General features: G+C 45.8%; 69 protein-coding genes and 1 tRNA gene (2 of these 70 only partly in view). 55 read left to right on the top strand and 15 right to left on the bottom strand.

What is annotated here, in order from left to right; all coding sequences use genetic code 11:
• The 4 genes from JO375_RS10820 to JO375_RS10805 form a co-directional block, all read left to right on the top strand.
• Positions 1-624: the 3' portion of an ABC transporter permease gene (locus JO375_RS10820; RefSeq protein WP_229524478.1), read on the top strand. The gene continues 267 nt to the left of window position 1, outside the view; 624 of the gene's 891 nt are visible here — the last part of the coding sequence; its start codon lies beyond the left edge, outside the window; its stop codon occupies positions 622-624.
• Between the two features lie 27 nt (positions 625-651).
• On the top strand, positions 652-1,530 hold the full coding sequence (locus JO375_RS10815) for a carbohydrate ABC transporter permease (RefSeq protein ID WP_229524477.1): 879 nt from the start codon (positions 652-654) through the stop codon (positions 1,528-1,530).
• Positions 1,531-1,560: 30 nt separating this feature from the next.
• Complete coding sequence (locus JO375_RS10810; RefSeq protein WP_322098720.1) at positions 1,561-3,660, top strand: beta-galactosidase; 2,100 nt, start codon at positions 1,561-1,563, stop codon at positions 3,658-3,660.
• Positions 3,661-3,749: 89 nt separating this feature from the next.
• Positions 3,750-4,802, top strand: coding sequence for a glycoside hydrolase family 53 protein (locus JO375_RS10805; protein ID WP_229524476.1), 1,053 nt, complete (start codon positions 3,750-3,752; stop codon positions 4,800-4,802).
• An 89-nt stretch (positions 4,803-4,891) separates the two neighbouring features.
• On the opposite strand, the gene JO375_RS10800 is transcribed toward JO375_RS10805, so the two are convergent.
• The 3 genes from JO375_RS10800 to JO375_RS10790 all read right to left on the bottom strand — a co-directional run bounded on the left by JO375_RS10800 (position 4,892) and on the right by JO375_RS10790 (position 10,394).
• Positions 4,892-6,655: a methyl-accepting chemotaxis protein gene (locus tag JO375_RS10800; protein WP_229524475.1), complete on the bottom strand. Its 1,764-nt coding sequence runs from the start codon at positions 6,653-6,655 to the stop codon at positions 4,892-4,894.
• A gap of 504 nt (positions 6,656-7,159) precedes the next feature.
• Positions 7,160-8,878 (bottom strand): NAD-dependent malic enzyme, encoded by a 1,719-nt coding sequence (locus JO375_RS10795; RefSeq protein ID WP_229524780.1) that lies wholly within the window; start codon positions 8,876-8,878, stop codon positions 7,160-7,162.
• 265 nt (positions 8,879-9,143) lie between these two features.
• Positions 9,144-10,394 (bottom strand): nitrate/nitrite transporter, encoded by a 1,251-nt coding sequence (locus tag JO375_RS10790; RefSeq protein ID WP_229524474.1) that lies wholly within the window; start codon positions 10,392-10,394, stop codon positions 9,144-9,146.
• 416 nt (positions 10,395-10,810) lie between these two features.
• Here JO375_RS10790 and nirB (JO375_RS10785) point away from each other — a divergent pair, with 416 nt between their 5' ends.
• Together nirB (JO375_RS10785) and nasC are read left to right on the top strand one after the other, a co-directional pair.
• Entirely contained in the window at positions 10,811-13,000 is a 2,190-nt protein-coding gene (nirB, locus tag JO375_RS10785; RefSeq protein WP_377570294.1) for a nitrite reductase large subunit NirB, read from the top strand.
• 71 nt (positions 13,001-13,071) lie between these two features.
• The gene (gene nasC / locus JO375_RS10780; RefSeq protein WP_229524473.1) at positions 13,072-15,252 is read left to right on the top strand and encodes an assimilatory nitrate reductase catalytic subunit NasC; all 2,181 of its coding nucleotides are present in this window, start codon (positions 13,072-13,074) and stop codon (positions 15,250-15,252) included.
• 149 nt (positions 15,253-15,401) lie between these two features.
• Here the strand turns inward: nasC and JO375_RS10775 are convergent, their stop codons facing one another.
• Complete coding sequence (locus JO375_RS10775) at positions 15,402-16,004, bottom strand: ANTAR domain-containing response regulator (RefSeq protein WP_229524472.1); 603 nt, start codon at positions 16,002-16,004, stop codon at positions 15,402-15,404.
• Positions 16,005-16,454: 450 nt separating this feature from the next.
• Here JO375_RS10775 and nirB (JO375_RS10770) point away from each other — a divergent pair, with 450 nt between their 5' ends.
• Positions 16,455-18,878, top strand: a complete 2,424-nt coding sequence (nirB, locus tag JO375_RS10770) for a nitrite reductase large subunit NirB (RefSeq protein WP_229524471.1) — start codon at positions 16,455-16,457, stop codon at positions 18,876-18,878.
• 20 nt (positions 18,879-18,898) lie between these two features.
• Complete coding sequence (gene nirD, locus JO375_RS10765; protein ID WP_229524470.1) at positions 18,899-19,231, top strand: nitrite reductase small subunit NirD; 333 nt, start codon at positions 18,899-18,901, stop codon at positions 19,229-19,231.
• A gap of 299 nt (positions 19,232-19,530) precedes the next feature.
• Here nirD and JO375_RS10760 read toward each other — a convergent pair whose 3' ends face one another.
• The gene (locus JO375_RS10760) at positions 19,531-20,640 is read right to left on the bottom strand and encodes a site-specific integrase (RefSeq protein WP_229524469.1); all 1,110 of its coding nucleotides are present in this window, start codon (positions 20,638-20,640) and stop codon (positions 19,531-19,533) included.
• Positions 20,640-20,849: a helix-turn-helix domain-containing protein gene (locus tag JO375_RS10755; protein WP_229524468.1), complete on the bottom strand. Its 210-nt coding sequence runs from the start codon at positions 20,847-20,849 to the stop codon at positions 20,640-20,642. Before JO375_RS10755 ends, JO375_RS10760 begins: the two co-directional genes overlap by 1 nt.
• A gap of 427 nt (positions 20,850-21,276) precedes the next feature.
• Here JO375_RS10755 and JO375_RS10750 point away from each other — a divergent pair, with 427 nt between their 5' ends.
• From JO375_RS10750 to JO375_RS10735, 4 genes are all read left to right on the top strand, one after another.
• A complete protein-coding gene (locus JO375_RS10750) occupies positions 21,277-21,576 on the top strand; it encodes a hypothetical protein (RefSeq protein WP_229524467.1) in 300 nt (99 codons plus the stop codon).
• Complete coding sequence (locus tag JO375_RS10745; protein ID WP_229524466.1) at positions 21,573-21,803, top strand: hypothetical protein; 231 nt, start codon at positions 21,573-21,575, stop codon at positions 21,801-21,803. Before JO375_RS10750 ends, JO375_RS10745 begins: the two co-directional genes overlap by 4 nt.
• 190 nt (positions 21,804-21,993) lie before the next feature.
• Positions 21,994-22,075 (top strand) — tRNA-OTHER (locus tag JO375_RS10740).
• A 52-nt stretch (positions 22,076-22,127) separates the two neighbouring features.
• Entirely contained in the window at positions 22,128-22,331 is a 204-nt protein-coding gene (locus JO375_RS10735) for a hypothetical protein (protein WP_229524465.1), read from the top strand.
• Between the two features lie 123 nt (positions 22,332-22,454).
• Here the strand turns inward: JO375_RS10735 and JO375_RS10730 are convergent, their stop codons facing one another.
• Entirely contained in the window at positions 22,455-22,607 is a 153-nt protein-coding gene (locus tag JO375_RS10730; RefSeq protein WP_229524464.1) for a hypothetical protein, read from the bottom strand.
• Positions 22,608-22,699: 92 nt separating this feature from the next.
• Here JO375_RS10730 and JO375_RS10725 point away from each other — a divergent pair, with 92 nt between their 5' ends.
• From JO375_RS10725 to JO375_RS10570, 32 genes are all read left to right on the top strand, one after another.
• On the top strand, positions 22,700-23,338 hold the full coding sequence (locus JO375_RS10725; protein ID WP_229524463.1) for a hypothetical protein: 639 nt from the start codon (positions 22,700-22,702) through the stop codon (positions 23,336-23,338).
• Between the two features lie 85 nt (positions 23,339-23,423).
• The gene (locus tag JO375_RS10720; protein ID WP_229524462.1) at positions 23,424-23,687 is read left to right on the top strand and encodes a hypothetical protein; all 264 of its coding nucleotides are present in this window, start codon (positions 23,424-23,426) and stop codon (positions 23,685-23,687) included.
• 968 nt (positions 23,688-24,655) lie between these two features.
• Positions 24,656-24,898: a hypothetical protein gene (locus JO375_RS10715; RefSeq protein ID WP_229524461.1), complete on the top strand. Its 243-nt coding sequence runs from the start codon at positions 24,656-24,658 to the stop codon at positions 24,896-24,898.
• A 74-nt stretch (positions 24,899-24,972) separates the two neighbouring features.
• Positions 24,973-25,320: a hypothetical protein gene (locus JO375_RS10710; protein ID WP_229524460.1), complete on the top strand. Its 348-nt coding sequence runs from the start codon at positions 24,973-24,975 to the stop codon at positions 25,318-25,320.
• Between the two features lie 234 nt (positions 25,321-25,554).
• On the top strand, positions 25,555-26,082 hold the full coding sequence (locus JO375_RS10705) for a hypothetical protein (protein WP_229524459.1): 528 nt from the start codon (positions 25,555-25,557) through the stop codon (positions 26,080-26,082).
• A complete protein-coding gene (locus JO375_RS10700) occupies positions 26,060-27,919 on the top strand; it encodes a phage terminase large subunit family protein (RefSeq protein WP_229524458.1) in 1,860 nt (619 codons plus the stop codon). The genes JO375_RS10705 and JO375_RS10700 overlap by 23 nt, the downstream gene beginning before the upstream one ends.
• A 27-nt stretch (positions 27,920-27,946) precedes the next feature.
• Positions 27,947-28,177: a DUF6148 family protein gene (locus tag JO375_RS10695; protein WP_229524457.1), complete on the top strand. Its 231-nt coding sequence runs from the start codon at positions 27,947-27,949 to the stop codon at positions 28,175-28,177.
• Positions 28,174-29,838, top strand: coding sequence for a phage portal protein (locus JO375_RS10690; protein WP_229524456.1), 1,665 nt, complete (start codon positions 28,174-28,176; stop codon positions 29,836-29,838). Before JO375_RS10695 ends, JO375_RS10690 begins: the two co-directional genes overlap by 4 nt.
• Positions 29,816-31,036, top strand: coding sequence for a head maturation protease, ClpP-related (locus JO375_RS10685; protein ID WP_229524455.1), 1,221 nt, complete (start codon positions 29,816-29,818; stop codon positions 31,034-31,036). Before JO375_RS10690 ends, JO375_RS10685 begins: the two co-directional genes overlap by 23 nt.
• 2 nt (positions 31,037-31,038) lie before the next feature.
• The gene (locus JO375_RS10680; RefSeq protein WP_229524454.1) at positions 31,039-31,431 is read left to right on the top strand and encodes a head decoration protein; all 393 of its coding nucleotides are present in this window, start codon (positions 31,039-31,041) and stop codon (positions 31,429-31,431) included.
• A gap of 13 nt (positions 31,432-31,444) precedes the next feature.
• On the top strand, positions 31,445-32,470 hold the full coding sequence (locus tag JO375_RS10675; RefSeq protein WP_229524453.1) for a major capsid protein: 1,026 nt from the start codon (positions 31,445-31,447) through the stop codon (positions 32,468-32,470).
• 13 nt (positions 32,471-32,483) lie between these two features.
• Positions 32,484-32,816: a hypothetical protein gene (locus tag JO375_RS10670; protein WP_229524452.1), complete on the top strand. Its 333-nt coding sequence runs from the start codon at positions 32,484-32,486 to the stop codon at positions 32,814-32,816.
• Positions 32,803-33,186 (top strand): hypothetical protein, encoded by a 384-nt coding sequence (locus JO375_RS10665; RefSeq protein WP_229524451.1) that lies wholly within the window; start codon positions 32,803-32,805, stop codon positions 33,184-33,186. Before JO375_RS10670 ends, JO375_RS10665 begins: the two co-directional genes overlap by 14 nt.
• Positions 33,183-33,728, top strand: a complete 546-nt coding sequence (locus JO375_RS10660; protein WP_229524450.1) for a phage tail protein — start codon at positions 33,183-33,185, stop codon at positions 33,726-33,728. The genes JO375_RS10665 and JO375_RS10660 overlap by 4 nt, the downstream gene beginning before the upstream one ends.
• Positions 33,728-34,198 carry a hypothetical protein gene (locus JO375_RS10655; RefSeq protein ID WP_229524449.1) on the top strand — a complete coding sequence of 157 codons (471 nt, stop codon included), beginning with the start codon at positions 33,728-33,730 and terminating at the stop codon, positions 34,196-34,198. Before JO375_RS10660 ends, JO375_RS10655 begins: the two co-directional genes overlap by 1 nt.
• Positions 34,191-34,532 (top strand): hypothetical protein, encoded by a 342-nt coding sequence (locus JO375_RS10650; protein WP_229524448.1) that lies wholly within the window; start codon positions 34,191-34,193, stop codon positions 34,530-34,532. Before JO375_RS10655 ends, JO375_RS10650 begins: the two co-directional genes overlap by 8 nt.
• Before the next feature lies 1 nt (position 34,533).
• On the top strand, positions 34,534-35,988 hold the full coding sequence (locus JO375_RS10645) for a phage tail sheath family protein (protein WP_229524447.1): 1,455 nt from the start codon (positions 34,534-34,536) through the stop codon (positions 35,986-35,988).
• Positions 35,989-36,003: 15 nt separating this feature from the next.
• Complete coding sequence (locus JO375_RS10640; RefSeq protein ID WP_229524446.1) at positions 36,004-36,528, top strand: phage major tail tube protein; 525 nt, start codon at positions 36,004-36,006, stop codon at positions 36,526-36,528.
• A gap of 14 nt (positions 36,529-36,542) precedes the next feature.
• On the top strand, positions 36,543-36,878 hold the full coding sequence (locus JO375_RS10635; protein ID WP_229524445.1) for a hypothetical protein: 336 nt from the start codon (positions 36,543-36,545) through the stop codon (positions 36,876-36,878).
• 35 nt (positions 36,879-36,913) lie between these two features.
• A complete protein-coding gene (locus JO375_RS10630) occupies positions 36,914-37,108 on the top strand; it encodes a hypothetical protein (protein ID WP_229524444.1) in 195 nt (64 codons plus the stop codon).
• Positions 37,109-37,137: 29 nt separating this feature from the next.
• The gene (locus JO375_RS10625) at positions 37,138-39,849 is read left to right on the top strand and encodes a phage tail tape measure protein (RefSeq protein WP_229524443.1); all 2,712 of its coding nucleotides are present in this window, start codon (positions 37,138-37,140) and stop codon (positions 39,847-39,849) included.
• Positions 39,846-40,052: a tail protein X gene (locus JO375_RS10620; protein ID WP_229524442.1), complete on the top strand. Its 207-nt coding sequence runs from the start codon at positions 39,846-39,848 to the stop codon at positions 40,050-40,052. The genes JO375_RS10625 and JO375_RS10620 overlap by 4 nt, the downstream gene beginning before the upstream one ends.
• A gap of 1 nt (position 40,053) precedes the next feature.
• Positions 40,054-41,238 carry a phage late control D family protein gene (locus JO375_RS10615; RefSeq protein ID WP_229524441.1) on the top strand — a complete coding sequence of 395 codons (1,185 nt, stop codon included), beginning with the start codon at positions 40,054-40,056 and terminating at the stop codon, positions 41,236-41,238.
• A 1-nt stretch (position 41,239) separates the two neighbouring features.
• Positions 41,240-41,809, top strand: coding sequence for a phage baseplate assembly protein V (locus JO375_RS10610; RefSeq protein WP_229524440.1), 570 nt, complete (start codon positions 41,240-41,242; stop codon positions 41,807-41,809).
• Positions 41,810-41,811: 2 nt separating this feature from the next.
• Positions 41,812-42,213 carry a phage tail protein gene (locus JO375_RS10605; protein WP_229524439.1) on the top strand — a complete coding sequence of 134 codons (402 nt, stop codon included), beginning with the start codon at positions 41,812-41,814 and terminating at the stop codon, positions 42,211-42,213.
• Complete coding sequence (locus JO375_RS10600; RefSeq protein ID WP_229524438.1) at positions 42,210-42,548, top strand: GPW/gp25 family protein; 339 nt, start codon at positions 42,210-42,212, stop codon at positions 42,546-42,548. Before JO375_RS10605 ends, JO375_RS10600 begins: the two co-directional genes overlap by 4 nt.
• Positions 42,545-43,675: a baseplate assembly protein gene (locus JO375_RS10595; protein WP_229524437.1), complete on the top strand. Its 1,131-nt coding sequence runs from the start codon at positions 42,545-42,547 to the stop codon at positions 43,673-43,675. The genes JO375_RS10600 and JO375_RS10595 overlap by 4 nt, the downstream gene beginning before the upstream one ends.
• Positions 43,668-44,228 (top strand): phage tail protein I, encoded by a 561-nt coding sequence (locus tag JO375_RS10590; protein WP_229524436.1) that lies wholly within the window; start codon positions 43,668-43,670, stop codon positions 44,226-44,228. Before JO375_RS10595 ends, JO375_RS10590 begins: the two co-directional genes overlap by 8 nt.
• Position 44,229: 1 nt before the next feature.
• A complete protein-coding gene (locus JO375_RS10585; protein WP_229524435.1) occupies positions 44,230-45,762 on the top strand; it encodes a tail fiber protein in 1,533 nt (510 codons plus the stop codon).
• Positions 45,763-45,847: 85 nt separating this feature from the next.
• A complete protein-coding gene (locus JO375_RS10580) occupies positions 45,848-46,105 on the top strand; it encodes a hemolysin XhlA family protein (protein ID WP_229524434.1) in 258 nt (85 codons plus the stop codon).
• Positions 46,106-46,108: 3 nt separating this feature from the next.
• The gene (locus tag JO375_RS10575; RefSeq protein WP_229524433.1) at positions 46,109-46,375 is read left to right on the top strand and encodes a phage holin family protein; all 267 of its coding nucleotides are present in this window, start codon (positions 46,109-46,111) and stop codon (positions 46,373-46,375) included.
• On the top strand, positions 46,375-46,992 hold the full coding sequence (locus JO375_RS10570; protein ID WP_229524432.1) for a glycoside hydrolase family protein: 618 nt from the start codon (positions 46,375-46,377) through the stop codon (positions 46,990-46,992). The genes JO375_RS10575 and JO375_RS10570 overlap by 1 nt, the downstream gene beginning before the upstream one ends.
• Positions 46,993-47,524: 532 nt before the next feature.
• Here JO375_RS10570 and JO375_RS10565 read toward each other — a convergent pair.
• Positions 47,525-48,091, bottom strand: a complete 567-nt coding sequence (locus JO375_RS10565; RefSeq protein ID WP_229524431.1) for a hypothetical protein — start codon at positions 48,089-48,091, stop codon at positions 47,525-47,527.
• 134 nt (positions 48,092-48,225) lie between these two features.
• Here JO375_RS10565 and JO375_RS10560 point away from each other — a divergent pair, with 134 nt between their 5' ends.
• The gene (locus JO375_RS10560) at positions 48,226-48,459 is read left to right on the top strand and encodes a hypothetical protein (RefSeq protein ID WP_229524430.1); all 234 of its coding nucleotides are present in this window, start codon (positions 48,226-48,228) and stop codon (positions 48,457-48,459) included.
• A 62-nt stretch (positions 48,460-48,521) separates the two neighbouring features.
• Here JO375_RS10560 and JO375_RS10555 read toward each other — a convergent pair whose 3' ends face one another.
• The 4 genes from JO375_RS10555 to JO375_RS10540 all read right to left on the bottom strand — a co-directional run bounded on the left by JO375_RS10555 (position 48,522) and on the right by JO375_RS10540 (position 50,409).
• Positions 48,522-48,842, bottom strand: a complete 321-nt coding sequence (locus JO375_RS10555) for a hypothetical protein (RefSeq protein ID WP_229524429.1) — start codon at positions 48,840-48,842, stop codon at positions 48,522-48,524.
• A 200-nt stretch (positions 48,843-49,042) separates the two neighbouring features.
• Positions 49,043-49,240, bottom strand: coding sequence for a hypothetical protein (locus tag JO375_RS10550; protein WP_229524428.1), 198 nt, complete (start codon positions 49,238-49,240; stop codon positions 49,043-49,045).
• Between the two features lie 122 nt (positions 49,241-49,362).
• A complete protein-coding gene (locus JO375_RS10545; protein ID WP_229524427.1) occupies positions 49,363-50,163 on the bottom strand; it encodes a hypothetical protein in 801 nt (266 codons plus the stop codon).
• A gap of 108 nt (positions 50,164-50,271) precedes the next feature.
• A complete protein-coding gene (locus JO375_RS10540; RefSeq protein ID WP_229524426.1) occupies positions 50,272-50,409 on the bottom strand; it encodes a hypothetical protein in 138 nt (45 codons plus the stop codon).
• Between the two features lie 147 nt (positions 50,410-50,556).
• On the opposite strand from JO375_RS10540, the gene JO375_RS10535 reads away from it, so the two are divergent.
• The 3 genes from JO375_RS10535 to JO375_RS10530 all read left to right on the top strand — a co-directional run bounded on the left by JO375_RS10535 (position 50,557) and on the right by JO375_RS10530 (position 51,483).
• On the top strand, positions 50,557-50,769 hold the full coding sequence (locus JO375_RS10535; protein ID WP_229524425.1) for a helix-turn-helix domain-containing protein: 213 nt from the start codon (positions 50,557-50,559) through the stop codon (positions 50,767-50,769).
• Between the two features lie 129 nt (positions 50,770-50,898).
• Positions 50,899-50,982 carry a putative holin-like toxin gene (locus JO375_RS25000; protein WP_277813538.1) on the top strand — a complete coding sequence of 28 codons (84 nt, stop codon included), beginning with the start codon at positions 50,899-50,901 and terminating at the stop codon, positions 50,980-50,982.
• Positions 50,983-51,210: 228 nt separating this feature from the next.
• Positions 51,211-51,483, top strand: coding sequence for a hypothetical protein (locus tag JO375_RS10530; protein ID WP_229524424.1), 273 nt, complete (start codon positions 51,211-51,213; stop codon positions 51,481-51,483).
• 26 nt (positions 51,484-51,509) lie between these two features.
• On the opposite strand, the gene JO375_RS10525 is transcribed toward JO375_RS10530, so the two are convergent.
• Positions 51,510-52,118, bottom strand: a complete 609-nt coding sequence (locus tag JO375_RS10525) for a DUF4352 domain-containing protein (RefSeq protein WP_229524423.1) — start codon at positions 52,116-52,118, stop codon at positions 51,510-51,512.
• Between the two features lie 333 nt (positions 52,119-52,451).
• On the opposite strand from JO375_RS10525, the gene JO375_RS10520 reads away from it, so the two are divergent.
• The 4 genes from JO375_RS10520 to JO375_RS10505 are packed head-to-tail and all read left to right on the top strand — an operon-like array spanning position 52,452 to position 53,940.
• Positions 52,452-52,913: a hypothetical protein gene (locus tag JO375_RS10520; protein ID WP_229524422.1), complete on the top strand. Its 462-nt coding sequence runs from the start codon at positions 52,452-52,454 to the stop codon at positions 52,911-52,913.
• Positions 52,906-53,433 carry an accessory gene regulator ArgB-like protein gene (locus JO375_RS10515; protein ID WP_229524421.1) on the top strand — a complete coding sequence of 176 codons (528 nt, stop codon included), beginning with the start codon at positions 52,906-52,908 and terminating at the stop codon, positions 53,431-53,433. The genes JO375_RS10520 and JO375_RS10515 overlap by 8 nt, the downstream gene beginning before the upstream one ends.
• On the top strand, positions 53,430-53,552 hold the full coding sequence (locus tag JO375_RS10510; RefSeq protein WP_229524420.1) for a cyclic lactone autoinducer peptide: 123 nt from the start codon (positions 53,430-53,432) through the stop codon (positions 53,550-53,552). Before JO375_RS10515 ends, JO375_RS10510 begins: the two co-directional genes overlap by 4 nt.
• Before the next feature lie 58 nt (positions 53,553-53,610).
• The gene (locus JO375_RS10505; protein WP_229524419.1) at positions 53,611-53,940 is read left to right on the top strand and encodes a LytTR family transcriptional regulator DNA-binding domain-containing protein; all 330 of its coding nucleotides are present in this window, start codon (positions 53,611-53,613) and stop codon (positions 53,938-53,940) included.
• A 215-nt stretch (positions 53,941-54,155) separates the two neighbouring features.
• Here the strand turns inward: JO375_RS10505 and JO375_RS10500 are convergent, their stop codons facing one another.
• Together JO375_RS10500 and JO375_RS10495 are read right to left on the bottom strand one after the other, a co-directional pair.
• A complete protein-coding gene (locus tag JO375_RS10500; RefSeq protein WP_229524418.1) occupies positions 54,156-54,356 on the bottom strand; it encodes a helix-turn-helix transcriptional regulator in 201 nt (66 codons plus the stop codon).
• A 254-nt stretch (positions 54,357-54,610) separates the two neighbouring features.
• On the bottom strand, positions 54,611-55,000 hold the full coding sequence (locus JO375_RS10495; RefSeq protein ID WP_229524417.1) for a helix-turn-helix domain-containing protein: 390 nt from the start codon (positions 54,998-55,000) through the stop codon (positions 54,611-54,613).
• 215 nt (positions 55,001-55,215) lie between these two features.
• Between JO375_RS10495 and JO375_RS10490 the strand changes: the two genes are divergently transcribed.
• The 3 genes in view from JO375_RS10490 to JO375_RS10480 are tightly spaced (at most 36 nt apart) and all read left to right on the top strand, a layout consistent with a single transcriptional unit that may run on beyond the window.
• Positions 55,216-55,452 carry a helix-turn-helix domain-containing protein gene (locus JO375_RS10490; RefSeq protein WP_229524416.1) on the top strand — a complete coding sequence of 79 codons (237 nt, stop codon included), beginning with the start codon at positions 55,216-55,218 and terminating at the stop codon, positions 55,450-55,452.
• 36 nt (positions 55,453-55,488) lie between these two features.
• Entirely contained in the window at positions 55,489-55,866 is a 378-nt protein-coding gene (locus JO375_RS10485; RefSeq protein ID WP_229524415.1) for a hypothetical protein, read from the top strand.
• A protein-coding gene (locus JO375_RS10480) for a BRO-N domain-containing protein (RefSeq protein ID WP_229524414.1) crosses the window boundary here: on the top strand, positions 55,850-56,112 show its start. 358 nt of this gene lie beyond the right edge of the window; only the first 263 of its 621 coding nucleotides appear in the window; its start codon is at positions 55,850-55,852; its stop codon lies beyond the right edge, outside the window. The genes JO375_RS10485 and JO375_RS10480 overlap by 17 nt, the downstream gene beginning before the upstream one ends.

Here is a 56,112-nt window from a genome sequence, read left to right as displayed (position 1 = left end):
TTTGCTATTCTGCTGAATGAAATTCGCAAAATCGGACTTCAGCGGACCATTCAGACACTGGTTTATCTGCCACACTTTCTTTCGTGGGTCATCCTGGGTGGAATTCTGATTGATCTGCTCGCTACAGATGGTTTCTTGAACCGTATTCTTGGCAGCTTTGGAATTCAGCCCATCTTTTTTCTGGGGGACAATAACTGGTTTCGCTTTATGGTTATCGTATCCGATATATGGAAGGAGTTTGGCTACAATACTATCGTTTTTCTCGCTGCACTTGCCGGTATCAATCCTTCGCTCTATGAAGCGGCAGAGATGGACGGGGCAAGCCGCTGGAAACAGACGCTCCATATTACTGTGCCTTCGCTGATTCCGATGGTTGTTGTTGTGGGTACACTTTCACTCGGCAATGTTCTAAATGCTGGCTTTGACCAGATTTTCAACCTTTACAACCCGCTTGTATACCAAAAAGGCGATATCATTGACACGTTCGTGTATCGGACAGCGTTGATTAACGGGGAAATGGGCTTTGCTACCGCTATCGGATTGTTCAAGTCTGTGATCAGCATGATTCTCATTCTGATATCCTATCGGCTTGCATACAAATGGGCAGGCTACCGCATATTTTGATTCCACAAGGCTGAAAGAGGGAGAGTCATGTATCATAAAACAACGACATATCGCATCTTCAATGTATTTAATATTGGTTTGCTCGTACTGTTGTCCATCATGTGCATCATTCCGCTGATTCATGTATTGGCGGTATCATTTAGCGCCAAATCAGCAGCAGACGCCAATCTGGTTGGACTGTGGCCGGTGCAATTTTCATTAGAGGCCTACAAGAAGACGATAAATAATCCGATTTTTCTGCACTCCATCTGGGTTTCTGTTTGTCGTACTGTACTGGGAACCGGTTTGACGCTGCTGATTACCTTCCTGGCTGCTTATCCGCTTTCCAAAGAAACATCTGTGTTCCGCAGCCGAAATGTATATTCATGGCTGTTCGTATTCAGTATGATTTTCAACGGTGGTCTGGTTCCGTTTTATATGGTTATTCAAAAGATTCATCTCATGGACAGCTTTTGGGTACTTGTTTTGCCAGGCGCGGTCAATACATTTCTGGTCATTCTCATGTTGAACTTTTTCAGGGGCATCCCCAAGGAGATGGAGGAGGCTGCACTGATCGACGGGGCCGGCCATTTTCGGACTTTGTTTCGTATATATTTGCCGATATCCATGCCATCTATTGCGACAATTGCGCTATTCAGCATGGTGTTCCACTGGAACTCATGGTTTGACGGCCTGCTCTATTTGAGCCATGCCAAGGATTATCCGCTCGCGGCCTTCCTGCAAACGGTCATTATTCAGAAAGACATGAGCTCCATGAGTATGAGTCCCAAAGAAATGGAATTGCTTTCGCAAACCACGGTGAATGCAGCACAAATTTTCATTGGTGCAGCGCCTATTCTTATTGTGTATCCATTTTTACAAAAGTATTTTGTTAAAGGTATGACGCTCGGTTCTGTCAAGGAGTAAACCACAATGGATTAAAGGAGATGATTTACAGTGACACACCAGAACATAATCAAGTATCCGCCAATTAGTGAGCGAGTTCCACGCATGCTGCACGGTGCGGATTATAACCCTGAGCAATGGCAGCAATATCCCGAGGTGCTCGAAGAAGATATCCGGTTGATGAAACTGGCTAAATGCAACGTGATGTCTGTCGGTATTTTCTCATGGGTTTCATTGGAGCCTGAGGAAGGCGTATTCACGTTTGAATGGCTGGACCGCATCCTGGATTCGTTTGCCGAGAATGGAATTTATGCATTTTTGGCTACTCCAAGCGGAGCCAGACCTGCCTGGATGTCACAAAAGTATCCTGAGGTGCTGCGTGTAGAGTCTAACCGTGTCCGCAACCTGCACGGGTTCCGCCATAATCACTGCTTTACGTCCCCTGTATACCGGGAAAAAGTACGCGTTATGAATATAAAGCTGGCTGAGCGCTATGCCAATCATCCAGCAGTCATTGGCTGGCATATTTCCAATGAATTTGGCGGGGAATGCCACTGCGATTATTGTCAGAATGCATTCCGCACCTGGCTGCAGGATAAATACGGTACGCTGGACAAACTTAATCACGCCTGGTGGACGGCCTTCTGGAGTCATACGGTTACCAATTGGAGCCAGGTCGAATCTCCGGCCCCTCACGGTGAAACGCAGGTCCATGCCATGAATTTGGACTGGAGACGGTTTGTGACCGATCAGACCGCAGATTTTATCAAACATGAGATTGTACCGCTTAAGACAGTAAACCCTGCGCTTCCGGTCGCGACCAATCTGATGGAGTTTTTTGAAGGACTGAATTACTGGAAGTTTGCCGATCTGCTGGATGTTATATCCTGGGACAGCTATCCGACGTGGCATGATCGCGGAGGAGATGAGAGCCGTCAGGCTGCGAAAGTGGCCATGATGCACGATATTATTCGTTCAATTAAGGGGGGCCAGCCTTGGATGCTCATGGAAAGTACGCCGAGCTTGACGAACTGGCAAGAGGTTAGCAAGCTGAAACGGCCACGAATGCATTTGCTATCGTCTTTACAGGCTGTTGCACATGGGTCAGACACAGTTCAATATTTTCAGTGGCGGAAAAGCCGCGGTTCAAGTGAAAAGCTGCACGGTGCAGTCGTCGATCACGTCGGGCATGAACACACCCGGGTATTCGGAGATGTGACGGAGGTCGGCAATACGCTGGAAAAACTGGAGGAGGTGATCGGTACATCTGTACCCGCGGAGGCCGCAGTCATTTTTGACTGGGAGAACCGCTGGGGAGTCAACGACTCACATGGGCCGCGAAATAAAGGCGTAAAATATGAGGAAACCGCCGAAGCACATTATTTGGCCTTGTGGGAGCAAGGGGTGCCTGTGGATGTCATTCCTATGGATGCGGATTTTTCCAGGTACAAACTTGTGGTAGCTCCAATGCTGTATATGGTACGTAGCGGTGTGGGCGAGCGAATACAAAAGTTTGTTGAAAACGGTGGCATTTTTGTCGCAACCTATTGGTCCGGCATTGTGGATGAACATGATTTGTGCTTCCTTGGAGGCTTCCCGGGGCCGCTTCGCAAGACGCTGGGCATTTGGTCGGAAGAAATAGACGGGCTTCATGATCACGATCGCAACCGGATAATACCGGTTGCGGGCAATGAGCTGAATCTGCAAGGTGAGTATGGGGCTATAGAACTATGTGATCTTATTCATACAGAAGGTGCCGAAGTACTGGCTGTATATGGCTCGGACTTTTATACAGGCCGCCCGGCCTTGACGGTAAACCGCCTGGGACATGGAAAAGCTTACTACATCGCTTCACGCAACATCGGACCGTTCCACAGTCATTTTTACCAAAGCGTAATTGATCGTGCAGGGATCAGCAAAGCGCTTGATGTGAAGTTGCCGCATGGCGTAAATACGGCGATTCGTACTGATGGAGTGCACGATTATATTTTTATCATGAATTTTACGCATAAGCAGCAAGAGATTGTGCTGGATGGACGTAGCTACGAGGATATGCTGGAAGATCGTGTGATTGAAGACGGTAAAGTACAATTGCAGGACTATGCTGTCAAGGTTCTAAAGAGAGACCGTCATAAACCGGCCATCGTTTAAGCTTCAGTGGCGGTCGTTTTTTTTATCGAAAGACTCCGGAATAGGGCAGAGGAGAATGAGGATTACAAAATTCAGATCGGAGATGACTTATGAAAACAAGTAAACGGATGATATTATTTGCGGTGTTGCTTTTGTTATCGAGTCTTTGGTATCCACTCAGCTCTACGGGGGTGGGGACGGCTTCGGCCGCCCCTGCTTTTGCCAAGGGAGCTGATATAAGCTGGGTTGCAGGGATGGAAGCACAAGGCATGACCTGGAAGGATAAAAAAGGGACCCGTCGGGATGTGCTGCAAATATTGCGAGACGATTACCAGATTAATTCGGTACGTATCCGTGTATGGGTAAACCCTAATATGAATGATTATGCGAGCGGTTATATGAATGCTGAGAAGGCGGCAGAACTGGCACAGCGAGCCAAAAAACTGGGCATGAGCGTTATGCTGACCCTGCATTATAGCGATTCGTGGGCTGATCCCGGACAGCAGAACAAGCCTTACGCATGGCGCAATTTTAACTTTACACAACTGATGGATGCAGTATGGTCCCACACGGTTTATGTTATGAACACAATGAAAAGCAAGGGTGTGACCCCAGACTGGGTGCAAATCGGCAACGAGACGAACAATGGAATGCTCTGGGATGACGGCAAAGCCTCACTGAATATGAAAAACTATGCATGGCTCGTGAACACGGGCAATAATGCTGTAAAATCGGTAAGCAGCAGCACCAAGACGATCGTGCATTTGGCTAACGGGGATAACGGTTCTGTTTTAAATTGGAATATTGGCGGACTGATTGACAATGGAGCGAAGTTTGACCTCATCGGGTTTTCTTTGTATCCGTCTCCTTCTGACTGGCAGGGCAAGGTGGATCAGACGTTGATCAATGCCAATAATCTCATTGCCAAATATGGAAAAGGGATTGTCATTAGTGAAATCGGAATGGATTACAATGAACCCGCAGCTTCCAAGGCGTTTATTACCGCGATCAAAACGAAGGTCCGGAATATCGGGGCCGGCAAAGGTGTAGGGGTATTTTATTGGGAGCCGGCAGCAACCCCTGGCTATAATCATGGCTACAACAAAGGTGCTTGGCAGCCTGACGGCAAGCCAACCTCGGCGCTGGAAGGATTTATAAACTAGGCGAATAACGAAAATATCAAATAACCTCTAATCTGCACAGCATGCAGATTAGAGGTTATTTATCGTTGGACTATGGATAAGCCGGAGCTTTAGGCTTTCCGGTTGACTTTAAAGAATGTAATGAGTTCCTTCAGATCGCGAGACATCGACGACAGCTTGTCAGAGGCTTCCACGATGGAAACCATGGATTGGGCTTGTTCTTCGATCGTTTGCTCAATTTGTTTGCTGCTGTCAGATGTTTTACTGATGGTAGAGGACAACTCGTCAGAGGTTGCGGTCATTTCCTGCGTACTGGCTGAAATCTGTTCCGTTGCACTGGATACTTCTTGAATTTGCGACGATACTTTGTTGGCGGCATTTAAAATCTCCGAGAACATTTCACCCGCCTGTTTGGTAACTTCCAGTCCAATTTGGACTTCCTTTGAGCCGAGATTTACACCTTCTACGGTTTGCTCAATTTCTTTTTGAATTTCCTCAATCAGCTCGGCGATTTGTCTGGCGGACTCTTGAGATTGTTCAGCCAGATTGCGAACCTCTCCGGCGACGACAGCGAAGCCTTTACCTTCCTCGCCCACTCTGGCAGCTTCGATCGAGGCGTTCAGTGCCAGCAGGTTGGTTTGGCTGGCGATGCCAGTGATGATGCTTACGATATTACTGATTTCATTGGAACGGCTTTGCAGTGCGTTGATAGAGGCAAAGGTTTTCTCCATTGAATTGGAAATGGAATCCATTTGGGCCGAAACCTTTTGTACGACCTGATTCCCCTCAACAGAACGTTTTTCCATAGAATAAGCTTCATCGGCTACAGAAGAGGAGCTTCCGGCAATGGTCTGAACAACTGTAGACATTTCATTCATGGCCCGGGAACTTTCAATTGCCGCTTGAGTTTGTGCTTCAATTCCTCGGGAAATTTCTTTCATATTGTTGTTAATGACATTTGTATTTGTGCTGTTTTGTTCGCTTATATTTAGCAATTGATTGGCTGATTCGGTCACTTCTTGTGTCGTATCCTGTACTTTTACCATTGTATCGTTAATACGTTTGATCATCGTATTAAACTTTTGATTGATGATGCCAAGGTCGTCCAGACCTGTTTTGATGTTTACATTCAAATTTCCCTCGCTGACTTCCTCAATCCCCTTCATTAAGGAACGAATCGGGGAGAGGATGCGTTTTACCAGAAAATATTGAATCGTCAGGAAGAACGCAAGGAATAGAACGAGCAGGGAAATACCATATACAACCAGCTCATGAAGTCCTTTTGGTACAGAACTGGCGTCTACGTCAAAGTAAAGCGCACTTGTGATTTTGCCGCTTTCATCTGTAAGCGGATAAGCAATGGTTGTCCATGTACCAAATTCGTCAGTGTAGAAGTCGCTTAACGCCGATTCTTTGGATTCAAGCATATCATTTATAGCTTTTACATTTGCGTCAGAGAGCGTATACATATCGCCTATATTCAGTTTTGAATTCCGGAAAGACTGGACTAAGTTGGACGGAACGCCAATAATGGAGGTTTGCTTGCCTTGTTGTAACTCGGTGCCGAATATGTACGCTTGGGCAACATTGGGATAAAGCGTGTGAATCGAATCGAGAAATTTGCGCAAATCCCGTTGAACAGGACCATTGTAATCTCTTTCGTTTAATGCCTGTTGTACTTTTGCTTTGTCAACATCATTTGCCCATTTCTTGGTCAACATTTTAACTTGATCTTGCAGCTGTGTGATTAGAATATTCTTTTGAAGTATGTAGCTGGATGTGATGAGAATAGCACCGATCAATACAATGTTGACAAATGAGATCAATAGATTTTTACCAAAAAAGGACATTGTGCTCCACTTCAAGTTTTTCATGTGTTTTCTTCTCCTTTGAATTATAAATTTAGTGCTACAGAACTACCTACTATCTATTTCGTCAATTTCTATTCTAAATGTTAGATATTTATTAAAGTTGGAGTATATTTACTGTTTGGTGATAGAAATGGTGATAAAAAACAACAAATATACTACTCATGCGATAGAAACATTCCTAGAAATAACAAAGGGCAGCCCACAGGAATAAAGCTGTAAGGCCGCCGCTTGTTAGCAAAACGGGATATAATACTATTCTCCGATTCAAATAAATTTAAATGCCTTATTTTTGGATAATATTTAAAAAATAAGATAAATGGGAGCAAAATGGGCCCCCCAATAATAAGATATACCGGTCTTTTGGTTGAATTTAAGGCGAACATGGAGGACTCGTTCAAGCTCTTTCTGGTTATGTAACCTTTAATGAAGATGTCCGCCAAAATGGCGGACATCAGTTAGATAATCACTTTGCTTATTTGCAAGTACAACTTTATGCTGCTCGCTATTTTAGATCAATACAGCTTTCTGGCCATCATGTTTAATAGGCTTATATTTGCATTCCCACATGGCGTCCCGGACTGCTTGTTCGATATCATCTGGCTGATGGCATGCCACTCCATCCTGAACTGCAGCCTTGGCTACGGCTACGGCTACAGCCTGAGATACTTCCCGCAGTTCACTGATTTTAGGCAACAGAGAAGCTCCAGGGTGAGACAAATCGACCATTTGAGCTACGGCATGGGCAGCGGCGGCAAACATGCTGTCTGTAATCATTTTCGATTTGACCACAATGGCGCCAAGGCCTAGACCCGGGAATACGAAGGCATTATTGGACTGGCCGATTTCATACTTGATATCATTGTAGGTAACTGGCTCGAAAGGGCTTCCCGTGGCAACCAGTGCTTTTCCTTCAGTCCAGCGGATCAAGTCCTGCGGGGTTGCTTCAGCCAGTGGAGTCGGATTGGACATCGGCATAATGATGGGACGTTCGGTATGCTTAGCCATTTCTTTAACAATTTCTTCGCTAAATGCCCCGGCAACACCGGATGTTCCGATCAAAATCGTCGGCTGCACACGGCGAACGACTTCAAGCAGAGGAATTGTTCCATCCTCTGCACGTTCCCAGTCGCGGCATTCTGCGGCATCTCGTACATAAGGAACCTGGAATGGGAAAAGCCCTTCCGTTTCATTGGTAAGCAGGCCGCGGTAATCATAAGCCCAGAAGTTGCGTTTTGCTTCGGCTTCCGACAGTCCTTCCAGCATCATGGCCGCACTAATTTGATCAGCATTACCGATCCCCGCAGCTCCCGGACCAAAGACTAATACCCGATGCTTGCTCAGCGGGATCCCGGATAATTGAACACCGGACATCACACCCGCGAGCGTAACCGCACCAGTACCTTGAATATCATCATTAAACGTCAAAATACGATTTCCATATTTGTTAATAATGTTGCGGGCGTTTACATTGCCTAAGTCTTCCCAGTGCAGCAAAGCATTCGGGAAATAAGAAAGTGCGGTTTGGACATAGGTGTCAATAAAGTGTTCATACTGCTCTCCGCGAACACGTTTGTGACGGTTGCCCATATATAGAGGATCTTGCAGCAGCTTCTCGTTGTTGGTGCCTGCATCAAGCACAACTGCGAGCACCCGGCTAGGATCGATTCCCGCGGCCGCTGTATAAACAGCAAGCTTGCCAATCGCGATGTTAATTCCACCGACTCCCCAGTCACCAATCCCCAAAATACTTTCGGAATCTGTGGCTACGATCAGATCGATGTCGCCGGGCTCCAGGTTCAAATTTTTAAAAGCTTCATCAATCGCGGCGAGATTATCAATAGATAAATACATACCGCCCGGTTTGTGGTATTCATGACTGTACTCCTGTATCGCCTGACCGACGGTTGGGGTATAAACAATCGGAAGCATTTCGCTCAGATGCTCTGAGAGCAAACGATAGTACAGAACCGTATTTCGATTGAAGAGATCATTTAATGCAATGTTTTTGCGCAAATTATCCGGTTGGCTCTGAAATTGCTTATATACCCGCTGAACCTGCTCCTCAATGGTTAATATCGTAGGAGGAAGCAGCCCGTCAAGCCCAAGCTCTTTCCTTTCTTCAAGCGTAAAAGCCACTCCTTTGTTCAGCAGTGGATTGGCAAGCAGATCTTTTCCAGTTAGATTGGTTTCGATAGATCCGTCTTCAGTAAGATGAAAAGCTCGCATTTTCAATTCCTTCTTTCTAAAAAATGACATTTCGTTTCAACCTTGAACATCGCGTGAACAAGTATACGCTTTATTTTAGAGCAAGTGAACAAGTATGTTGTGTGAAAAATGGTTATATAAGTACTTTTATAATATTTCCTGTATGTTTTATATGATTTTTTTCATGGCTTTGAATGAATTTTAAGATTTTTAATCAAAAAGAGCTTTAACCTCAATGGAATATCATTGAAGGTTAAAGCTCATGTGTTGAACTAAATAAGCAGTCTTAATGGACATCAACCTTTAATTCTCCGATTCGGCGGGTGGTTTCATCGACGGCTGGAACAGTAGGCCGCATCCAACTGGTGCGCCATTTCAACTGCATGATGATGACTAGTACAAAGGCACAGAATGTGATCAGGCTCAGACTGATAAATCCCGGCATGTAGGACCCCGTTAATTTGTACAAATGTCCTAGGATCAGAGGAAGAAAGCATCCGCCTATACCACCCGCAGCGCCGATAATGCCGGTCATGAGTCCGATTTCGTTTCCGAATCGCTGCGGCACGAGCTGGAATACAGAGCCATTGCCGGCACCAAGGCACATCATGCCTGCAAAAAGCAGCACTACGACCAGGGCTAGCGGAGGTAAGAACGCAATACCCGCAAACATCATCGATGCTCCGGCATACAAATACGTCAACATGCGTGAACCACCGATCTGATCAGACAAAAAGCCGCCCACAGGACGAAAGAAGCTGCCGGCAATGACACACACGGTTGCAAAATCGGCGGCATGTACAGCAGAGAGGCCGTATTGGGTATTAAAGAAGATGGTCAAATAATTCGAAAGACCAACGAATCCTCCGAATGTCACACCGTAAAAAGCACAGAACACCCATGCATCTCCTTGTTTTAGCACCGAAGCGTATTGCGACAGGCGTTTGGGGGCGGGGCGGTGAGGGCTGTTGCGGGCAAAAACACTAAATAGAATGAAGACGATGAGAATCGGAAGGATAGCCAATCCGAAAACGGCCTCCCAGCTGCCAAAATACTGTGCAAGCCGGTTGTCAAACAAGGTGGCAAGAACAGTGCCGCTATTGCCGGCAGCTGCAATGCCCATAGCCAGTCCCTGGTGCTCTTTCGGATACCACTGGCTGACTAATGGCAGCGCAGCTGCAAATGAGGCCCCGGCTACACCCAGCAGCAGGACGACCATGTACAACTGCTCCAGCGAATCCACCCACACCCAGCCGAGCAGTAGGGGGATTAACGTCACCAGCATGCCGATCTGTCCGGTGAGCTTGGGGCCAATATAATCTGACATAAAGCCAAGCACGAGCCGCAGCAGGGAACCACCGAGCACCGGAAGTGCAACCAGGTTGGCTTTTTGTAAAGGGTCCATAGGGTAGTCATTGGCAATGACAACGGACAGAGGTCCAATCATGCCCCATATCATGAAGCTGATGTCAAAATACAGGAAGGCGCCAAACAGCGTGGGTTTGTGTCCGCTTTGCCAGAAGCTTTGTTTGTTCATTCTCCATCTCTCCTGTTCCTATTTATGTACTTCGTCTGCAGCATGTCATATTGAACATGAAAAGCCGCAAATCAACCCCGTCATCAGACGGAGCGAATTTGCGGCTTCATTGCCGTAGTTAACACACCACATTGTGCGTTAGCCGGGTATGATCACGTTCGAGTGATTGTCATCCAAATTATAAAAAATGATTTATTTAATGTCAATATACATAACACATAAAAACAAAGTGAATAAAACAAAGATGGAAATGCGGATTTGATGTATTGAATATTGACATGATACTCACAATTTATTAATCTTAGAAACATATCGGCACAACGGTGTGTCGGCATTTACGGCAATGGTGCCCTTTTCCCTTGAGGTGGAGAAGGGCTTTTTCTGTCTTATACTATTTGGAGAATGGGGCTGGTTCGTTGATGAAAAGACTGGTCGTCGTTGGCAATGGTATGGCAGGTACCAAATGTGTTGAGGAAATACTTGGTCTGGAACCGGATAATCAGTTTCAAATCACCATATTTGGCGCAGAACCCCGCCCCGGGTACAACCGCGTGCTTCTGTCCAAGATGTTGCAGGATGAAAGCTCATTCGAACATATCGTCACTCATCCCTGGGAGTGGTATCAAGAGAACAACGTAAGGATATGCGCCGGTGAACGTGTCTGCTGCATTGATACTGCGGCCCGTACGGTCGAAACCGAAACAGGCACTATGGAACCCTACGACATTCTTATACTGGCAACTGGCTCATTGCCTTTCATACCTCCTATTCCCGGAGTCCGGAAACGGGGGGTAATCGCTTTTCGGAATGTGGATGATTGTGAGACCATGACTCAATATGCCAAAACATATGAGAAGGCCGCGGTCATTGGAGGGGGACTGTTGGGGCTTGAGGCTGCGCAAGGTCTGCTGAATCTGGGGATGGAAGTCGAGGTTGTTCATAATGCCCCGTATATTATGAATCGTCAGCTTGACCAGACTGCGGCAGGTCTGCTGCAGCGCAAGCTGGAGCAACAGGGAATGCGGTTTCGTTTGGAAAAGGAAACGACTCATATTATGGGGCGAAACAGGGCGCGAGGGCTGATGTTTTCAGACGGGAACAGGCTGGAGACAGATTTGGTTGTGCTGGCGGTCGGCATTCGGCCGGATACCGGATTAGTGCAGGGCAGCAGTCTGGATGTCAACCGTGCCATTATCGTGGATGATTATATGCGCACAAGTATTCCTGATATTTACGCAGTCGGTGAATGCGCTGAACACCGCGGGATTTCATATGGGCTGGTGGCCCCGTTATATGAGCAGTGTAAAGTGCTGGCGCATGTCATTTGTGGCCGCAAAACGGCTCCCTATGAAGGGTCCGTCCCGTATGCACAGCTCAAGGTTGCGGGTATTCAGGTGTTCTCAGCAGGAGACATTCGCGAAGAGGGAAACGAGACGGCGCTGATGGAATATGACGGTATGCACGGGATTTACAAAAAAGTGATGATGTGCAAAGGAACTGTCACTGGCGCTATTTTGTTTGGCGATACAGCGGAAAGCACCTCGCTGCTTGGAATGGTACGGCGCGGCGCGACGATTGCAGAGCTTGCATCACAAGATAAAGGGGCAAGCAGAGCGGAGCAAGAGGCCGCCAAGCTGCCGGAAGAGGAGACGGTATGCGCGTGCAACGGTGTCAACAAGGGGGCTATATTGCGTGCCATCACTGCAGATAAGCTAAAGACCGTGGAAGAGGTCAAGTGCAAGACAAAGGCATCCTCTTCCTGCGGTGGTTGTCAGCCGCTGGTGGCTGCGCTGCTCAAAAATGCTTCGTCCTCATCATCCATTGCTGACACTGCAGCTGCTCCTGCCGTTCAGGATCCTGTTGCCGTGTGCGGATGTACGCACTACGATCATGATTCCCTTAAGAAAGCGATGGTGTCCGCACGATGCCGGACTCCGGCGGAAGTCGTGTCCCGCCTCGGCTGGAGCAGACAACAGGGCTGCGAGATATGCCGTCCGGCTGTGCTTTATTACTTGGAATCCCTTGGCTTGCGGGATGGATCTGTGTCAAGTCAATGGGCCGGAGAAGCTGCGATTCAGTTCCCCACACAGCAGGATGGAGAACCGCTGTCTGCGAGTTTGTGGTTTATGGGGCTGAATGGCGGGAAAAAGACATTTTCCATGCCCGCCTTGGTAGGCGGCGTAGCCTGGGAAGAAGCAGCCCGGATAAAGGAACGGCTGCTGGCTGTCTGGAGAGGATGCGCGTTGCCATCACCAGTTGCCGTTGCGGTTTGTCCGGGCCCGGAGTATTCCGGAGGTGTGCTTGTCCACGACATCGGACTATCCCGGTCGCCGGCAGGCTGGGAAGTGTATGCTGGTGGACATGCGGAGCATCCGGTTCGTCAGGGGCGCCTGATTGGAGTGTTGGAGAATGCGGAAGAAGCGGTCTTCATGGCTGCGGCTTGCTTGCAAATATACCGGCATCATGCACGGTATGGGGAGAACATGTGGGAGTGGATTGAACGGACAGATATTTTGCTGCTGCGAGAAAGCGTGCTGGATACAGCTTTTCGAAGTGAATTGGTGGGCAGCCTGCGCGACTACAATGCTGACAGGGTAACTGGTTAAGCGGCAGTTGTGGCAACCCATTTATGCTTGTGTAAACCATACAAAGATGCAAATGGTGAGGGGGAGACTTTATGTGTCAGCCTGGGGAAAGCAAGCTGGAAACGGCGATGCACGTACCGGAAGGAATCGATACACAGTGCCCGTTTTGCAGCGTGCAATGCAAGATGACCGTTCACGCAGGCGAGGAGACACTTGCGGGTGTTGTGCGTGCTGTGCATAGGGCGGAAGGGAAGCCCAATGCAGCCTCGCAGGGCAGGCTGTGCGTCAAGGGGATGAATGCGCATCAGCATGCATTACATGCAGAAAGGCTATTGCGGCCTCTTATGCGTAAGGCAGGCAGACTTGTGCCGGTCACGTGGAAGGAGGCGCTGGATGCTGTCGCCGATAGTTTCTCTTCTACGCTGTCCGCACAGGGTCCTGACGCTATCGGCATTTACGGCGGGGGCTCGCTAACGAATGAAACGGCTTATTTACTTGGTAAATTTGCCAGAGTGGCCGTAGGTACGCGCTATATCGATTATAACGGACGCTTCTGTATGTCAGCAGCTGCATCTGCCAGCAGCAAGGTGTTTGGCATTGACCGGGGATTGACTTGCAGGCTGGCAGATATCCCGCTGGCTCAGTGTATTGTGCTGGCAGGCACGAATATTGCCGAATGCCAACCGACACTTATGCCTTATTTTCACCAAGCCAAGGAAAATGGGGCGTATATCATCGTCATTGACCCTCGTGCGACTCCAACAGCGGCCATTGCCGATTTGCATGTGCAAATCAGGCCGGGTACAGATGCGACGCTGGCGAATGCCATGATGAAGGTTATGGTGGATGAAGGATTAGTGAATGAAGACTTTATCCGTAAGCGGACCAACGGGTATGAGCAACTGCTGACTCATTTGAACCGTATGGATTTCAGCGAGTCAGCTGCACGATGTGGAATTGAGCCGGAGGTGATTCGACAGGCGGCACGCGCCTTTGGCACTGTCGATACGGGTATCGTTTTTACAGCCCGAGGTGTCGAGCAGCACACCGATGGACATATGGCAGTACGCGCCTTTATGAATCTGGTGCTGGCTACTGGCAAGATTGGCAGGGAAGGATGCGGCTACGGAACCATTACAGGACAGGGGAACGGACAAGGAGGACGGGAGCACGGCCAGAAGGCGGACCAGCTTCCCGGCTACAGATCGATTGAGAACAAGGCGGATCGGGACTATGTGGCATCTGTATGGGGGATTAAGCCGAACAGGTTGCCTGGAAAAGGAGTATCAGCGTATGAAATGATGGAGCTTGTTCACCAGGGGGAAATTCAGACGCTGTTTGTGATGGGCTCTAATCCGGTCGTATCCAGTCCGAATGCTCGAATGGTGGAGGAAGGGTTGAAAAAGCTGAATCTGTTGGTTGTGGCGGATATGTTTCTTACTGAAACAGCGCAGATGGCCGACATTGTTTTACCTGTAACATCACATCTGGAGAATACGGGGACCATGACCAATCTGGAGGGGCGCGTTCTACTGCGGGAAGCGGCGCGGTCTGCTCCGGGCGAGGCCAGAGATGACTGGCGTATTTTATGTCAAATCGCTGTCAGGCTAGATAAGGTCGGTTATTTTACGTACAAGGATGCTGAGCATATCTTTGAAGAGCTGCGGCTCGCCAGTCGAGGCGGTCTTGCTGATTATTACGGGATCACGTATACCAGGTTGCGCCATGAGGGAGGCGTATATTGGCCATGCCCGTCACCGGATGAGGCGGGGACGGATGTGATGTTTCGGGAAAGCTTTGCCCTTCCCCATCAAAAGGGCGTATTTACAGTGGTTGAAAGCCGTAGTGCTGGAGAGCACACATCCGAGGATTATCCCCTGGTTCTAACGAACGGTCGTGTACTGGCTCACTATTTGACAGGCGTACAAACACGCAGAAGCTCGTCGCTGACCGCCCGCGAGATTGAAAACTTTGTGGAAATCCATCCCCGTACAGCGCAGCGCTGGCATATCAGGGACGGAGAGTGGGTAGAAATCACGTCACCACGCGGAAGCTTCACCGTGCGCAGCCGGATCAAGCCACATATCCGTGAAGATACGATCTTTGTGCCGATGCATTGGGGAGGCGTACAAAATGTAAACCGGGCAACCCGGCCGGACCTTGATCCGTTCTGCCGAATGCCCGGCTTTAAAACGGCTGCTGTGCGCATCCGCCCTCTCCACCTGTCTACCGTTGCGAACAGTGCAGATCCAAATGAATGGTCTTGGCTCTAAAATAGAATAAAAGGCCAGCCCCTAAGTGCAGGAGATGGCCTTTTGACGCAGCTTCCGCTTCAACATAGTTCAGATCCCGGGCCTCTCTTTTTTCCGTGTCCAACTTCTTTTAACATTTAAATCATGTTCATGGTTAAGGCCCCTTTCGACTATGCCTTTAGCATTTGATGTGCTCTGACGATGGAGATGGCTACATCAACGATGCGTTTGCGTTCATTCATTGCTTTTTTTCGCAGCAGATCATACGCTTCCGCTTCCGGAATACCATTGACTTCGCCAAGTATTCCTTTGGCCATATCAATCCATTTGCGCTCTTCCAGCCGGGCGGTCAATTGTTTGCGTTCACTTCGCCAGTGCTGGCGCTCGAAAAAGCGTTTGGCGCTAAAATGGAGGACCCAATTCAGCTCATGCGCTGCCATGGAAGGGATTAAAATACCGTCGACAGGAACATTGGCCTCACAGGATTCCGTCGGTGACAGAGCGGATTCCGCACTGCACCACCAGAGCAGTGGAATGGCTTTGGCTTGCTCCAGCCTGCCTGACCACATGCCGATCTTGCCGACAGGTATATTCAATACCGCCGCATCTGCATCATGAATCAGCTGTTTTATTTCAGATTCATTACGACAGCGCAGTGTCAGGTATCCGTTGGACTCCAAAAGTTGCTCAGGTCCTGCCTGCCATGAGGAACCGGCGTGCTCACGTCCGGATACATGGCCTGAATGGGAGTGAATTACCAACAAGGAACGCAAGCGGGCTCCTCCTTTCTGTAACATGAAAGATCGTTAGCAATGAGATGATAGATGGATAATATTCCTTGATAACAAATATGACATAATATTTTGGTTTCCTGCGAATTTTTTGGGACATATCAAGTGGAAGCGGGCTTTTTATCCATTTTGGCGTGTTCTCGTCAGAAAATCAATCCAAATTTTATAAAAAGTGATATTTTATACATCATAAATATGTTGCATGATGATAAAATATATTTTTATGATATTTTGCGTAAGGAATGTTGACGTATAGCTCGAATCATTATATATTGGCTACAATACTATTAATTCCATACTTTGATGGATACAACGGCGTATTCAATGTAACGGCAATGGAGCCTGTGTTTGCATGGAGGGATGTTTTGAATCCCCTATGTGAAGCAGGCTTTTTTTGTTTTAAGGGATACCGAGTAGAAGGGGAGAGGCTTGATGAATCACACCAAAAAGCTAGTGTTGGTCGGGAACGGAATGGCGGGAATACGTACACTTGAGCATTTGCTGAAGATCGCTCCGGGCGCTTATGACATTACGGTATTTGGGGCCGAGCCCCATCCGAATTATAACCGGATTATGCTGTCCTCCGTCTTGGCTGGAGGAGCTGGCTTACAGGATATTGTCATCAACGACTGGAACTGGTATGAAGAAAATCATATCCGCTTGTATACAGGTGATCCTGTTATAGCGATCGACACGGACAAGCAGCAGGTAAGGTCCCGCTCCGGTGTATGTGTTGCTTATGATTTGCTGCTGCTGGCCACAGGCTCCAACGCCTTCATTCTGCCGCTTCCAGGAGCAGACAAGGATGGTGTTATCGGCTTCCGGGATATCCATGACTGTGAAATGATGATGGAGACCGCGAAGGCCTACAAAAAAGCAGCCGTCATCGGCGGCGGATTGCTTGGGCTGGAAGCTGCCAGAGGGCTGCTCAACCTCGGGATGGATGTGACGGTTATTCACATTCACGAGCAGATTATGGACCGGCAATTGGATGAGGCTGCTTCCTCCATGCTAAGACGCGAGCTGGAGGAGCAGGGAATGACTTTTCTGGTCAATAAAAGGACAGCCGCTATTACAGGCCGTCGCCGTGTCGAGGGACTCAAATTTGCCGACGGCAGTGGGCTGGAAGCGGATCTGGTCGTTATGGCAGTAGGCATCATGCCAGACATTGAGCTTGCGGTATCGGCGGGAATCCCTGTAAATCGCGGCATTATCGTAAATGATTACATGGAAACAGGCATCCCCGGCATATACGCTGTTGGCGAATGCGCAGAACACCGGGGCATCACCTACGGGCTGGTCGCTCCATTATATGAACAGGGTGGTGTGCTGGCCCAGCGGCTTGCGGGCATAGAGGCTCCGGGCTATAGAGGTTCTGTCACTTCAACGAAACTGAAGATTTCAGGCGTAGAAGTGTTCTCAGCAGGGTGCTATCAGGACGAACCGGGCACGCGTTCTCTTCGATATCAGGATGAACTTGACGGTGTCTACAAAAAAATCGTAATCAAGGATGAACAACTGATCGGAGCCGTTCTGTTCGGTGATACATCTGATGGAGCCAAGTTGTTTTCTCTCATCAAAAGTGGCGAATCGGTGACAGGCCGTGAGAAAGAACTGCTGCTCGGCTTCAACCCCGGTCAATCGGAAACAAGCGGCTCCCTAGTGCTGGAACAAATGCCTGATGACGAGATTGTATGCGGATGTAACGGTGTATCCAAGGGGGCCATTGGAGAGGCCGTTGCGGCTGGCTGCCGGAGTCTCGCGGAGATTAAAGCCTGCACGAAGGCATCGGCATCATGCGGCGGCTGCAAGCCATTAGTGGAGGGGCTATTGCAGCTGTATGCAGGCGCCGAAACAGGCGAGCCTGTCAAAGAAGGCATATGCGGCTGCACGACGCTTGACCGGGATGCGATCATTGACGGCATCCGGGAAATGGGATTGAAGAGCGTCAAAGAAGTGATGCACGTGCTAGGCTGGGACGAACCCGAAGGCTGTAGCAAATGCCGGCCGGCCCTCAATTATTATCTGGGCATGCTGTGGCCGTTAGATTACGTGGATGAAAAGGAATCGAGATTCACCAATGAAAGATACCATGCCAATATCCAGAAAGACGGCACATATTCAGTCGTGCCCCGGATTTACGGAGGAGTTACTTCACCTGCCGACTTGAAAAAAATTGCCGCTGTTGCCGAGAAATATAATGTGCCTCTGGTGAAATTTACGGGCGGACAACGCCTTGACCTGCTTGGTGTGAAAAAAGAGGATCTGCCGGGGATCTGGTCCGAGCTGAATATGCCATCCGGGCATGCCTACGGGAAGACGCTGCGTACAGTAAAAACATGTGTTGGCAACACCTTTTGCCGCTTCGGCACCCAGGATGCCATGGGCATGGGAATCCGGCTGGAAAAGGCATTTGAGCGCCTGAATGCGCCTTCCAAGGTTAAACTGGCCGTGTCTGGTTGTCCGCGGAACTGCGCCGAAGCGACGATCAAGGATTTAGGCGTGGTCGCTATCGATGGTGGCTGGGGAATTTACGTTGGCGGTAATGGCGGCATTAAGGTGCGGGCGGCTGAATTGCTTTGCACCGTTAAAACCGAGGATGAAGTAATGGAGTGGACTGGCGCCTATTTGCAGTATTACCGTGAGCAGGCCGATTGGAACGAGCGCACAGCGCATTGGGTAGAACGGGTCGGGTTGGAATCCATCAAGCAGGCGCTTGCAAGCGATGAGACGAGAAAGCAACTGGTAGGCAGAATTGAGGAGGCATTAAGCACGGCGACTGATCCTTGGCGCGAAATCATTGAGGACCGGGAGCAGCTCAAAAACTTTGTCCAGCTGCCTGAACTAATTCAATAATGGAATGGGGGTCGAAAAACATGGAGATCAACACAACGACAACCAGCAGAATCAGAGTAGCTAATTTGAACGATATTGATCGGCTGGGAGCCCGGACGATTCGTGTTCATAATACGGAGGTTGCACTATTCCGGCTGAGCGACGGAAGCGTCCGTGCACTTGAAAACCGCTGTCCGCATAAAGGAGGGCGGTTATCTGAAGGAATGATATGCGGCTCAGCAGTCCACTGCCCGCTTCATGACTGGAAAATCGACCTGTCCACAGGTCAGGTGAGAGAACCGGATACCGGGTGTGTGACTGCTTACCCGACAGAAATTGATCATGAAAACGAGGCTGTCTATATTATAATCTAGAGTTCTGTGTATCTGGTGCCTCATCGCAAAAAGCCGATCTTATTTACGTTCGGCTTTTTGATCTTGAAAAAAAGGAAAAACCCCTTGTAGAATCAAGGGGTTTTCAGTATAGGACGGATGGGGATCGAACCCATGACCCTTACCCTGTCAAGATCATACCCTGATAAGTAACGTTCGGTAGGTTACGGTGAAAAACCAATGAAATAAAGGGTTTATAGTGTTCGCACGAACAGATGTTCAGTAGGTTTAAGTATGTCTAGGAACCTACTTTCGTATCAAAATTCGTATCAAAATATGATTCATGCTTTCTTGTAAAATGATCGTCCAAACATGTCAGCAGTATCCTCCTGAATGTCAGGCAAGATATGGGCGTAATTGTCGATCATGCGAGTATCAGACCAGCCCATTCGTTCTGCAATAACCTGAGGCGTTTCTCTATTCTTTATAAGAAAGGTAACGTGTGAATGCCGCAGATCGTGAAACCTTATTTTCTTCAATTTTGAGTTAGCTATTATTCTGTCAAAAGTGCGGCTAATGTTTCGAGGGGAGACGGGTGTTCCTAAAGATGTTGACACCACTAACCCAAGGTCGGTGTAAACAAGTTTGTTGCTCATCTTCTTTTCATTGGTGCGTATTTTATGGAGTCGCAACGCCTCCATAGTTTCCGAGTCCACACGAATTAATCTGCTCCCCGAGATCGTCTTAGCACCAACTTGAAAATCTTTCCCGTCACTACTCATAATCTGAGTGATTGATATAGTTCTTTTATCGAAGTCTACGTCCTTCCAACGGAGTCCTAATATCTCTCCCTTACGCATTCCGGTAGTTAAAGCAAGAAGGAACACAATATAATACATATCGTCTTTTGAAGCTTCTAGGAAAGCATGTGCCTGTTCCAAGGTCCATACCTGCATTTCCTTTTTTCGAGCTTTAGGACGTTCGACTAACGAAACAGGGTTTTTGCTGATCATTTCCCAAGAAGCTGCTTTCTTCATGGATTCATTAATAATTGTGTGACACTTTTGAATGTTTTCATCCGATAGTTTCCCATTAGAATGCAAATCATTATAAAAGTCTTGGATGTGGCGTGGTGTGATACTACTAATGGTAAGGTGTCCAAGTGCGGGCAGAATATGATTGTTAATCATGCTGCTATATGTAGTCATAGTGCCTCGCTTAACATGCATCTTCTTATCGTTTAAAAAACTCTCCATGAAATCCTTGTAGAGTGTCTTTGACTGTTCTATAAATGTACCCTTGTTTAGATCGTTCTCCATTTCGCTCATCGCCGCTTTTGCTTCTTTTTGAGTTCTGAAACCACGACGCATCTTTTGTTTGTACTTCCCATTTTCTTTGTAGTTTACTTTGAAGTCCCATTTCCCAGTCTCATCATTCTTGTATACAGGCATTATTGATCACCAGCCTTATGTTCGATTATATCGCTTGGCTGTACGCCGAAATACGTACATATCTTGTTTAACACTTCAAACGATATGTTTTCATCTTTGCCCATCTTCGCCATTGTTGCTGAGGATATACCAACTTGAATCCGTAAATCCTCTTTGTTCATATCCCTTTCAATTAACAACTTCCAAAGCGGTTTGTACGAAAAGCCCATTTTAACACCATCCCAAATATTTATTTTACATATATAAACCATATCTTTACATTATCAAAGAAACAGTATTCTCGCAAACATTTGAATCGTAAAAAAATTACGTGAAAATTGATCGTAAAATGAAAATAATTGTGATCTATTAGGTTTTGCACATGGTAAATTAGTAACATGGAAAACAAAGAGAGAGCAGCACCCGACACAAACATATACCCGTTTGACGGTGGTAGGCGTAAGACGAGCGGCACCAGTTAGCCCCCTGCTATAAGACCTACAGAGAGCCGCAAGGGTAGGACAAGCGGGCATGCTGTTCTTTCTATTTCCAGAGCTTGCGAGGGTGAGAGTTCCGGGCTTGTATCCCGGCGGTCGGTGGTTCGATTCCATCAAGGGGTATTTTTAAAAAAAGAAAGTAAAGGAAGCGTGAAGAAAGATGCTGAGCAAACATGATTTGGAACTGGAAAGAATGATTAATGTGACGATAGAACAATCTATCGAAAAAGGCGAAGCAGGGGAAAAAGGAGAATTGACCTATGATTCCGTACAAGATGCTGGGATCGGTAATCTGTTCGGTCTGGCCCTCGTCGCCAAGTCAAACATGGCAATCGCCCGGCAACTTGCAAAAAGAAATGAAATCGAATATCGCCGGGATGCTGAGACTAAAGCAATAAGAGATCATTACATGGCTTCGAGTGGTAAAAAAAAGCTGCGTTCGGATGGTGATAAGAAATGATTGATTTGTTTATTTCTATCTACATCGTAGTCGGGTTCACTTGGGCGCAGGCATTCATCGTTTGTCAACCAGCCGAAAAGTTCTATGATTTGGTCAAAAGACATGGTGATAATGCGTCTATTCTTGTCGTTGCTTTGGTTTCACTCGCTATGGCTGCTCTCTTCCCTATTCACGCACTGTATGTACTCTATAAGATAGTTCGAGAGAAAAGAGGCGATAAGCAGTGAGCTTTTGGATATGGTTTGTCATTGGCTTCTTCTCGGGACCTATAATATTCGCTTGGTTCATGGGTAAGAGCGATAAGAGTTTCGCTGATGATGCAGAAGCATTCAAGTCTGCTCTTGCTCAAGCTGGTAGAGCGACTATTTTACCACTGTTTGCGTCATATCTTTTATTCAAAATAAAGCTAGGTTTCATGCACGGTTAGCTCAGCGGAAGAGCACAGGCGGGCCCAAGTAAAACAGACCTAAAGGCGCGGGTTCAATTCCCGCACCGTGCTTAAAGGATATTCCCTCCGTTACATCGAATTATGTTGTTCGGAGGTGTTTGGAATGGAAAAGGAAATTATTAAAAGAGAAGAGCATAACGGAGTTAATTACGAAGCGTCAGTATGGCATGGTGACGGTAAACACGTTGCACTGGTAACAGTCTCTGATGAGAATGGGGAACGCCAGGTATTTACTCAGGAGTGCAATAGTGTGAAGCACGGTGAGGAATTAATCTTGGATGTATGGATGGACATCATAAGCGCCTGATAAGGTGCTTTTTTTATTGAAATCGGTAAGTTAGCTTGAGAGCTGCAGTAGCGTTTATCCCCGGAGACAATCCGGGGACTTTACAGCGCCAAAAGGAGAGGTGCGGTTCGAGTCCGCAGGGCGCTATTTGGAATCCAGTCTTTCAAAAGCTGGTCCCAGCTTCTGCATGGATTCAAGACCATGTTGCAGAACATAGTTCGCTGCAGAGGCGATGAAAGCAAGCGTAACAGCAGCGATGATCGCAGTTTTTGCATTATTTTCGATCCATTCTAACAAAAAAACACCTCCTTTCGGACTAATACTTTCGGCACATGAAAAGGGATATCCTTCCTATGTGTCGAATTGTTGTGTCGAAGGAGATGATGCTAATGTCTAAATTCGCAGAAGATCACATGAGATTACTCAGACTCATTGAAGAAGGCTTTCAAATCTGTAAAGTTGCACTCCAAACCGAAATTAAAGATATTTCATTTGATTCAGGAAATTTTGATTTTTATTTTTTTAGAAACGACGAAAAGATAGCTGTTATGCCTAATGGAATGGATTCTTTCATTTTAAAAAGAAAAACAAATCTAGTTGAAGATGAAATTGTAATTAAGGCTGCTACCCAAGATTATTCTCAAAAATTTAGAAAGTACGACCTACTATACTATGTAAGTGAAGGCTTTGGAATAAAGAAATTCATTGATCGTAACACTGATATGACCGATGATCAAATAAAAAAATTCTTTTCTCTTAACGAGAAACTACTTGATTATCTCGGTCACAATACAGAAGCTCTACTTATGGATATGAATCCGCGATGTTTGCACGCTTCAACTTGTGCAGATACCTTAGAAGGGTTTTTATTTCCTTTAATTGTTAAGTTGAAGGGAAATGAGCAGGCGGCGAAAGAACTGGCCCAAATCATAGAGAAATGCAATAAATTAGAGGCAGATGATCCGGATAAACTCAACTATATCCTAGATGAATTAGGGAATCTCGTAAATAAACATAAAATTCACTAAGCATCCCTGAGGTGCTTTTCTTTCGAAATCTTCTATAATATTCAATCTTTCTTCTACCGATAAATGGTAATGGGAGGTGATTATTTTGATAATACGAACACCAGAAGACGAATTTAGTCCAAAAAAGCTGACCGAGTTAGTGGTTGATTTAGATGCACAGATCGGAGTTAAAAACCTCCAGATAGCTGCTTTGATAGAGTTGCTCAAAGCAAAGGGGGTCTTCTCTGAGGAAGAGCTTAACCTGTACTACAAAGGGGTTCTTGGTAGACACGCTACACTGTCTGAAGAACAAGGGCTTGATCCTGTACAGTTTCATGAATACGCCATGGATATCTTAGGCTTGGATTGATTATTTCATTAAGGAGAAGCACCCTAATCGGTGCTTTTTTTGTTGCCCGAAGGAGGGTTGAAGATGGAACTATTGCAATGGCTTGTACGATTAACAGCAGCCCGACATGAGGCCCCGCGTAACCGAAAGGAGCGTCGTCAAGGAAGGAATCATTAATGAATGTTTATACACCATATACAAGAATGATGAATATTAGTGGTGGACAATCACACCCCTCTAGCATGATTCTACTGGTGGACGATTGTCCCCCTCTAAACGGGTGTTAGAATGATACGACCCCTTATGTATCAAGGGTTTTAAGGAATTATACTCTCATGATGGTGTGCAAAATGTACCAGCTACACCGATGTATAAAGGGTGTATAATGCCGAATTTAGGCCAAAATGGGCCGATTGACAGCCTAATATAGTTCTCAGTATAATGCTCTTACTCCTTCGTATTTAGTAACTAAGTACAAGGATCTTAATATGGAGCGCAGCGTTCATATGCATTTCATCTTCAATAATTGATTAAAGAGATAATTTAAAAAACATTGGTTCTGCACATCTTTTCAGTGCGGAACTAGGCCGGTCCGGCTATGAGGACGGTTTTAATCTTTTAAAGAATACGTTTAAAGTAACTTTAATGCTATAAAGTATATGCGACGCTAAAAACCTTTGGTATACAAGGGTTATTAATACCTAATAAAACATAATACGATTACTGAAGTCACTCCCATAAAAGAGTGGCTTTTTTTATTGTTCATATATAAACAGAGAGGATGAAGAGAGAGTGAAGCATGAGGATAATTATTCCTATCAAATAAACCTGATAGAGAACAAAGAAATGAGAGTAGTTGTACAGTCAATTAAAATACTCGTACATCAACCACCCTGTACCATACACATGAACATAAGCTTTGCCTGACCCTTTATACCAAGGTCTTAAAGATTAAAGAATAAAAGAACAAAAGAAGGAGGCGCGTGCGTATGAATCAGACTGAGGCTAAGGGAATGGTGCAGTTGATACGTGCTGAACGAACTAAGCTTACTCTCTCTACTGCTCGTACACTGCTTACTATTGCCGGCATGAGTTACAGCTACATCACCACGGAAAAGGAGAATGGCGTGAACCAATTCGAATTAGATGCGATCAGAGCGCTACAGTTAGCTCATGTTAATCCAGATGATGCGATGGTGTATCTTATCCCCATCACGCCGGAGTATCCATGATGAAAAGCCCTGTTGATACATTCTATTGCGCTGATTGCTCACAGTTTAGTAAGGGACGATGGTGCACACACTGCATGAATGAGTCTGGACGTGGTACGTACTATGACAGGTATGGTTATGCGTGTAAGCCAACAGCGAGACTTAACCCTGCACTATATAAACCCAAGGTGGATAAAACCATTCCTCCCTCTGAATGTGAAAGACAATTGCGTATGTTCTTTAATATGACCTTAATAGATTGCTTCGAACATCAAGAGATACGCGAGGCTGTTGAACAAGTAGAGGTCAAGGAGATCAATGCTCAATACTTCGAACGACATGGTAAAGAGTTAGGAGAGGCACAGCTATTCTTCTTGGCAGGACTCAATGATAAAGGGTTGAACCACTACCGAAAACTATTGGGCTTGAGAGTGAAAGAATAATTATATTTTCTATTATTTTTTGCTCGAAAAATATTTACGGGTCCCTCTGAGAGAAGAAAAAGTATTGCGGGTGCTCACGACCCCGATTTTGCGCTAGTTTTTAAATCGGGATTTCACTTCCGTTTCCGTTTTTAAGGGGCGTAGGAGCGCGATAGAGATATTTTTTCTACTAATTAAGGGGGTCAGTAGGGTAGGGGTTTAATAAGGCTTAAAACGGAAGCAGGAGGGCTGACGATGGCTAAAGCTAAGACGGAAGCAATTAAGGTGCATGACCAAATAGTTCAGACGGGTGAATTGGCTGCCATCGTCGGCAAGTCTGACCGCTGGATTAGGCAGTTGACCACAGAAAATGTACTACAGCAGTGTTCCCGAGGAAAATACAATCTGTCTGAGGCTGTGCAGGCGTACATTGAGTATGTTTCTGGTGGCAAAGAAGAAGAAAGAAAGCCGAGGTTGATAGATTACAAGACTCAACACGAGAAAACCAAGGCTGAAAAGGCATCGCTTGAGCTGGAGCAAATGAAAGGGAACCTCCATGCGGCGTTGGACGTAGAAAGGCTGCTGTCGGACCTGATTTTAACAACGAAGTCCCGACTTCTTGGCGTATCGAGCAGAATTGCAACGGAGTGCGAACAAGAATCAGCCGAGGTTGTGGAATCTGTGGTGCGTCGAGAGATTGAAACAGCCTTGTCTGCCCTGGCTAAATATACCCCGGATCAGATTGGGGGCGATGTAGACCATGGTAGCCCAGAAGACAGTTGAATTATTTACCCGAGCGAACCGGCAATGGGAGCCCAAAAGACGGTTGACGGTTTCTGAATGGGCTGATATGAACCGAGTGCTGACCACGGAGAGCAGCGCAGAGGCTGGGCCGTGGCGGACTGATCGGGCACCGTACCAGCGCGAAATCATGGATTCTATTGAAAAATGGGAAGAGGTCGTGATCATGGCCTCAGCTCAGGTGGGGAAAACGGAGTTTCTTTTGAATGTGACCGGTTCGTACATTGACCAAGAGCCTTGCCCAATCATGCACGTGTTGCCCAATGAGGATTTAATACAGGCCTACTCAAAAAAACGACTGACGCCCATGATTAATAACAGCGACGTGTTGCATAACAAGGTCGGCGTCGCTAAGTCCCGGGACAGCAGTAACACGATTGAAGAAAAGTCATTCCCAGGCGGATATGTGACGATAGTAGGGGCCAATGCTTCGGCGGGGCTGTCTTCCAGACCGGTCCAAATCGTTCTATGTGATGAGGTGGACAGATTTCCGGTTTCCTCCGGTAAAGAAGGTGACCCAATCGCTCTTGCTACTGCGCGGACAACAACATTCCGGCACAAGCGGCGGCATTTGTTTGTATCAACTCCGGTCGATAAGGAAACTTCTCGCATTTACCAGCTTTACGAAGACAGCACTATGGAACAATGGTGCTTGCCGTGCCCGCATTGCGGAGAGTTGCAACCTTTAAGATTCAAAAATGGGGTTGAATACGAACATTACGAGTCGGAAAGCGGCGAAATCGTGGTCACAAAGGCTGAATATCGCTGCTGTTACTGTGGAATGTTGGGATCTGAAAAAGAGTGGAAGCGCGGGAATGGGGCTTGGATTGCACGTAAAGAGCACTCAACCCGACGCGGATTCCACATCAACCAGCTTTCAAGTCCCTGGTCTGACTGGCGAGAGGTCTCGAAAAAGTTCTTAATTGCCAAGCGTGAAGGCGTAGACAAACTCAAAGTTTTCATAAATACGGTCCTTGGAGAGCCTTGGGAGACTAAGGTCAAAGGAATGGACGAGAAAACTTTGATGCAACGCCGTGAGGTTTATGAACATGAAGTGCCGGAGGGTGTGAAAGTCATTACTGCTGCGATTGACACCCAAGATGACCGTTTTGAAGTGGAGATTACGGGCTGGGGAGCTGGTAAAGAGTCTTGGAGAATTGAATATCGCCGTATTTACGGAGACTTGGACAGACCCGAAGTATGGGAGGAACTGGACAGGTTTCTTTGTCGTTCATGGGCTGGACCAAACGGGCGAGAATTCCGTATTGTGGGCGCTTGTATGGACTCAGGCGGTCATTATACCAAAGAGGTGTACGAATTCACTAAACCGAGGGAATATCGCCGCATATACGCCATTAAAGGGCAAGGGATCAACCCCAAAACGGCAGAGCATGTCCCATTCATCGCCAAGCATACCCGTACCCAAATGTATAATGCGATATTAATTCATTTGGGAGTAGACGATGGTAAGGTCAAGGTCCATGACAGCTTAAAAGTAGAATCGCCGGGGCCGTTATACTGCCATTTCCCGGGCGAGGACAAGGGATACACGCAAGAATATTTCTTGGGTCTGACTGCTGAAACGCACAAAATTGTGGTGAAAGAGGGCGTTAAGTACAAAGCCTGGGTCAAGACTCGCGACCGAAACGAGCCGTTTGACCTAGCTGTTTACAACCGGGCAGTTGTTGAATTGTTGAACCCTAACCTTTCACTGCCCATTGAGCAGCAGCCTAACGGACCTATCATTGATCCTGATGCTGGGGGGAGAGTAATTGCACCACGTAAAAAGCGCAGACAAGGCGTTAATAGCAGTGTGTAAACCATATGAAGGAGGTGAAAAGGGGATATGCCAAATATCACACTTGAAGAAGCAAGGGGAAATCTGACCGCATGGCGTGATGCTGAGATGGCTCTTGCTACAGGACAATCGTATAGCATCAAAGGGAGATCAGTAACCCGTGTACCCATGAGCACAATCATTGAAAGAATACGCTACTGGAGCAAGGTGGTTGACGATTTGGAGAATCCGGGCCGGAGACGTTCCCGTACTCGTGCGTTCACCCCGTTTGATATATGAACAGGCTTGAACGGATCATCAATTATGTTGCTCCTGGTGTGGCTAAAAAAAGAGCTATAGCCAGAACTGAGACTATCCGACAAGAAAAAATCGCTACTGTTTTGAACCAAGGGTACGGTTCTCATGGAGCCAGCCGGACTAAGAAAAGCATGAGTCTTTGGAATCCTAACATCGGGGACGCTGATTCGGATATCCATGATTATCTGGAGGAATTGAGAGCACGTTCCCGGGATCTTGCTGTAGGAGGGGCGATTGTTGCCGGAGCTCACAAGACTATGCGAACAAATGTGGTGGGAACAGGTTTACGGCTTAAACCAGCGTTTGATAAGGATTTTTTAAATCTGACTGCTGAGCAATCCGCAATATTAAAATCTCAAATTGACCGCGAATGGTCGCTATGGGCCGACTCAAAGAACTGTGACGCTGCAGGTTTGAATGACTTTTATGGTTTACAACAGCTTGCTTTTCTTTCTCAGCTTCAAAGCGGCGATGTTTTCGGACTCTTGCCGATGATTCCACGCAAATTCTCAATTTATGATTTAAAGGTCAATCTGATTGAGGCTGATCGTTGTAGCAGTCCAAACCTTTCGGATACGGACCGGATACAATCCGGGGTTGAGGTAGATGAAACGGGTATGATTGTTGCCTATCATTTCAGTAGTCGTCACCCAGGAAGTGGCAAGAGCTATCTCGGCGGCGATCAAAAATGGACGAGAGTCTTGTCGCGGGGAGAGGAAACAGGGAGATACAATGTGCTCCATCTGATGGAATCCGAGCGTCCGGGTCAGCGCCGTGGTGTGCCTGTCATTGCGCCAGTTATTGAGGCATTGAAGCAACTTGACCGCTATACCGAGGCAGAATTAACGGCTGCTGCAGTACAAGCGATGTTTACTGTGTTTATCGAAACAGAGAATGCTGATGATTCTAGCGCGTTCGGTTTGCAACCGCCTGATACTGATAACTTGGCTGGTGAAGAGTTGCCGCCCAATGATATTAAACTTGGTGCGGGAGCGGTTCAGTTTCTTGAGGCAGGTGAAAAAGCAAATTTTGCAGACCCGACAAGACCAAACCCGAACTTTGACCCATTTGTTACGGCTATATTGAGGCAGATTGGTTCTGCTCTTGAAATTCCTTACGAATTGCTGGTCAAACACTTTACATCGTCTTATACAGCTAGCCGCGCTGCAATGTTGGAAGCGTGGAAAATGTTCCGCATGCGTCGAACATGGCTTGCTAAGTCGTTTTGTCAGCCTGTGTATGAAGAATGGTTTGTCGAGGCAGTTACAAAAGGCCGCATAGACGCGCCGGGTATCTTTGATGATCCGGCTATTTTTCGTGCCTATACGAAAGCAGCTTGGCACGGCCCGTCCCAGGGCATGCTCGATCCGGTCAAAGAGGTTAACGCTGCAATCAGTCGTATCGAATATAACTTTAGTACCGCAGAGGGCGAAACAGCCGAACTCACAGGCGGTGAGTGGGAGTCCAACGTGCAGCAGCGAGCCCACGAGCTTGCTACGCTCAAAAGGTATGGACTTAGTGAGGGCGCAGCTAAGGCAGCAGCTACCGCCGTTCCAACATCGTCTAATGTAGGCGATGAGGAAGATGATAGCGACGACCTGGGAGGAGGTGAGAAAGAAAATGCCCAAGAAGATCAAAGCTAACGGCCCTATTATTGGCGACGCTAACGCATGGATTTATCAATGGTTTGGCATTCCGGCTGTGAGTCCGGGGATGATCTCTAAGGAGCTCGACGCATCTAATGGCGACGAAATCGAACTATATGTCAATTCTCTCGGTGGTTCCGCCTTTGACGGTGCTGAGATTTACACTTTACTCAAAGATTACCCCGGGAAGATCACTGCGAAAGTAACAGGCGTAGCCGCTTCTGCTGCTTCGGTCATGATTATGGGTGCTGACGTTATCAAAATATCACCACCAGCACAGATCATGATTCATAACGCTGCAACGAGGACTGATGGTGACAAGAACGACCACGACCGCTCTTCCGCCTTGCTTAAAAGCACAGATGAGGCGATAACCAATGCTTATTCACTCCGAACAGGTAAGACAAGAGACGAGCTTCTTACCCTCATGAATAATACAGCTTGGATGAATGCTCAGAAGGCTGTCGAACTTGGATTCGCGGATGAAATAATGTTCAACGAAGGAGTCGCGGAAGTTACCAATAGTGCTGTCGACATGCTCGGGAGTGATGGAGTGCTGCCGGAAGCGGTCATAAACAAAGTGCGAAACGAGCTTCTTAAAAGTGGTGGCTTCATCAATCAGTCTCCAGTGCTTGGCGACAGAGGGGCGGAAGCTATAATTCCCCTGCACAGCAGCCCGAATTTACAGGTTCGTTCGCATGCCAAGCAACCAGTTGTTGCCGTTAACGCGAATAAGGGCGGAACTCCGCGGGCTGGAGACACATTTGAGGAATTAAAAAATGAGATTAACTCTATGAAGGGGGAAAACAAACCAATGGATCTTAACCAATTGAAAAACGAACATCCAGACTTGTATAACCAAGTAGTAAATGAGGGTGTGACAAACGAACGTCAACGGATTACGGCGCTGAATGAATTGGCTGCTGCTCCAGGCGCTGCTGAAATTGTAAAGAACGCTATCGAGGCAGGCCAAACCGTCGCGGAAGCTTCCCTAGCGATTGTACAAGCTTCCATAGCTAAGAAAGGTGAGGTAGCAGCAGCACGTCAACAGGACGCGCAAAATAGTGGGGTAAATGACGTCCCTGTCCAAGAATCTACTACACCAGAAGTCAAGAAAGCCGCCGAAGAAGTGCAGGCACAAACAGAAGCGGAAGAGGTAATTGCAGAAATGAAAAGATTACGGGGAGGTAAATAATTATGCCAGCATATGAAAGCCAGCCGTACGATAACCTGATTGCGGGCTATACTGTACCGCTCACCAATGTGTCCATCATTGTAAAAAGCGGATCCGGCGTCATCAAGCGTGGTACTGTTTTAGGGGTTGTATCTCAACTGCCTGAAACGAACGCTTTTCATGGAATGTACATCGTAGCTCCAGTGGACTCCAGCAAGACGGACGGTTCCCAATTGCCTTTTGCGATCCTTTCCGACCAGGAAGTGGATGCAACGACCAAAGACGTACGAGCTACAGGTTATGTAGGCGGAGAGTTTAACCGTCACGCTCTCATTTTTGGCGGTGCGGATAAGGTTGAAAAGCATGAAGTTGAAATGCGTAACATTGGTTTGATCATAAAACGGGTAGTAGAATAGGAGGATTTAAACAATGCCAGATATTTATTCTTTGCCGCAGCTTCTCAGAGTAGTTGGGCAGTTACCGCAAACATCGGAGTACATTTTGAGCACATTCTTTTCTGACGGTGAGGTAGGGCTTACGACCGAAATCGAAATTCAAACGTTGAAAGGTAAGCACCGTATCGCGCCTTACGTATCTGAGTTGCAACAAGGGAAAATTGTACTGCGTGATGCTTTCAGCGCGAAGCAATATTCCCCAGTTCCCGTTAAGCCAGCACGGAACATTACTTATCACGACCTTAAAGCTCGCCAAGCTGGAGAATCCCTCTATAACCCGGATAGCGTTGAACAACGCCTCCGTAAATTGATTGCTAGGGATTTGGTGGAACTGAACGACACTATTACTCGCCGTAAAATCGAGATGGCATCACAAATGATTTTCACGGGTAAGGTAATGCAAGTTGGTGAGGGCGTGGAACAAGAACTTAACTACGGATTCTCAAACACGATCACTCTTTCTGGTAAAGACCTGTGGAGTGACCCGAACTCCGATCCTATCAAGTTCTTAGCGGGACTGCGACTGTCTATCATGCAAAAAAATGGGCAGACTCCGCGCAAAGTAGTGGGTGATTATGAGGCATTGATAGCTCTGACACGCCACCCAGCCATTCTAAAATTGGCCGACAATAAAGGGCTGACTATCGGCAACATTGATACGACTCTGTTGCCTGACGGTGTAACTTACCATGGGTTCCTAAGAGACGTTGGTCTTGATCTTTACAGCTATACAGGTACATTCGTGGACGATGACGGTGTAGAAAAGCCATTCATTCCTGCTGGTACGATTGTATTGCTACCGGAAGGCAAGCCGTTTGAATTCCTTTATGCAGCTAACCCGGTTATGGTCGGAGATGATGATATCCGTTTGGTTAACCAACAAGTAGTTGCACAAGTATTCGCAGACCGCCGCACAGCGGTTCGCACACTGGAGTTGCAAAGTCGTCCGTTCCCTGTTCCATTGAACATCGAGAACTGGTACGTAGCGAAAGTTCTATAAGGAGGGATATCCATTGAATATTGAAGCATTGGGGAAAATTCGCCACAGCGGAGAAGACTTCGCTATAGGTGACATTTTAAGAGGACTGAGTGATGCAGAGGCCCAACGTCTTGTGAGTCTTGGTTCGGGCAAAATGGTCATGGATGAAAATCACGGAAGTGAAGGTGGAAACCCGGGGTTGTTACAATCAACAGGTGCCCCCATTTCAGCAGAGGAATTTGCTAAATTAAAGGCCGATGAGCAAAAGGAATTGTTGGAGTCTCTTGAATTTGAAGCAGCGGGTAATGTTGAGGGTCGAGTCGAGCAGTATACTGCTTGGTTGGACGAAAACAATGCGCTCGTTTAAGGATCAGCTTGAGAAGGATGTGAAGGATGTTTTTCTGAACGAGAAAGAGTTTGCGGATTGGCATGAAATATCTTTTATGAGTCCGCCAAAAAATGGGTTACCTGCCCCTCCTGCCCCTCCTGTCAGAATGTTGGTTACTGTAGATGATGATGAACTGAGAGATCGGAAAAGTAGCGCCTCGAATCCAACGGATGGCGTATACGATGCCGATCTTTTGTTTTATGCTCAGCGTGCCGACTTCTTCCTACACTTTGGTAGGCTTCCAGTCCTGCAGAGCAAAATGAAATTTGACAGTCGCGTCTACACCGTTGCGGATCTACAGGATGATGGGAACATGATAACTGTAACTCTGGGGCGTAAAGGGTCATGATTGAAATTGACACCTCTGCTTTAAGAGAAGCGCAACGGCACCTTCATGAAGTCAAAAAGAAAACGAAAGTCGCTATGTATCGGGCGCTTAATCGGGTCGCTCAGAACGCAAAGACAAACGCCAGCAAGGAAATACGAGAACAATATGTCATCAAGGCCGGGGACTTAGGTAGCACCTTTTCTATAAAAAAAGCTGACAAAGGAAGCTTGTCTGCTACTATACGTTCCCGCAGCCGAGGCACAGGGCTGGATAAATACAAATTTTCACCCCGCCGAACGACAGGTAAGCGGCCAAAAGTGCTAAAGGTCGCGGTTAAAAAGGGTGGAATGAAGAAGGTTCCAGGCGCTTTTGCAGCTGACAAAAACGGGGTTAAAATTTTTGTGCGCGAGGGGAGACAGAGGTTACCCATCAAACGGTTATTTGGTCCCCCGGCTCCAGAAATGTTCAATAATGTGCAAATTCGAGAGTCAGTGGAGCGAAAGGCACGTATTTTATATGCGCAGCGGCTTGAGCATGAATTAAATAGGGAGTTGGGCGGATAATGACACCGTTTGTACTGCAAGACGCTTTAGTAGCTAAACTAAAGCGTCTTTTTGCTGATTCGGAATACATGAATGCTCGATATGAAATGGTTCCACTAAACATTTATGCTCAGAACCTACCAGCGAAGAACGAGCAGGACGACCGTGATCACTTCCCTTTTATCACTGTTCGATTTGGTGAGACGACGGATCAAGGACATGAGGTCCAGTCGTCTTGTTCCATGCTTCTTAGTGTGGGGATTTTTGATGAATCGTTAGATATGCAGGGGGAAAGAACGATTCAAAACATCCTCCAGCGTATTCGGCATGCATTTTTAACTCATCCGATTTTAGACCGAATGTTTGAACTGGATTTCCCCCTGACATGTTCCTTATTTGATGAAGAAGACTTAGCTCCGTATTTTTTCGGCTACGTAAATATGACGTGGAAAATACCAGGCATAAGTAGAGAGGATGTTTATTTTGGATAAAGAGCAAGGAAAACAGGAAGCTGTGGAGCCGAAAACGCGGCGCGCTATTGCTTCGACTGAAAAAGTCGCTCAAGCAGGTAAGACCGCTATTGAGCCAGAGCAACTTATATATATCGGCCCGAACTTGCCCGGAGGGCGGCTGGCGAAGTCTCTTATTGTTCGCGATGGCTTCCCGGCATATTTGGAAGATGTGGCGGAGAAGGCACCAGAAATACGGCAGCTTTTCGTGCCTGTAGCCGAGTTGGCTGCGTCGAAAGCGTCGTTGTCCATGCCAGGAAGCTCACTACAAATTGCCTATGCTGCTGTCATTTCGGCAGTAAAAGGAGGAATCTAAATTGGAAGAACGTCACGGCATTTTTGTTAGCGAACAGCCAGCGGAAGTTATTACGCCAGTACCTTTGAATATTACTTTGCCAGTCGTATTCGGCACGGCTCCAATCAATCTAACAACTCTGGAGGATGCGCCAGTAAATAAACCAATCCTGTGCAAAAGCCGGGATGATGTGGTTGCTGCTTTTGGATACTCGGACGACTGGGAAAGCTTCACACTGTCTGAATTTACACATTACTTTTTTAAGATTGCGAAGCTATCGCCAGTTGTGTTCGTGAATGTCCTGGACCCAACTAAACATAATGCAACGGTAGCCGCGTCCATCTTTACGTTGACTGATGGTGTGGTAACTGTAGCGGTGCAAGGAATTATTAAATCGTCTGTGGTCGTCACCTCAGATGACGGAGCGACCACTTACACAGCAGGGAAGGACTACAGCGTGAGCTTTAATACTTCCGGCAATCTCGTAGTATCCCGCATTGCTTCTGGCGCTCTGACATCCAACAGCGCCGTTAAAATTTCATACTCTAAACTGGACCGCAGCAAAGTGACAGCAGCGGACCTTATCGGCGGCGTTGTGGAGGCTACAGGCGAGGCTACAGGGCTTGAACTACTTGACCAGGTATTCCCGCTGTTCCGAATCGTTCCCGCTTTGATCGCTGCACCGGGATTTTCGCAAAATCCAACCGTTGCAGCAGTAATGACCGAAAAGGCAGCTAGCCTCAACGGTGGACACTTCAAAGCACAGGCAATTACTGATCTATCGAGCGAGCTTGTATACACTGATACGCCTGCGTGGAAAAAAACGAATGCTTATACTAATCCGCGTCAGATAAACACCTATCCGCTTTTTACTTATGCTGACCGCACATATCATTCTTCCACTGTAGCATCTGCGGTAATTGTACAAACCGACGTAAATAATGGCGGAGTTCCATCGGCTTCGCCATCAAATAAATCGGCAAAGATTGACGGAACAAAAACGGATACCAGGACGATTGCTCTTGGACCACAGCAAGCACAATACCTTAATGCAAATGGTATTGTCACGGCATTAAATTTTGTCGGCGGCTTTGTACTTTGGGGTAACCGCACTGGCGTATATCCGGATCAAAAAGACCCACAGTCGTCGTTCATTCCGGTGCGACGTATGTTCGATTGGATTGGCAACACCTTGACACTCACCTACTGGAAATACCTAGACGGTTCCACCGACAAGCGTCTGATTGAGTCGATTACGGATGCAGTGAATTTCTGGCTTAATGGCCTGGCTGCTGCCGGGTACATTTTGGGTGGACGCGTGGAATTTAATGCGTCTGAAAACCCTGTCTCCGCACTGATGGATGGGAAGATGAAGTTTCATGTCTACGTTACACCACCGTCTCCGGCACAGGACATTGATTTTGTGCTGGAATACGATGCATCTTACTTTGCTGCGCTATTCGCTACGGCAGCGTAAAGGGAGGGCTGAACTTTGAGCCAAGAAAGAATTAATTTGCGGACAATTAAGTATGAAGCTATACGTAACGGTAGCCAATACCTTGGGACAACTACGGTTGATTTGCCGGACATTGCTATGCTTGCTGATGATGTCACAGGTGCTGGAATTAACGGCACTGTGAACGTTGCTACGCTTGGACAAACCGATTCCATGCAGGTGACATACAACTTTGCAACTTGGGAAGAAGGTTACTTCGACCTATTTGCTCAGGAGACACATACGGTTGACCTGCGTGCAGGTATTCAGAGTCAAAACCGGGTTACAGGTAGCATTGACGTTATTCCGATCAAAATAACCATAAAAGGTTCCCCAAAAACACTATCTATGGGCAGTTTGGAGACAGCTGCAGGTTCGGATAATTCAGTAGAACATGAAGTCACTTATATCAAGATTACAATTAACGGTGTAACTAAAATTGAAATCGACAAATTCAACGATGTATTTGTTGTAAATGAAGTGGATTTCGGCGCTAAAATCCGGGCTGCGCTCGGCAAATAATGGAGGATAAGAATATGACCGAAAAGAAAACTACAACCCCAGCAGAAGAAAATAACGAGGGGAAAAATGTTCTTAAATTTTCAAAGCCTTTTAAATTTGAGGACCAAGAACCAATCACGGAACTGGTTTTTGATTGGGACAAAATTAATGGTCGTAAACTCATTGCTCTAAGTGAACGTTTGGAATTGAGGGATATGGATTCACCCGTTAAAGCTGTAAACATGAAGTTTCAGGCCGCCGTATGCGCTGAAGCCGCAGGCGTTCCGTTTCAACTGATTGAGGAATTACCAGGCGGAGTATTTGGGCGTGCAACTTCAATGGCTCAAAATTTTTTGCTCGGTTTGGAATAAACGGTGAGGCCGGAGTAGAAATAAGACGAATCATAATGACGCTTTCCATCGAAACAAGGAATCCTCTTGATTTTTGGTTAGACCAGAGTCTTTATGAACTATACCAATGGCATGAGGCATTTGAAGCTTATGTTAATTTAAAAAACGAGGCGATAGAAAAACGGATGAAAGAAGCAGAGAAAAACCGTCCCAAGGCACCAAATGGACGCAGAGGACGTAAAGGACGGTGATGTAATTGTCCCATGAATATGATGTAGCAATGAACCTAATTGCCGAGGTCGATCAAAGATATCGTCGTGCGTTTGATCAAGCGAATAATCAGGTCGAGGAATTACAACGTCAATTACGAGAATTGCAAAATTCACGCGGCCCGGATCGGGCACGACGTGAAGTTGAAGATCTTGCAGACCAAACCAAGAAAGCAGGCGGCGCGTTCGGGAAACTGAGCAGCGCCGCTTCTTCTTTTGGGCGTACTTTTCGAAAAGTAGCCGAGGTATCCGGTGCTATGGCTATATTGGATTCAGTCACCGGGACCATCAACAATATCGGTAGTGCTATTGGTGATCAGCAGGAAGCATTTAACCAGTATGCGGCATCCACTGGTACAAGCATCAAAGATATGCAGGCCATTAAGAAAGAAGCCAGGGGACTATATAATCAGAATCTTGGTGAGGACTGGAACGACCTTGGCGATGCGTTGGCATCTACCAGGCAGATACTACATCTAACCGGTGGGGATTTGCAGAACGCAACCAAAAACGCGCTTATATTCCGCGATGTTTTTAAAGATGATATCCCGGAAGTCAATAAAACAGTGGACACGTTGCAAAAGAATTTCAAAGGCTTGAGCAATCAGTCTGCTTTTAACTTCTTGGCTCAAGGGAAACAACTTGGTTTGGACAAATCCGGGGAACTTTTGGACTCTGCAAATGAGTATTCCTTGTACTTCTCTAAACTCGGGTTTAGTGCTCAAAATATGTTCAATGTATTTAAAGCAGGTATAGATGCAGGTGCCTTCAATTTGGACAAAGTTGGGGACGCGATTAAGGAATTTGGAATCAGGTCCAAGGATGGATCAAAAACAACCATTGAGGCTTATCAGTTGCTGGGGTTAAATGCAACCCAAATGCAAAAGAAATTTGCAGCAGGAGGGAGCGTCGCTCAGACAGCATACCGACAAGTGGCTGCTGCAATTAATAAGGTTCAAGATCCTGTCAAAAGAAACACCGCCATGCTCAATTTGTTCGGTACACAGGCGGAGGATGTAGAGTCCGGTGTTATTCTGGCAATGACGAACGCTAGAAAACAATTTGATGCTACCAAAAACACCATGAAAGAAATACAAGATGTTAAATATTCTTCGATTAGCTACGCTTTCCGATCCATAGGGCGGCAATTGCTAACCGAGTTTGTATACCCGCTCAGTGATCTTGCATTACCCGCGCTTACTAAGTTTGGTAAAGGGTTGGAAACGGCTATCCCTAAAATAAAGAGTTATTTCAAACGAGGGCTGCAAGCTATGCAACCTTTTATTAAAGCCTTGCAGACTGTAGGAGATTTATTTGCTAATTCGATGGCTGGCACAGGGGATATGTCTGCTGCAACTGGTATAAGTAATTTCTTAATCAGCTTGGGAGTCGGGGAAGACAAGGCATATAAGTTTTCGGGAGCCTTGTCTGACGTATTTGATAAATTAGCTGCTGTTAAAAATATCGTCAAGGGCGCTGGGAGCTTGCTGACAAATGCCCTAATGGGTAACGGAGATATCAGCGGTGTGCAAGATATTAATAAAGGGTTGCAGTCCATTGGGTTCAGCCCTGATCAGGCTATTAAGATATCGAACGGTGTCGTGGATACATTTGATAGAGTCAGAGGCAAACTTGATGATTTCGTTAAAAGCATGAAACCCGTTTTGGACGACATGATGGGATATCTAAAGGAGGCATTTTCGTTTGACGGCTCTTTGGATTTTGGAAGCATAATAGATAACGTCAGTGAGCTTCAAAAGTCTGTCAATCCTATATTGGATTCTATGCTATCAGGCATTGCCCCGGCCTTACGTTCCGTTACATCTCTGCTGACCCCGCTTATGAAAATGGGGAAACAGGCGTTTAGCACAATCATTCCTTTAGTTTTAAAATTAGCATCCTCTTTGTACAGCAAGCTTGCACCTGTATTCACTTCGGTTTTTGGATATATAACGAAGACTTTGCTGCCGCAAGTAAGCTCTGTTTTAGCCGCATGGCTGCCTAAAATAGGAGCGTTATTTAGCAAGGTCGGCGGGTTGATTATGGCAATATACAATACTGGCATTGCTCCAGTTATAAACAGCTTGGTGACTATATTCAAATGGGCATGGCCCGTTATCACTACTGTCGTGACAAGTGCGATTAATATTCTCAAACCGATTATTGGAGGGATTATTGATGTATTGGGCGGCGTTATAGATTTCCTGACAGGAGTTTTTACGGGGGATTGGGATTTAGCATGGAAAGGTATAAAAGAGGTTGCTGTCGGTATATGGGATGGCATAACAGGTGCTGTTAAAGAAGCGTTTAATTCGGTCATTGGGATTATCAATGCGGCTATCCAAAAAATAAGTAGTTTCAGTTTTGATCTGCCTGAATGGGCAGGTGGCGGAACGGTAGGCAGCTTAGGCATTCCGGAAATTCCGATGCTTGCTAAAGGCGGATTTACTACAGGTCCGTCCATTGCAGGTGAGGCTGGAACCGAAGCCGTCATTCCGCTGAATAACAAGCAGCGGAGCATGAACCTGCTGGAGAAAACAAACCGGATGATGGGGTATACGACCAATAATAACGGCGGGGATTCCATCGTATTACAGTTCGACATCACCATCCAAGGAAACGCGGACAAAGAAGTGGTGCAGCAGGCCGTTCAGGCGGCGCAGCCGACCTTCCGCCAGCAGTATCAGGCCATGAAACGGCAGAACGCGAGGACGAGCCTATGACGACATACACAACAATCCAAGGCGATACATGGGACATGATTGCATATAAGGTATTTTCCGATGAAACGTTGATGATCCAGATTATGAACCTTAATTTGGACTACATCGACGTTTCTGTTTTTTCAGCAGGTACAATCCTCCAGATGCCAGACGTTTCTGTAGTTGAAGCAACAGCCTCTGACCTGCCACCGTGGAAGGTGTGACATGGACGAAACTATTGATGCAAGACGTGCCCAGGTCGTCATAAATTACAACGGCAAGGACATCACCAAGGAGTTGTCCGACTATTCATTGGATTTAACTTATACCGATGCGGAACCGGGGACGCTGGACGATCTACAAATTAACCTTGAGGATAAGGCGCGTAAATGGTCTGGCCCTTGGTCGCCAAGTGCTGGAGACAGGATAGTTGCCTATATAAAGACAATAGGGTGGGATAAGCCGGGAGAGATCAAGCGACTTAATTGCGGAAGCTTCGAGGTAGATTCGATTGACTTTGCCGGGCCGCCTGATACGGTCAGTATTAAAGCGGTATCGCTTCCTGTCACAACGAGTGTACGGCAGGAAAAGAAAACGAAGGCTTGGGAGTCTGTTACGCTTAAGTCTATTGCTGCTGAAATCGCCAAGCGTGCGGGCTTCTCCTTGATGTACGAGGCTCATAACAATCCGAAATACGACCGCCAGGACCAGACCGATGTGTCTGACCTGGCTTTTTTAAATGACCTGTGTAAGCAGGAAGGCATAGCGCTAAAGGTAACGGGCAAAAAGCTTGTCCTGTTCGATGAATACGTTTATGAACAAAAATCGCCAGCCTTGACGATTGAACGCGGCGTGTCGGACATTATCAGCTATGGGTTCTCCTTTTCTACTCAGGACGTGGCATATGCAGGCTGCGAGGTAAGCTACCAGCCCGCCGCAAAAAAGAAGTCGTCCAAGAAGAAAGACGAGAAGAAGGATGACAAAAAGGACGATACGAGCAAAACCAAGTCTACTGCGACCACAGCTGAATCTACTTCCAAGGATGCTGACAAGGACAGCAAAACAGGCAAGAAAAAGAAGGATAAAGCGGAACAGCCGAAGCCGATTAAGGTTATTTATCGTCCGCCAGGCGCTCCAAAAGATGGCCCAATCTTAAAGGTGTCTCAAAGCGTGGGTTCACAGGCCGAGGCAATTAATGCGGCCCGTAAGAGTCTGCGCGAAAAAAATAAAGAGGCTGGTAAAGCTACTTTGTCTCTTATGGGCAATGTGAGCCTTGCAGCCGGGATGACCATTACAATCAAAGGATTTGGTCGCTTTGACGGTAAGTATATTATCGTTTCCGCTACTCATGCAGTTGGTGGATCAGGCTATACGACCAACTTGGAAATTAGGAAAGTATTGGGGTGGTGACATGGCGAATGAAAATTTAAATAGAATCGGGGTTGTCTCCAGTGTAGACACCGACACGGGAAAGGTTCGGGTAGTCTTCCCTGACATGGACGACATGGTTTCCCCCGAGCTGCCACTTTTAACAACTGGGACTGGCTGGGGTCTTTCCAATGCGATGCCGGAGCCGGGTGACAATGTGGCATGTATTTTTATCGGGAATGGACGACCAGATGGAGTTTGTCTTGGTGCGCTATATGACGGCAGCTATGATATGCCTGCCGATCAGTCCCAGCGTGGTATCTATTTTGAGGATGGCAGCTACGTGTATTTTGATAAGACTACCGGCTCTATCGAAATTAATGCAGTGGGTAGTGTGAACGTACAAGCCAAGGATGTAAGCATCAAGGCCGAGTCTGTACAAATAAATGGGGAATCTGTGACTATGCAGGCCAAGACGGTAAGTGTTAACGCTGAAACCGTACAAATAAACGGTAAATCATTTAGCATTGATGCTCCTTCCGTTCGTATGAACAGCAATGTCACGGTTGTGGGCAAGCTTGATGTACTTAATCAAGAGATTGGAGGGGGCTGATTGTGGCAGCTAAAATAGGCAGCTACGGAAACATTGCTTTTGTTGTTACGCCGAAGGTGATACGTACATTCCGTGAGCTTTCCCATTCCTCAGCGAGTAGATGGGCGGATCATGAAATTATGCTCAGGAAACCTAAATCTCAGTTTCTTGGTCCTGGGCTGGATACCGTTACATTTACTATGTACTTCGCGGCATGGCACGGAACGAATCCACGAAAAGAAATGGACAAGCTAGTTGACTGGGATCGGAAAGGAAAAGCCGGAGCGCTGACAATTGGCGGTAAAAAGTTGGGCGTGGGTCTTTGGGTTATAACAGGGCTTGAGCAGGCTTGGACGCACGTGGATAACCGAGGAAATCTATTGTCTGGAACCATCAACACAACGCTAAAGGAGTACGTTAAATGAGCCAGTACAACCTAACGTTATCCGGTATCCAACCAATTGATTTTGCGCCAGCTACCACAGAAGCAGAATTGCGGCAGAATCTATTCACCTTGTTAACGACCTGGCGTGGATCGGTTGTTTTAAATCGACGGTTTGGGTTTGATCCGGGAGCATTGGATGAGCCGACAGAGGTATCCAAGGCACTTATCACCTCGCAAATCTATGAGCTGGTCGGTGAATATGAGCCAAGGATTTTAATTCAGGAAATACAGTTTGTTGACCTTTTGGATGACCCAGACAACGGACGGCTAATCCCAGTCATTTACTTCGAGGAACAGGAGGTGAGCGACGAATGACCGCATTGGCTGAACTACCGGATATTGATTTTATTCAAGCGGATGTTAAGGCTATGCAGGATTCACTTGTTAAGTTGTATGAGTCAATTTCAAAAAGACAACTTGCTCCAGCCGATCCGCTGCGTATTTTCATCAATGCAATAGCATACAAAATGGTTCAGCAAGAAGTTAAGCTGAATCAGGTAGCCAAAGGGCAGCTACTACGGTACGCACGCGATGCTGTACTGGATCATTTGGGAGCTTTTTACGAAACGCCCCGTTTGCGTGCCGACTATGCTGTTACCCTAATCCAGTTCACGTTGTCCACGCCACTCACGAATGTCCAGATTATCCCTGCGGGTACACGAATAGGCCCGGCAGAGAGTGACGGCACCATATATTTTTCAACGAAAGAGGCTGCTTCGGTCCCAATTGGTGATGTTGTAATTACAGCTACTGCAGAATGCAATGTGTCCGGTCCGGAAGGGAATGGTTATATTGCGGGTCAACTCACAACGTTAATTGACCCGCTGCCTTACGTGGCGTCCGTTACGAACTTAACTGAAACATCGGGCGGAGCTGCCATAGAGGATAACGACCCATACCGCGAACGTATACACATCGCCCCGGAATCGTTCTCGGTTGCCGGTCCAGATGGTGCGTATGAATATTGGGCTAAAACTGCTAGTGCGTCAATAGCAGATGTACATGTGGATTCGCCAAGTCCTATGCAGGTGGTGGTTACCGTATTGCTTGCTGGTGGCGTTATTCCTTCACAAACCGTACTGGACGAGGTGTTCGCAGTGCTAGACGACAGGAAGCGGCGACCTCTAACAGACAAGGTTACCGTTCAAGCTCCTACAGAAGTCAGTTACGATATTGATTTGACCTACTATATTCGTAAATCAAGGGCAACAGACGTAGCAAGTATTCAAAAGGCAGTAGAGGCCGCTTTATCCGAGTACAAGCTATGGCAAAAGTCGCGATTAGGCCGAGACATAAACCCATCTCAGCTAACACACATGCTCGTGGCTGCGGGAGCTTCACGGGTAGATATTAAATCGCCTGTATTTCTGGACCTTGGGTCAAACCAGGTTGCCAAGGAAGGCACGGTTACAATGACTTTCGGAGGGCTTGTCGATGATTGAATTATCCGAATTAAGCTTATTGGACCTGCTACCTGATAACTTGCGGACTGATAATCAGGTGCGTGACGCAGCAATGGCGCTTGACGTAAAAATGGATGAGCTTACAGCCAAAATACAGCGTGTTAACTTGTTCGGTCGTACTGACTGGACAGATGAAGAAACCGACGAACTGGCTTGGCAGTTCCATGTAGATTACTACGACCCCACATTGCCTCTTGAACAGCGTAGGGAGCTTGTCCAACAATCAATACCCCTGCACCGTCGCAAGGGCACGCCGAGCGCTGTGGAAGACCTGGTAACGACCATATTTGGATACGGAAAAGTAGAGGAATGGTGGGAGTATGGCGACGATCCTGGGTATTTTCAGGTAGTTGTTTCCAATCCAAAAGCTACCGAAGAACAGGCGCAGCAGTTTATCCAAGTTGTTGAATCTGTAAAACGGAAAAGCGCCCACCTCCGCCGTGTTGTCGTCTTGGATTCGGCAAAGGGCATTCACTATTACGGCGTGGGTACTCAACAAGTGGATATAATCACTTTAAGGCAGGTGAATTAAATTGGCATTCGATGGAATCGAAATTACTAATCGCGGTCGGAATCTGCTGGCAAAAGCAGAAGCCGGACTAACCAAAATAACATACACAAAATTTTCTGTGGGAGACGGCAAGCTGTCCGGTCAGCTCCAAACTGCACTAAAGGCACTTATTAATGAAAAAGTTTCCTTCCCGGTAAGTCGCTTGAAGATCCAATCTGAAAACGTTGTGGTGCCTGGTTTCGAGTTCAGCAATCAGGGCATTACCTCGGGCTTCTTCTTCCGAGAGGTTGGAATGTGGGCGACAGATCCAGATTTGGGCGAAATTCTTTACGCTTACGCGAATTCAGGGGACGGCGCAGAGTATATTGATGCTCAAAATGCATCTGCTGTGCTTAAAAAGTTGTTCAATCTTGAACTGACGGTAAGCAACACAGCTCAGGTAACAGTGGTTGTAGATGATTCGATCATTTACGCTACCCCGCAGGATGTGGCGAACGCTTTGAAGGAATCGAAGGGATACACGGATACGGCAATCAATAATGTAAAAGTGCCGGATGCAACCACTACGGTTAAAGGGATAGTACGTCTTAGTGCAGATTACAAGTCGCAATCTGCTACGACCGTGCCGAACAGCAAAGCCCTTTTTGACATGTATAACATATCGTTGGTCGATAGAGGAAACGTGTTTCAAAGCAATTTTAACTTTGCGCTAGCCGTTGGAGTTTGGCGGGTGAATTCCACTTCGTTAAACCCTGTAACGGATAATAGTCCACCGGAAGCTAGTTCTAAAGGCGTTCTTTTCGTAACATCTTCCACTGGTACGGATGGTTTGACCGTCGTACAAGTGTATGTAGACGATACTGGTCGTATTTTCAAGCGGGTGAGAACCGTCGCCGGAGCATGGTTGGATTGGAACGAATTAGCTAACAAGAATCATACGCACACGGCATCGGATTTACCGTCTGCGTCAACACAGGCTAAGGGGATTGTGCAGCTTAATACGTCTACTAGCAGCACTGCTACCGATCAGGCAGCTACACCAAGCGCTGTCAAGGCGGCATATGATCGAGCTGACCAAGCTTTTACGCAAGCCAGTGATCTTAAATCCAAGGTCGCTAACGCTATCACTGGCAAAGGCGGTAGTGCCAACTCTGGTATGACTGGGGATCAGTTAGCGGCAGCTATAACAAACCTTCCCGTCAAGAGGTGGGCAACAGGAACGTTCAATGGGCAGACGGCCTCTGCAATTTCGATTAACCAAGATGTCTCTATGCAATTATCCGTAAATTCGACGGCCTTCTCACCTTCGCGAATTTTTGTGAAGGTGAAACTGGATGCCACGAATGGGACAATGTATATAGATGCTTGGGCAACTTGTGTTATTGGTTCCGAAACAGCCATTTCAGGCAGGTTTGATAACAAAATAAGGTTTTACAATTTTACGCAACAAGCCGGAGGTTTCAGTGTCACGATGTATGGCAGTAGGATACAAGACTACGCCGGGGGGAGCCCAATAGCCAGAATAACGGCGTACGAGTGGTGGGCCTACGAATAAATGTTTAATCCGCGTATCCAATAGGATGCGCTATTTTTATGGCTTTGCGCCTTATATTGAGTAAAATGAAGCGGGGGAAAGAAGGATGCAAGATCCACAAATTGAAACGTTGCAACGTATCACAAGGGTCGAAACTAAAATCGACAATATCGAAGAGAAGCTTGATTCAGCAATTGATGTCCGAGATATGGCGATATCGGCAGCGCAGTCAGCGAAGTCAGCACACCATAGGCTGGACCGAATTGAAGAAGGGCAAAAATGGTTGTGGCGCACAGTAAGTGCTTCTGCAATCACCGTGGTTATTGGTGCCATCGTAGCAGTTATTAAAACTGGAGGAATGTAAAAAATGGATTGGAATACTGTATGGTCGCTTATCGACCCTAAACTTATTATCGTTGTGGCTGTTTGTTGGGTTATCGGTATCGGAATAAAACAAACTCCGCGCGTGCCGGACTGGAGCATCGTTTATATCGTCACCGCTGCAGCTGTATTCCTGACAGTCTGGATGATTGGTTGGGGACCACAGGCAGTTATCCAGGGCGTGTTGGCTGGTGCATTTGCTGTTTATGGTAATCAGATCGTGAAGCAGGCCAAGAAGGGGGCGGACGAGTAATGCGTAAAATATCAAAAGCGGGTCTTAGTTTAATTAAGAATTTCGAGGGTTGCCGTCTCGCAGCGTACAAGCCCGTGCCCACGGAAACGTATTGGACCATTGGGTGGGGGCATTACGGGCAGGACGTTAAAGCGGGCATGACCATTACGCAGGCCCGAGCTGATGCTATGCTGGTGGAGGATTTAGCCAAATACGAGGCATACGTTAATAATCCGTCTTATGTGCCCGTTATAGCACAACTTAATCAAAACCAATTTGATGCCTTGGTCAGCTTCTGTTATAACTGCGGCGCTGGGAATTTGCGCAGTCTTTGCAAAGGCCGCACAGTAGTGCAGATTGCCGCCAGTATCGGCAAATACGACAAGGCTGGCGGTAGGGTGCTGGCTGGTCTGACACGGCGCAGAGCGGCGGAATTGGCCTTGTATAACAAGCCGGATGCGACAAAGGGAGAAGGTGAAAAGATGGAAAAAGCAAATGTAATCTTATACGGTAAGCCCATTACGGATGTTAAGCTGATTAACGGCACAACGTATGTTGCGCTGCGGGATGTGGGTATGGCATTGGGTGCTACCGTGAGTTGGGACGGTAAGACTAATACAGCTACGCTAAAAAAATAATATTTACAGAATCACCCAAACCAATTATACTTACCTTATAAAATCCGAAAGCATCGGTGATACCCTGCTGGCATACGCTGGTGGGGTATTTTAATATCGGAAGGAGCATAAATAAAGGGGGCTGATTTGTATAGAGAGCCGCTAAAACAAATAGTTGAATTTAGCTACAGCATCTTAACTCAGAAGAAAATTGTTAACAAAAGCGCCAAAATAGAAATGAAGCATCAACTGGTTAGATTGGTTTACATATTAAAGTCAGCTGGGCAATTGTATGATTTTTAAACATCAAGAAAGGATTCATAGTAGTTGGAAACAGGCTTAACGATTCCAGCACAGAGCATTAAAAGTAACTCAAAACGACATAGAACTATCCTATGTATAGACTCATTGCAATGCTCTCTCTTGTGAACTCTGAAGAAACAGGTAATGGACCCTGCTCAGCATATTATCTAGCAGGATCCATTTAAATATTAAACTGAAATACTAGGAGATTGTTTTGTCCAACCACTTTTATTGTTTGTATATTAATGTGTTAGTTGATTGGCGCATAACCATTACAACTTGGAAGACAATTGCAACTGTCATATTCGCTCCCATAAGGTGATCTCCATATACATCCAGATGAACAAACTCCACTAAAATCGCAGTATCCTACTTCATAAAGTTCAGAAGAGGCATGGTTTTTATCAGGAGAAGTTTTACAACCACAGCTTTTTTTGGGGGGATAAGGTGGGATGTTTCTAACAGAATCTTTCGGGTATTTCACACCAACTGTAGCTTTTTGTACATGAATGAAATCAATATCGGTTCCTACTTTGATAGGCACTTGGTACATTTTAAAAGAATTATTTGGTGTAAAGCCCAATAGAGGAATAACCCCTAATTTTCTCATATTTTCCTCATCGTATTCATAAAGGTCTCCAGCAACGTCAGTTTTTTTAACCCTGAAATAACGAGTATAGTCTTTCGGATTGAGAAATAAGCGAAAATATTCAGAATCATCATCGAGTATACACCCATCGAAGTAAATAATTTCTTCGCTACTTTTTTTACTAAAACTGGTTTGGGCACTTACTTTAATCGCACTCTCTAAATCCATATAACGTCATCTCCTTTTTATTAGAGTTGTACACATAATTTTTAGAATATATACATTATCGATTATTTCCATTTACAATAATTATGAATGGCAAATAAAATGTTGAAATGACACGCATCTACGAGGTGATCAGCATGAACCATACATATAAAGTGTTAAAGTCTGATGTAGAACTATTTGCAGCTGCATTAAGCCAGGTAAGAGTATATGTGATACAGCCGTTGAATGAGGATATAGTATCGGTTGTAGATTATGGGGGCACTATAGAAAAGTTTTCGCCAGAGTCGATTAAGATTAATGGATCTTATTTCTTTCGGAATCAATTTGAATTTAGAGTAGATGTGAAAAAGGACTCATCTGGCATATAGCCGGATAGAGTCCTTATTGTAGTTATACAGTCATTATGGTTAGTATTTTTATACTTTTCGAATTAATCAGGTTTGTAAATAGTACCTTTATAGTACGCTACGTATACATTATTTACAAATTTAACTTCTTGCAATTTTAAAGATCCACCCCAATCAGTTCCGGGTTCTGTATAAGCAATGCTAGTAGGGATGTCATCTCCTTTCGCATATTGAACTGAAATGGTTACAGTTTTCTGGGGAAGACCTTGTGGTGTAACTATAGATGATGTTTGATTATTCGTGGATATTTGACTATCAACAGGTGTTGAAGCAAAAGCGGCAGACGAACTTCCTAGCAAAGCAAATGACAAAAGGGAAGTGGCGACGATCTTATTCAACCTCATTTGAAAACATCCTCTCGAATAGTATTTGATTACTTATTCAATATAAAGTATATTTTGTTATTTTTAATGTGACATAAATCACTTTTGAATTGAAGTAACTTCTAGTTGATTACATTAATGTTTGAAGTAAGTGAATACTCTAAATAAATTGAAAAGGCTCTGCTAACCTTAATTGGTCGGCAGAGCTTTTTAATGAACTATTACTGATCAATATTTTTGGGACGCGCATCCTTAGCAATGCGAACACCTACATGCATCCCTAAACTATGCGCGCTTGCTAAGTATCCTCTAAGCAAGCTTACTCCGCTATCGTTGGACAGGTCTATGGTCATTACCCCACACTCTCTATGCTGATCCAATATGGACTTCAGCAGGGCATCGAAGGCGTTATTACTCATCGCTTGTCCCTCCAGACCTTTACAGCCACGTATACCGATACGAGGAGCGCAGCTACACTAACCACCATACTCAACGTTGCCATACGATTACCTCCTATAGAGGGGCCGTAGGCCCCCCTGTGTTAAATGTATTTTTCGTACTGTTGGCTAATTCCGCTCACCCATTCATGGTTGAATCTAACTAAGTATGTGCTCCATGCACTTTCTCTTGCGTTCCACCACCAGCCTCGGCTTTTTAGCGCCACAATAAGTTGACGCTTTGGCTTTAGCACAAATTTTATATAGTAACGTTCCCCCTCTTTATAGGCGGAAAAGTTGTCGTCTTGGAAAACAATTTCCTTTTTGACTTCCTGAACTTCACCGGATTTAGAACGAAGATACAGCTTATAAATGTTACTGTTTTTTCTCCATTTATATTTGCTTTGAAGTTGTTCAAAAAGCTCTATAAACTTGGCATTATCAGCGAACGCCAGTTTCATTAGGTCAGATGTTGGGTCGAATCCTGTCTCGCTATCACAGAACGCAATCATTTCAAGCAGACGAGAAATTTTCCTGTTCTCAGTGGTTTTTACATCATCCATTATGCCGCTGTTTATTTGCTCTTTGATGGCTTCAAACCACTCGCAAAATTCAGCGGATAGTCGCAATATTTGGTCACTTTTATCAAGTCTACGTGAATTATATTTCGCTGGCCCAGCAACCATAACGCTGACATGTTGTGCCTCATATTTAATGATCTCAGAGTACCGCTTATGTGCATCCTTAAGTAAGTTCTCCTTTTTGTTTTCCGCAATCGGCCACATTAGTATCTCTTGGCAATAGGCGAGATACGAAGCTTCACTGTTTTTACCTCTGGTTCCTCCAAAACTGTTGTAATTGGATAGATGAATAAGTTCACTGTCCAGTTGAATAATCTCAGTCACATTAACTACCTCCCGCGTAAGCTCGCCAGCAGAATTGTTTATATAAATCCGATGTGTTAAGATTGGGTGGAGATGGCGCTATACTAGCCGCCACCTCGGAAGGAATCCTTAACGTCTGCGCCGCACGCGTCGTTTATTGGTTCCTTTTTTCTTTGCCTTTTTACGGCTGGCGTTGTGTACTTTGAGTACAGCCAGTGCTGTGAATAGCTGGATGATTGCCGTAACAAGGTTTACCCAATCTTTCATGTGCTTTGTTCACCCTTTCGGGAAGTTTGTGTTTCACTTCCTGTAAATAATATATCATATCCTGTAATTGTGGTCAACTAAAATATTTGACTTTCTGTAATTTAAATATTATTATGTGTATATAAATTACAGATAAGAGGTGTTTTAATGGCGATTACATATAAACCCTTGTTGAAGTTGTTGGTCGAGCGAGGGATGAAAAAAATGGATTTGCGGACAGAGTTGAGCTTAGGACCATCTACAATTGCGAAATTTGATAAAGGGGAGTACGTATCGTTGGAGGTCGTTGAAAAGTTGTGTGCTTTTTTCGATGTGCAGCCAAACGATATTATTGAGTACGTAAAAGAGCAGGAGGAATAACACCTTACTGCTCCTTTTAATGAACAAAAGAAAAAGCCCTCGACATGAGGACTTGTGGTATAATCTGGATTGTGCGACAAAACGGCTATATAGGGCGGTCGGCTAATCTCCCGGAAGGGAGGTGATGCCATGGAAGTTAAAGACGCGCTAATGTTGATGATTCAATTCGCAACGTTGGTGATCCTGATACTTTCTTTCCATAAAAGGAAATAGACCGCCCTGGTGAGGAACCGGTCTATTTCTGGATCAAACCTCAATTGTCGACCGCTCTTATAGCGGTAAGTCGTGCAGGGAACGGTTGCAGCCGTTCCCTTTTTCTATTTTTATGTTATCATATCAATTTTATTCAGGCAATTGGTTTGCCTACCCTTGCTACTCCTTTTTTTGAACTTGAATAGCGAACGAGTGTTTGCATATAATAGTCACAGAGGAGTGATCAACATGTTATCAGACATCGAACGAAAGTTGTTACGGATACTTTATAATTTTTCTGCTCAGAAGCGACGGATGCCAACTATTAAGGAACTGGAGATAAAAACAGGCAGGAGTGTAACGGACATAAAGGCGGGTCTGCTGGCGTTGGAGCAAGACAACTATATTGCATGGGCGGATAAGTCTACGCTAAGGGATATCATCATTATAGAGGGCTGGGACAGAGATCAGAAGGTCATCATGCCCATGGGTGACGCGAATAGATACTTCACAGAATATTAAAACCCCGGATTGCTCCGGGGTTTTTCTTATTTACCGATATCAATTAGTTCTCTTTTGCCTGCCTCCCAGCCGATGCCGCTGTCAGCTTGCAATTTAAAGCCTTTCCCGTCCTTCGGAACCTCAAACACTACATTAGCTGTCTTGGTCAATCCTGGGTTGATTTTAGCCAGGAACAGCATATTTCCAGAGTCATTCACGTAAAGGTCTGCATCTGCCATAGGTTCATATTCTAATCCAGCAGCGTCGATAAGTTTAAACATGCTTGCATCAAGTGTGCGTGCCTCTTTATCCAAGTTTTTAATAGAGAGGTTAATCACAAGGTATTTATCAGCAGTTTTCTTTTGCATAAATTCATTCTGTCCAATAGTAGTTTTAGAGCTGGCTTTGTTAGCCTGAACAGCAAGATTTCCTACTTGTACAGCTTCGCCTATTTTAGCCATTTTCGGCGCTTCTTCTTTTTTAGGTTCTTCTTTCTTATCCACGCTTGCTGTAGTTGACACTGCTTTAGATTCTGTTGTTTTAGAATCAGTTTTAGCTGTCTTCGTTGGGTCATTGTTCTTTGAGCCAAGAGCACCTATTACTAATACAACGATAATAACCCAAAACCACCACTTCTTATAAAACGGCTTCTTCAAAATAATATCCCCCTATTTAATCAATAATTTTGTCAAAATTAGTCTACCAGACCTAGGAAAATATTTCTACAGGAATATGAAATACTTCCCGATTCCATCTTGAGTAATGTTGTCGAAAATCGTATATTTACAAGGACAACAAATATGCAGAGGATGATTGAATAGATGTGGGAGACGTCTATGTTTATAACTTTTTCGGTTGTTGAGAGCTTTGCGGCTTTTGTACTAACTCTAACGATGTTTAGGATCAAGGCACTTGATTACCAATGGCAAACCTTGGTTATATCATTTCTTATGTCGTGTCAAAGCTTTGTTTTTCGGGAGGAATTGGAGTTGGCTTTTTTGGCTCCAGTGATAAATATTTTGTTAATGGTGCTACTAATAACAACGGTGGTTAAAGTGCCATTGATATGGTCGAGTATACTGTCAGTGACTGGATTCTTTGTTTATACACTGTTCCAGACCATCATTTTGTTGCTTATGTACTCTGATGTACCTATGAGCGAGTTACAAGGAGGATCGGCAAAGGGGTCTTTGTTACAAGCAGTTACCAGTGCAGTTGTGCTTATCGCGTCTGGTCTTCTTTATAAATTTGGAATAGGCTTTATTGCTCCATTCGATAGACTTCGATTCAAGTGGGAACAGAACATTGTCATTATTGTAATTATAGGCGCCCTAGCAACCCTGGCAGTAGTAGCGTATGTAAACGATGTGTGGCTTAACATAGTATATTTCGCACTGGCTGCAGGAATGTTCTTGTATTACGCGCTACGAAAGGAGAGGGAGTATGATTGAGCCGCTTGCCTTGCGGATGGCGCAGCATATAAAGAGGGTTGTGCCGGACCATCCGTCCTCTGTGCCAGTTTTAAAGCACGCCTTGTCTGCGATATTAAATCTGGTATTTATAACGGGCCTGACCATCGCTATATCGGTTTTCATAGGCCGCACGAGGGAGGTAGTGACGATTATGGTAGCATTCGCCTTCCTGCGACAAATGACAGGAGGGATACACCTTAAAAGCGGCATGTGGTGTGTTGCTGTCTCTACGCTACTGTTTACCGGGTTATCATTCATCGAACTGGATTATAATTGGACAACAGGTGCAACACTGGTTAGCATGCTGTTAATTCTGATTTTTGCACCTGCAGGGATAGAAAAACAGACGCGTATACCACCACGCTATTTTCCATTGCTGCGGTCCGGCGCTTTTATTGCAGTAAGCCTTAATCTATGGATCGCTGATCCATTTATAGCTATTAGTTTTTTCGCGCAGTCTTTATCTTTAATTAACATAAGGAGGTGGAAAACATCATGATTAAAAGCATCTATAGCTCAATTGCAACGGCCCTTGCTGCGGTTGCAGTAATGTCTGTAAGTGTCGCGAGCCTGTTTTACGTTTATAGCCCAGAACCACCGGAAGAATTAATGAAGTAAGTACGGAGGTAACATGATAATTTCAGTCACCACGGAGCCCGACAGGGGCCCAAAACTATTGGATGTAGGTACAATCCTCTTTATTGAGAGCCAGAGCAGCATCCAACGTATCGCAATGCATACGTTGGATGGCGTTTTTTACACAGTTGGACCATTGGGATATTGGGAAATGCTATTTAATAGCGAAGGGTACAGATTTTACAACGTGGATCGTTCCTACACCATAAACGTAGATGAATTGACGGGGATAAACGAGACGCTTAGACTCGCGGAATTTCAGAGCAGCAACAGCTACAAGAAGATAACTTGTACTATGGCAGGATTTAGGTACAAAAAGGTTGCTGCAGCTTTGGTGAAATTAAAACCGGATATTCTGTTCTCAAATTAGTAAAGAGCCGCATAATTAGCGGCTCTTTTTTTATGAACAAGTAACTATAACATATATTGTAAGTAGTATGTTGTCGAAACTTGTTGTCGAATCTGCAAAATTCATATGTGAATTTGTTTTTACAAATGAAAGTATCTGGTATTTAATAAAAACATAAACAGTGATTCACTTGTTACCCGTATGGGTGACAATGCGGCAGTGGGGGAGTAGAAAATCTACTCTTTTCCCTTGCGAACGACTTTGAGCACATAAAGATCAGTAACACGGCATTTAAGTATATGGGCTGCATTAAGAGCGAATTCTAGTGACATATTGCGTTCACCAGATATCAGCTTACCCACAAATTGCCTGGAAACTCCCATGTGCCTTGCAAATTCAGATTGGTTCATATTGTTTTCTTCAAGTCGCTCCAGCAAGAGGCAATCCCCCAGCTGGGGGATTGCCTCATACGGGTCTCCTCTCTATGTATTCAGTTGTATTTTTTATCCTGTGTTCGCATTTTTGTTCGCATTTTTAGTGAGCTGTGGTATACTGATTCCAACCTCTCAAAACCGGATGTCATTTAATCTAGGAGTGTTGTTTATGGATTCAATCGATTTAAAGTGTTACTTAGAACTGTTACATAACAAAGGAGTTGACACGACGGAAGTCGAAAAGCGCTTAGAAGAGATCATTTCTTCCAACGTTTCAACGCGGCCTCCAAAAGTTCGATAATGTCGTCAGCTTCTTCCTTACTTAAGTCATGGCCTTTATAGCTCAATTTGTACTGGTTAAGTCTCTCTATAGGTATTTCTGAAAGCTCTGACTTTTCGTGAAGGTCAGGGTTTTTTGTGTTTTTTCCCAATTCGTACTGATTAACATCGGTTACTCCAATTAGATAATCAACTGTTGTTTGGTATAGATTAGCCAATTTCCCCGCTATTTCAGTTGTTAAGCGTCGTTCCCCTTTCTCGATATCGTAATAGTATTGTGGCGTAATGCCCAAAGCCTTCGCAACTGCTATACCGCTCATTTTCTTTTCTTTTCTTATTTCTTTCAATCTGTTATCCGTACCAGACATTAGGTTACCGCTCCTTCGATTTAAGCATTTTGCTGTAATGATAATAACATTACCGATAGTTTTAAACAATAAGCAAAATGCTGAAAAAATAAGTATTTTAAAGCATTATGCTGATAATATCAGATAAATGCTCGTTATTTAAGCAAAATGCTTAATTTTGCTCTTTTACATATGTAAGCATAATGCTTATTGTTTAGTCATGGAGGTGAACAACAATGAATTTCACAGAAGCGGTTGAGGCTGCAATGGAAGCAAAGGGTGTGAGCAAAGCGGACTTAGCCCGATCCACACAACGCAGTTACCAATATATTAGCGATCTATTAAAAGGTGAGCGGAGGTGGCATGAGGGCATCATCAATGAAGTTTGCGCTGCTCTTGGTATTCATGTCGAGTTCAACTACGACACAAACGTTGGACAGGAAAAACAGGAAGCTGCCCATCACCAGCCTTAACTATTGGTAATGAAATTATACAAAGGGAGGTTGCCCATGAATCCTAATGCAATTGTGATGACTCCTGAACAGTTCGCTGATTTGAAGGAAAGCCTTATTCGCGAACTTGAGCCAAAAATCAAATCTCAAGTAGAGGAAGAACGCCGAAAACATTCAGCTTCGGGAAGTCTCAATGTATGGCCCCCTATAAGAGACGAAGCATTGCACCGTCTCGGACACTTGGTAACATACAACCGGTATCAAGTCGTCAATGCTCTATCAACAATCGTCCGTAACTCATTGGGTGTCAGTAATGTGCAAGGACTGACGACAGACCAGGCACAGGCAGCCAAAGAAATTGTCGATGCTGTTGTCTCTACAATGCTAAAGTACAGCAAACCAAAGGCTGGTGAACAAGGTGAATATACGAACTGAAACATGGCTCGGTCACAGCATCCGCTTTGTCGAGAAGGTGCCTGGTGAGTGGTGGGCAGTTGCATCTGATGTGGCGAAGGCGCTGGCATACAAGCACACGCCTCATATGGTCCGTATGATTGACGACGAAGAAAAGGATGCTGTCCGTTTGGCGGACACCATCGGTCGTAAACAAAAGTACAGCGTTATATCTGAAACCGGAATATATGAGGCTATATTCAACAGCAGTCGCCAGGAAGCAAAGGA

It is taken from the genome of Paenibacillus farraposensis (assembly GCF_020736845.1).
Lineage (GTDB): Bacteria > Bacillota > Bacilli > Paenibacillales > Paenibacillaceae > Paenibacillus > Paenibacillus farraposensis.
Note: the sequence above shows the minus strand (reverse complement) of the source record. Positions and strands in the feature narration are given on the sequence as shown.

Coding starts and splice junctions, on each gene's coding strand:
- JO375_RS10815 (WP_229524477.1), top strand. CDS start 652: ATGTATCATAAAACAACGACATATCGCATCTTCAATGTATTTAATATT.
- JO375_RS10805 (WP_229524476.1), top strand. CDS start 3,750: ATGAAAACAAGTAAACGGATGATATTATTTGCGGTGTTGCTTTTGTTA.
- JO375_RS10800 (WP_229524475.1), bottom strand. CDS start 6,655: ATGAAAAACTTGAAGTGGAGCACAATGTCCTTTTTTGGTAAAAATCTA.
- JO375_RS10795 (WP_229524780.1), bottom strand. CDS start 8,878: ATGCGAGCTTTTCATCTTACTGAAGACGGATCTATCGAAACCAATCTA.
- JO375_RS10790 (WP_229524474.1), bottom strand. CDS start 10,394: ATGAACAAACAAAGCTTCTGGCAAAGCGGACACAAACCCACGCTGTTT.
- nasC (WP_229524473.1), top strand. CDS start 13,072: ATGTGTCAGCCTGGGGAAAGCAAGCTGGAAACGGCGATGCACGTACCG.
- nirB (WP_229524471.1), top strand. CDS start 16,455: ATGAATCACACCAAAAAGCTAGTGTTGGTCGGGAACGGAATGGCGGGA.
- nirD (WP_229524470.1), top strand. CDS start 18,899: ATGGAGATCAACACAACGACAACCAGCAGAATCAGAGTAGCTAATTTG.
- JO375_RS10760 (WP_229524469.1), bottom strand. CDS start 20,640: ATGCCTGTATACAAGAATGATGAGACTGGGAAATGGGACTTCAAAGTA.
- JO375_RS10755 (WP_229524468.1), bottom strand. CDS start 20,849: ATGGGCTTTTCGTACAAACCGCTTTGGAAGTTGTTAATTGAAAGGGAT.
- JO375_RS10750 (WP_229524467.1), top strand. CDS start 21,277: ATGCTGAGCAAACATGATTTGGAACTGGAAAGAATGATTAATGTGACG.
- JO375_RS10745 (WP_229524466.1), top strand. CDS start 21,573: ATGATTGATTTGTTTATTTCTATCTACATCGTAGTCGGGTTCACTTGG.
- JO375_RS10735 (WP_229524465.1), top strand. CDS start 22,128: ATGGAAAAGGAAATTATTAAAAGAGAAGAGCATAACGGAGTTAATTAC.
- JO375_RS10725 (WP_229524463.1), top strand. CDS start 22,700: ATGTCTAAATTCGCAGAAGATCACATGAGATTACTCAGACTCATTGAA.
- JO375_RS10715 (WP_229524461.1), top strand. CDS start 24,656: ATGAATCAGACTGAGGCTAAGGGAATGGTGCAGTTGATACGTGCTGAA.
- JO375_RS10710 (WP_229524460.1), top strand. CDS start 24,973: ATGAATGAGTCTGGACGTGGTACGTACTATGACAGGTATGGTTATGCG.
- JO375_RS10705 (WP_229524459.1), top strand. CDS start 25,555: ATGGCTAAAGCTAAGACGGAAGCAATTAAGGTGCATGACCAAATAGTT.
- JO375_RS10700 (WP_229524458.1), top strand. CDS start 26,060: ATGGTAGCCCAGAAGACAGTTGAATTATTTACCCGAGCGAACCGGCAA.
- JO375_RS10695 (WP_229524457.1), top strand. CDS start 27,947: ATGCCAAATATCACACTTGAAGAAGCAAGGGGAAATCTGACCGCATGG.
- JO375_RS10690 (WP_229524456.1), top strand. CDS start 28,174: ATGAACAGGCTTGAACGGATCATCAATTATGTTGCTCCTGGTGTGGCT.
- JO375_RS10685 (WP_229524455.1), top strand. CDS start 29,816: ATGCCCAAGAAGATCAAAGCTAACGGCCCTATTATTGGCGACGCTAAC.
- JO375_RS10680 (WP_229524454.1), top strand. CDS start 31,039: ATGCCAGCATATGAAAGCCAGCCGTACGATAACCTGATTGCGGGCTAT.
- JO375_RS10675 (WP_229524453.1), top strand. CDS start 31,445: ATGCCAGATATTTATTCTTTGCCGCAGCTTCTCAGAGTAGTTGGGCAG.
- JO375_RS10665 (WP_229524451.1), top strand. CDS start 32,803: ATGCGCTCGTTTAAGGATCAGCTTGAGAAGGATGTGAAGGATGTTTTT.
- JO375_RS10660 (WP_229524450.1), top strand. CDS start 33,183: ATGATTGAAATTGACACCTCTGCTTTAAGAGAAGCGCAACGGCACCTT.
- JO375_RS10655 (WP_229524449.1), top strand. CDS start 33,728: ATGACACCGTTTGTACTGCAAGACGCTTTAGTAGCTAAACTAAAGCGT.
- JO375_RS10635 (WP_229524445.1), top strand. CDS start 36,543: ATGACCGAAAAGAAAACTACAACCCCAGCAGAAGAAAATAACGAGGGG.
- JO375_RS10630 (WP_229524444.1), top strand. CDS start 36,914: ATGACGCTTTCCATCGAAACAAGGAATCCTCTTGATTTTTGGTTAGAC.
- JO375_RS10625 (WP_229524443.1), top strand. CDS start 37,138: ATGAACCTAATTGCCGAGGTCGATCAAAGATATCGTCGTGCGTTTGAT.
- JO375_RS10620 (WP_229524442.1), top strand. CDS start 39,846: ATGACGACATACACAACAATCCAAGGCGATACATGGGACATGATTGCA.
- JO375_RS10615 (WP_229524441.1), top strand. CDS start 40,054: ATGGACGAAACTATTGATGCAAGACGTGCCCAGGTCGTCATAAATTAC.
- JO375_RS10610 (WP_229524440.1), top strand. CDS start 41,240: ATGGCGAATGAAAATTTAAATAGAATCGGGGTTGTCTCCAGTGTAGAC.
- JO375_RS10600 (WP_229524438.1), top strand. CDS start 42,210: ATGAGCCAGTACAACCTAACGTTATCCGGTATCCAACCAATTGATTTT.
- JO375_RS10595 (WP_229524437.1), top strand. CDS start 42,545: ATGACCGCATTGGCTGAACTACCGGATATTGATTTTATTCAAGCGGAT.
- JO375_RS10590 (WP_229524436.1), top strand. CDS start 43,668: ATGATTGAATTATCCGAATTAAGCTTATTGGACCTGCTACCTGATAAC.
- JO375_RS10580 (WP_229524434.1), top strand. CDS start 45,848: ATGCAAGATCCACAAATTGAAACGTTGCAACGTATCACAAGGGTCGAA.
- JO375_RS10575 (WP_229524433.1), top strand. CDS start 46,109: ATGGATTGGAATACTGTATGGTCGCTTATCGACCCTAAACTTATTATC.
- JO375_RS10570 (WP_229524432.1), top strand. CDS start 46,375: ATGCGTAAAATATCAAAAGCGGGTCTTAGTTTAATTAAGAATTTCGAG.
- JO375_RS10565 (WP_229524431.1), bottom strand. CDS start 48,091: ATGGATTTAGAGAGTGCGATTAAAGTAAGTGCCCAAACCAGTTTTAGT.
- JO375_RS10560 (WP_229524430.1), top strand. CDS start 48,226: ATGAACCATACATATAAAGTGTTAAAGTCTGATGTAGAACTATTTGCA.
- JO375_RS10555 (WP_229524429.1), bottom strand. CDS start 48,842: ATGAGGTTGAATAAGATCGTCGCCACTTCCCTTTTGTCATTTGCTTTG.
- JO375_RS10550 (WP_229524428.1), bottom strand. CDS start 49,240: ATGAGTAATAACGCCTTCGATGCCCTGCTGAAGTCCATATTGGATCAG.
- JO375_RS10540 (WP_229524426.1), bottom strand. CDS start 50,409: ATGAAAGATTGGGTAAACCTTGTTACGGCAATCATCCAGCTATTCACA.
- JO375_RS10535 (WP_229524425.1), top strand. CDS start 50,557: ATGGCGATTACATATAAACCCTTGTTGAAGTTGTTGGTCGAGCGAGGG.
- JO375_RS25000 (WP_277813538.1), top strand. CDS start 50,899: ATGGAAGTTAAAGACGCGCTAATGTTGATGATTCAATTCGCAACGTTG.
- JO375_RS10530 (WP_229524424.1), top strand. CDS start 51,211: ATGTTATCAGACATCGAACGAAAGTTGTTACGGATACTTTATAATTTT.
- JO375_RS10515 (WP_229524421.1), top strand. CDS start 52,906: ATGATTGAGCCGCTTGCCTTGCGGATGGCGCAGCATATAAAGAGGGTT.
- JO375_RS10510 (WP_229524420.1), top strand. CDS start 53,430: ATGATTAAAAGCATCTATAGCTCAATTGCAACGGCCCTTGCTGCGGTT.
- JO375_RS10495 (WP_229524417.1), bottom strand. CDS start 55,000: ATGTCTGGTACGGATAACAGATTGAAAGAAATAAGAAAAGAAAAGAAA.
- JO375_RS10490 (WP_229524416.1), top strand. CDS start 55,216: ATGAATTTCACAGAAGCGGTTGAGGCTGCAATGGAAGCAAAGGGTGTG.
- JO375_RS10485 (WP_229524415.1), top strand. CDS start 55,489: ATGAATCCTAATGCAATTGTGATGACTCCTGAACAGTTCGCTGATTTG.